A 57,671-nucleotide genomic window follows, 5' to 3' on the forward strand; every position below is an offset into this window, starting at 1 on the left:
CACGGTGTGGAAATCTTCAGGCGGACGCTGGAACTTCTCGAAGACTGCCCAGCCAACTGCGATGAGTCCTGCTATCGCTGTCTGCGCAGCTTCCGCAACCGGTTCGAACACAACCTCCTTGATCGCCACGTCGGGGCCAGTCTCCTGCGCTACCTGATGAACGACACGCCACCGGCTCTTGCCGAGGCACGGCTTGCCCGCTCGGCCGACATCCTCTTCGAGGATCTGGACAGCCGAGAGCTCGGTATCTCGTTCGAGAGAGGTGCCAAAATCGACGTGGAGGGCGTAGGGCCGGTCACCGCTCCGATTCTGGCAAGGCAGGGTGGCCGCGAATGGATCATCGGTGTACACAGCCCGCTAACACCGGGCGTAGCACCGAACGAGCAACTGCGGCGTGTCCACGACAGTGCCAAGCGAAGCGGCGTTTCGGTTCACCTGGTCGACGACCTGGTGATTTCCCAGAACCTGCCGTTCGCGACGCAGACTGTTCTGCAGGCTCTGGCATGAGCCAGAACAGGATTCGATGCACCGTAAGCGGTCAGGTACACGGGGCGATTCTGTAAGCACTGGTCGATTAGATCGACTGGCACAGAATTCCAGGTCTGGCCAAGTTAGTTCCCCTTATCTTCTCCTGCTCGCAAGTTAAGGGAAGGCACCCGATGGGGCGACGGCCCGCGTATCGCTACGTGGGCCGTCGCCCGCTGCTGGAACCATGGCGGCACCTAGCGACGCCCCGCAAAACGAAAGGTGTAATTAGCACGGACTAGAACCCAAATAATCCCGCACGTCACTCTCTTGCTCGAGACTAGTTCCGGCAAACGATTAAGTCATACCCAGTGGGGAACTGTGGCCGAAGACAGCACTGAGGAAAAGATGGGCGAGCATGACTTGGCAGAGGGCCAGGTTCCCATCACCGCACTACAGGAACACTTCAGCGTGTCGTACACGCGAATGATCGCCTACGCGGTGGGATGCTCCATAAAAACTCACGAGACCGATTACGAGGGCGTTGATATCACGGTCGTTTCTTCGACAGAGTATCACGGCTACTATGGACCGCAATTCGAGCTTCAGCTGAAGTGCACCTACCAAGAGAGCCTACTTAAAGATGACAGCATGACGTGGAAGATGAAGGCAAAGCCGTTCCGGAAGCTAACTCGCACGAAGCGATTCATTCCCGCCTACCTTGGCGTGCTTCTCATCCCGCGCGAGCCAGAGCCGTGGCTGCACACGAATGAATACGGCCTGTACACACGAAGCCGTATGTTTTGGGAGTCCGCGGATAACCTGAGACACGACGGCCCGATCGGTGAGCACCACACGGTTCATCTACCTCGTCAGAACCTCTTCACGGGGGAACAACTTCTAGGCATCATGAAGTCGATCGGCGAAGCAGAGAGGGGCCTGAGGTGAACCGATCCGCGTTTAACAGCTACCGTGAGATTGCATCCACGCTGACCCCTTCCGCGGTCTCCCAGTTTCTGGCTTATCACGACTGGGAACTGGAACAGAAGCAGCCAGAAGTTCGCGAGGTATGGCGCTACCGGTCAACCTCGTTGGCCACCGCGCCGCGTGTCATGGTTCCACTAGCCACAGATTTCGCCGACTTCACACCGCGCTTCGTGGACGCGTTGGAGTCGCTTGGCCATATTCACGACTGGGACGCCGAACAACTACTAGACCGCATCATTGCCACACGTGCGGACCTATTCTTCGTGCGTCTCGATCAGAAAATGATCGATGGTACGATTCCTTTTCAGCAGGCTGAAAAGACGATGCAAGCGATTCTCAAGTTGATGAAGTCAGCTGCAACTACAGCCGCTGACCCACACCATCCACATAAGGGCAGGAGGCCGGCTCCGGTTAACGAGTATATGGAAGAGGATGTAAGGCTGGGACACACAAAGCGCGGCAGCTTTGTATTTACCGTGGTGTCCCGTCTAGGCGAAACTGATCCGCAGTCAATCGATGGCCAAGAGCAACCCGCTATGGTTTTCCCGCGGCACGTCATGGAAACTCTGGCCAGAGGACTTGAGAGCACGAAACGGCTGACACAATCCTGGGACCAGGAGGCACTTTCATCTCCGAGCAGCCTGGGCCTTAGTGCGGGGCTAGTGGAGTCGCTCGAAGAAATGTCTCAGCCACAGCACCTCCGCACGCTCGACTTCTCCTTCGAATGGGCAGCGGCTGAACGAAGGCCAGACGTCGGCCTAGCGACAATTACGCTGGACCGAGACACGATTGGTGAGCTTCCGCGGGTCCGGGAACAACTCGTACGTAGGGAAGAGCCCGTACGGCGCGAAAGGCTCGCCGGTCTCGTTAAATCGCTCATACGGGATGACTCGATGCCCGATAGCGAAGAGGCAGGGACAGCTATTATCGCGGCGGAGGTGAACCGAAAGACCTTGCGAGTTCATGTTCCGCTAACGGGGGAGGACCACAACTGGGCAATCATGGCCTATGAGCGTCAACTTCCCTTCACCGTGACAGGAGACCTGACCTACGAACGCCGTGCTTGGCGCCTGACCGGCCGCATCGAGGTCGATCCGAGCTTCCTGCGCCACCTTTCGGGCATGGACAATCCCGACTCGGGGAGGTCCTGAGGGAGGTCATGTACGAACTCGTTGCGGGCGCATGCCGGCCATTCCGACTTCCGTCCTGAGTGGCTGCCGATCGAGCACAAGCGAGAGGTGGCCGACAAGTTCTAGCCCTGCGTGCACAGGGGCAGCATTTACAGGCGGGGCCGCGCCGTTTGAGGCTGAAACCTTACAAGGGCCCGTCAAAGCGCTTCCAGCGTGGGCACTGATCGGGTGACGTCCGTGTGATGGGACGGGACCGCAACGCTCGAGGCTTCCGTCCCATCAAGGAGTGTGCTCGACGCCTCAACTTAGGAGCAGGAGCCTTCTGTTGGACCCTGGCCCCTGCCGTTCGCGACCTCCCGCACACGCTGGTCAAGTCGGTCACGATGCTCATCGTTACCCGCGAAGCTGACCGGCGGTCCAAACTCCCGCCACACCAGCATGTGCTCGCCACACCCGTATAACCGCCTCACCGTGGCACTCCCGCCGTCATCGCGGTCGGCCACGGGAGACCCCTGCTGGAGTCCACCGGGTCGACCATGAGGCAAGCGACCACCGTGCCGTTGATCTCATCACAGCCGTGCTGCGCTGACGTACCTGACGCTCTACGGCGCGCAGGACATGACCGCGCCCTCGCCCAAGAGGAGCGGCCCCCGCTACGTGAAGATGGGCAACATCTCCTGGTCGTTTGGAAGCGTCTCGTTTCCGGCGGGCAACGGTACCCGGGCACCATGCCGGACTGGCCGGACCAGGCTGTGGGTGCGCATGGACTCAAGGACGTCCTGGCGTGCCACCCTCCGCCGGCACCAGCGTTCGAACCACCAGTCGGCAATCCTGGCGTCTGCCTCAGGCAGTTCGGGATTAAGTAGGTACTCCGGTTTCTCGTCGATGCCGAGTGAGTAGTCCCGCAGGTTTTCGACCAACGGAACGCCGTAGAGGATACGTTCACGTCCGTGCCTGAGAAGGTCGTTGGCGGGCCACCCAAGTGCGGCGATTCCTAGCCTTACTTTACGCAGACGGGGGCTGACGCCTTCACCGAACAGATTGTTGACTCGTACGAGCGATCCGCGCAGGGCTGAGAGCCGGACAAGTGCTTCGACGGTCTCACTGGAGAAATGGGAGGTTCCAAAGGAGCGCGACCGCCCAAGTTCATGGAATCCCATCCGGTTTTCCCTCCTTCCTCCCATAACCTCGGCGGGCCAAAACAACCGGTTGTACTGGCTCGAACCAGTACCGTAGAGCGAGGTGGTTCCGATGAAGGAGAGGCGCGGCTCGCGCAGGATCGGACGGCCAGCCATCGCGGAGGCGATTTCACTGGGGCGTGCGTACTTGCTGCGGTAAGCAGCCAGCACTGTCGGTGAGACGGCTAGGGCCCCTACTAGCTTGCCCGCCACCAGCGCGTTATAGGGTGCTACGGCTCCACAGACGGTGAGGTCGGCGATCACGGTGCCGACCCGCTCTCCTCGTGTACGGCGGATCACACGGCGCATCTGTGCCCGCGCCTTCGAGTCCGAGAAGGCTTTGGCAAGTCCTTCGGCTGTGGGGGGAGAGAGGTACGCCCCAAGGAGGGTGACGACCTCCAAGGTCTCGGCGAGCGCTGCTGCTCGCTTACTGCGAAAGAGGTCCGTTGTGGCCCTATCCACCCACGCATCACGCTCTATGTTGCGGACCTCGCGAATAGTGCTGGCCTGGTGATGCCGCTGACGATGCCGTTCTGCGTCAGCCCGCAGTTGGCCGATCACTTCCGAGGTGGGCGCCGCTAGGTCGGTCGGCTGAAGGACCCCGTCACGGAGGAGATCGTCAACGTAGATCTCTTCCTGCTGAGTCTTGATTCGTCGGGCAAGCCAGCGAGCGATATCGGCAGTCGGTGCCGCCCGCACGTGCTCGAGAAATTGGTCTGTTTCCCAGCCCATCCAGTGGTCGCGCTCGGCAATCTGGACAACCGGACTGGAGATGGCCGCCAGTCCAATGACAGCGTGGTACTCAGTGGCTGCGTCCCGGATCAGGATTGGCATTGAACGGCCAGGCACGGTTGCATAAGCGTTGGACCAAGTGTGACGGAAGTATCGCCAGATGTCGTGCAGCTTGAAGCCTGTCAGCTCGCAGGTCGAGGAGTCGACGATCTGAACGTACGGGCTGATGACCTCCGTGGTCACGCCAGCACTCTGCAGTGCGTCCGCCAGCTCCCGGCCGTCGCGCATCAGGTCGAAGATGGAGATCAGCCGGTCGCCGTGCTGGTGCGTGCGCTCCATCCTCTCGACGAAGCGCCGAACGCTGCTCTGCCTAAGCTGCTCATCTCGACGCAGATGCTCCTGCCGTTGGACACGGGCTTTCTCTGTCTCCCGGTCGCCGCTCGCCAGCGGGGGTGTGAACACGGGCCCGGGCTTGGCGGCCTGAATTGTCCAGCCTTGATCTACCAGATCGATGGCCGTGTAAGCAGCTGCCGCGAGCAGCGGCTGCTCATACAGGTTTTTGATCTTGGCTGCCTGGATCCAGTGATCGCGGCTGTTCACCCCCATGGATTCAAGCGGAGCGCTCGCCAGCAGTGTGCAGAGGCGAGCGAACGCCTGCGTCTCCTGGCGGGAGGCGTCGGCGGGGAGGCTGAGGGTGACGGGCTTGGCCTCTTCTTTCATGACTTCTGGAGCATCCGTCCGTAGGTTTTGCTCCATAGTCTCAGGAGGTCGTCACAGTCGTGACCATCGCTGACCAGGAGGGTCGTGGTGCGGGCGAAGGACAGGAGGAACAGTTCGAGTGCCGTGCGCAGATCTTTCCCTGCCTCGTCACTCAGCGCCTGCAGAGGACGGTACAATGCCGCGAAAGCCGGATGATCAATATTGAGCGTGACATCGAGCGTGCGCCGCTTCAGGGCCGAGGTGAACATCGTCTCGATCGGCAGTTGCTCGGACCCGATCCTGTAGCTCAGGGCGCCCGACCCCTTGCCGGTCGACCGGATCACGGGCAGGTCCGCGTCCGCGGCCTCCGCTATGCGGCAGGACGTCTCTGTTGCCGCCTGGAACTTCACCTCCTCGAAGGCCTGACGTACGCGCGCATTCAACAGCCGGGCGATCGATTCCAGCTCCGGCCCCAGGGCCTCCTGAAGTTCTTGAGACGGCCGGATCCCCTGCTTGTTTACCGTGATTCCAAAGTGCTCATCGAGGACAGGGTCGAAGTCGATCTCACATCGCCACCAGTCGTCGTAGTTTTCCTTGCGCTTCGCCCCCATGAGATGCCAGCCACTCGCGATCTCTCGGCCGGCACGCAGGATGGAGACGCCTGCCCCGCCGACGATGCCCATGCGTCGTTTGGTCACGTTGTCTAGGTGATGCCAGTGCTGAACCGGCAGCATCACAAACCGGACGGAGACGAAGGCCGTCTTGCCCGCTGAGGTGGCAAGTTCGTACCGGATCGGCTCGAAGGCCAGCCGCGCGCTGCGGCCCTCGACTTTGGTCGTGAGGAGCGTGGGATCGATTGGGTCGACACGCTTCCCATTGATGGTCAAGGTCAGTCCGCCGCTGCTTAGGAAGCGGCGGTACAGACGTCCGAGGTCACGACGCAAGGCCCGCTCAAGCCAGGCGAGGCGCCGATACTCGATGCGGTCGCAGTTCAGCCAGACCACCCGGCACCCCGAGCCCACAGTACTGCCAGATAGGCGACGGGCACGAAGATCGACTGGGGCACCAGCAACGACCGCGTCAACATCCAAAAAGACCTGATATGCACTGCGGTTGTTCTGCCAGGCCGTTACCTCGATCCGTCGAGCTTGGCTCAGCGATGCGGCGGGCAGCCCCATGCCGAACCGCCCGAACGACCGTCGCTCGTCGAAGCGTGACGAACCACCGAAGCGGAGACACGCCTCGATCTCGGAACGCGACATCCCGCGGCCGTTATCCTCGACACAGATCTCCGGATCACCGTCCGCCTTGGCTCGGACAACCGTGATCGCGACCTCGGTCGCTTCAGCTTGGAGGGAGTTGTCGACGAGTTCCGCCAGGGCGGTCGAGAGGCTGACGTAGCCTGACTCCCGAATCGCACGGATGAAGTTGGAGGAGACCAGGAGGTCGTCCTTCCGGTGCGTCTGCTGGCCCATCGCCACTCCCATGACTTGCTCAAATGCCTGCACTGAGAGTAGCTGCATCGAGGCGGCCTGGGAAGTAGATCATCTTGGTGCGGCAGAGGTCAGGCTGACCTGGTCCCGATCGTGACCGTGATCCGCTTGGTTTTGGCCGGTTCGACCAGGTCCAGGCCCGACCCATCCGCCATCAGGAGACGGGCTGTAGGGCGATTGGCCCCAGCAACGAACCGGTAGGGCTCCGCGGACTCGAGCAGGACAACCCGACCCGTGCGCTGCAGATCGAACGAGATGACATAGCTCGTCGTGTCGACACGGAGGGTGCGATCGACGACGTCCGCTGCTGTCACCACCTCCCCCGCTAGCGCCTCTAGAGGCGGCAGCATCATCTTCAGCGAGTTGATGCCAAGCACCTGGAGTACGGAGATCCTCTGCCCCATGAAGGGCTCCAGCAGATGCATGATCTCTGCTGCTGACTGGATGGTGGCCATGCAAGCATCATGACGGATGGAGGAGCCATGCAGGCGCCGGGCTGATCGATTGCCCCCTTGATAGCTCAGTGAGGGACGCCCTCCGTGGGAGAAACTCGAAGTTTCACGATGGTTCGCTGCCCCCTTGGTAACCGGCACACCTTCTCCTCAGCCTCGATCCACCGCGTGAATCCTGATCCGTTTTAGGATGATTTGACGGTTTCGGCTAGAGATGGGTGCCGGATGGCCGGTCCGGTGGCGGGGTCTCCGAGGTCCTTCAGACCGCGGGCGGGCAATCGGTCCGGCTGGTCAGTGCGCAGGCGGTGACGACCGCACGCCGACCTTCGGGCCGTCACGGCGGAGGCTGAGCGGCGCATCGATTTCCGCAGCGTCATCCCCTTCCAGCCCAGCATGTGCACACCCCTTGAGCGTCGCCTTGCTGAGTGATCGGACTGCCCGCAGATGGAATATGCAATGCGTTCGTTCGATTGGTCTTCTTGCAGAGATCACGGGAGGGGTGCTGGTGGCGGAGCTGATGATGTTCCGGCAGGACGCGGACGGACGGGACGTCGAGCTGGCCGGCTCGAATGTGGCGCTGGAGGTGGAGCTGCAGCGGCGGGTCGAGGCTGGTCTGGAGCAGATGTTGGGCGTCCGGTTCCTAGCGTCGGAGTATCCGACCGGTCCGTGGCACCGAGGGCGGATCGACACCCCTGGGTTGGACGAGAACGGCAGCCCGGTGGTGATCGAGTTCAAGAAGGGCTCGGACAGCGGAGTGATGTCCCAGGCGGTCTCCTACCTGTCCTGGCTGGAGTCGGCGCAGTACGAGTTCGATGCGCTCGTCCGGACGGTGCTGGGCGCGGAAGCCGCCGAGTCCGTCGACTGGCGTCGTCCGCGGATGATCTGCATCGCGGCCGGCTTCTCCCACCACGACCGGGTGGCCGTGCAGCGGCTGCCCGAGCGGATTGACCTGGTGCGCTACCGGATCTTCGACGGTGGCCTGCTGGGGCTGCTGCTCGTGGACTCCGCGACCGGCTTCCCGAGCGCTGCCTCATCTCGCCGCGGCCGGAAGCAGGCACCCGTGGCGGACAGCGTGCCGACGGCTTCGGTGGTCTCTCCGCCTGCGGGTGGAGGACAGGTGCCGGAGTGCCTGCGGCACCTATACGCGGAACTGGACGAGGCGCTCACGGCGTGGGGCGATGTGGAGGTGGCGTCGCTGCGGCACTACATCGCCTACCGGCGGTTGGTGAACGTGGCGTCGGTGATCTTCCGTCCGAAGCACGAGGCGATCCTGGTGTACCTCAGACTCGACCCCGACACGGTCGAGCTGGAGGAGGGCTTCACCCGGGACATGCGCGGTATCGGACACCTCGGGACCGGCGACCTGGAGGTCCGTATCGTCTCGGCAGCCGACTTGGAGAAGGCGGCGCCGCTGATCCGGCGGGCGTTCGAGGCGGCCTGACATAACAGGAGGTGCGGCTGGTGCATCAGTTAGTCGATGCACCAGCCGCCCCTTTGGCGTCTGTGGGCCGCCGGCCCCGGCCTCTCCGCTCTCACGCTCATGCCTCCGGTCCGGCCAGCTCGAAGTCGGCCTTCGTCAGTTCGGCCCGCAGCCGCTCCTCGGCGACGTCGGCGTAGTGCGCGGACAGCTCGACGCCCACGAAGCGGCGTCCCTCGCGCAGGGCCGCGACCCCGGTGGAGCCGCTGCCGGTGAACGGGTCGAGGACGGTGCCGCCCTCGGGGCAGACCTGGACGAGCTGCTGCATGACCTCGACTGGCTTCTGGGTGATGTGAACCCGGCCCTTGCGGGGCTGGGAGGCGATGTAGTGGCCCGGCAGGTAGAGGTCGCGGGTGTTGTCGAGGGAGCCCTTGACCCCCCAGATGATGAACTCCGAGTCCTGCTTCGGCCCGCCCTTGCGGGGCCGACTGGACGGCTTGATCCACGGAATCGTGCCGCTCCAGGTCCATCCCGCCATCTGCAGTGCGTCGGAGGTGGTCGGCTCCTGTCGCCAGTCGGTGAAGACCATCGCGACCGCGTGCTCGGTCGAGGCCCGGTACGCCTCGGTGAGAAGTTCGGTGAGCCAGGAGCGGTAGGAGCGCTGGTCGCGGTTCTCGCCCGGGAAGTTGGCGAGGTCGTGCGCCGAGTTGCTCGTGACGTACTTGGCGCGGGCGGTACGGCCGGTTCGATCGGAGCTGGTGCGGCCCCCGGAGTTGTACGGCGGATCGGTGATCACCGCCTGGACGCTCTCGTCCGGGAAGGACTTCAGGACGGTCAGGGCATCGCCTCGGTGCAGCGTGTAACTCATGGGGCCTCTTTTCGGGCGCGGCGGACTCAGGACCTGCTCCGGACAACGCTCAACGGCGTGCATCCGGTGCGAGGTTGCAGCGGAGGTTAACGGCGAGTTCCGGCCGCGCCCAACGAGGTGGCTCCCTGCTTCGGGCCCCTGGATGGCAGTCGTTTGGTGCGGCCGGAATCCCGGTCTACTGTCTCGCCGTGTCACCGGGAAGGAGCGCTGCTCCACCCCCGTTGAGCTGTGCTTATCCGTGCTGTCTCGTCCAATCGGGCGGCGTCGGAGGCATGTTGCCCATCTGCCCGCGAGCGCCGTGAGGAGGCCCATGTGCACTGCCTGAGATTACGAGCGCGGCTGGCTGCCGCGCGTGACCTGAAACCGGCGTCCTGGAGCTACCAACTCCTCTGACCCGGGCCCGCCGAGAGGCGGATGCACATCGGCGCGGTGCCGACGGCGGCCGCATGTTGAGCGCACGGACCTGAGCCGCGCCCCCTGCTGACCTTTCTCCGCGAAACCGTTGACACCGGGGTAACACCCTCGCAATATGATCCGTACACCAATGATTAGCGTACTGATCATTTCGGCGACGCTTCTCGTCGCCTTCCATCGGTGTCCTCCACTTCCCTGCCAAGGAGGCCATATGTCCGTGACCCCTGTTCCACTCCGCATCGCCGTGGTCGGCGGCGGTATCGGCGGTCTGGCCGCGGCGCTGTCCACCGCCCGCGCCGGTCACCATGTGACCCTGGTGGAACGCGCCGCCCAGTTCGGGGAGATCGGAGCCGGCCTGCAGCTCGCCCCGAACGCTTCTCAGGCCCTCGAAGAACTGGGGGTGCTCGATGCGGTCCGGCGCACCGCGGTCGCCCCGCCCCGGCTCGTGATGATGGACGCCCTGAGCGGAGAGCAGGTCACCTCTCTCGATCTCCGCAGCCCGGGGTACACCGAGCGCTTCAGCCATCCCTACCTGGTCACGCACCGCACGGATCTCCACGCCGCGCTTCTCGCGGCCTGCCAGGAACACCCCGCCATCACGCTGCGCACCGGACACACCGTTACGCACGCCGAGCAGGACGACTTTGCGGTGCACCTGCATTTCGCCGAGACTGCGACAGAACTGACGGCCGACGCGGTCGTGGCGGCGGACGGCCTGCACTCGCGGCTGCGCCAGGCCTTGGTCGGTGACGGGGAGCCGGTCTGCTCGCGCTACGTGGCGTTCCGCGGAGCCCTTCCCGCGGACAAGATGACCGGCCGGATGTCACAGCACGCCGCTTCCGACGCGGTGATGGTCTGGGCCGGACCACGCATGCACCTGGTGCAGTACCCCGTACGGCGCGGCGAGCTCTACAACCAGGTCGCGGTGTTCGAGAGCGACCACTACACACCGGACTCCGACGCCTGGGGCACCGAGGCCGAGCTCGAGGAACGCTTCGCGGGAACCTGCCAGGCCGTGCGTGACGCCCTGCCACTGATAGCGCGGGACCGGCGCTGGCCTCTGTTCGACCGTCTCCCCATCGACAACTGGGTGCACGGCCGGATCGCGCTGCTCGGCGATGCCGCGCACCCGATGTTGCAGTACCTGGCCCAAGGCGCCTGTCAGGCACTGGAGGACGCGGTCGCCCTCGGAGGGGCTCTCGGCCGGTTCACCGACCCAGCCGACGCCTTCACCGCGTACGCCGATCAGCGCAGGGAGCGTGCGGCACGCATCCAGACCAACGCCCGCCGCTTCGGTGAGATCTGCCACCTGGAGGGCATGGGGGCGACCTTGCGCAACCAGCTCTTCGCGTCACGTAAGCCCGAGGACTTCGACGACGTCTCCTGGGTGTGGACGCCGTCCCCAGCCACCGCGCCCACCCCGTGATCGAGCAACCGCAGGAGGACACCATGACGACCGACGAACTCGCGTACAAAGCCCTGCCGGGCCTGGGTGCGGCTCCGCTCTGGCGCTTCTACGGGAACCTGTTCCCCGCCCAGCCGAAGAGCCGCGCCGTTCCCTACCGCTGGAGCTGGCAGGAACTGCGGCCCCTCCTGCTGCACTTCTCCCAGACCCTCTCGCTGGAAGAGGCCGAACGCCGGGTCCTCATGCTCGTCAACCCCGGTCTGAGCGATCCCCCGGCCACCGTCAACACGCTCTACGCCGGACTGCAGATCATCCTGCCCGGCGAGACCGCGCAGGCCCACCGGCACACCTCCAACGCCTTCCGCTACATCCTGGAGGGCAGCGGCGCGTGGACGACGGTCAACGGGGAGCGCGTCTTCATGGCTCCGGGTGATCTGCTGCTCACCCCGGGATGGCACTGGCACGACCACACCCACGAGGGCGACGCGCCCATGATCTGGCTCGACGCCCTCGACTACCCGCTGGTCAACGCCCTGGAAGCCGGCTTCTACGAGAAGTTCCACCAGCGCCTCCAGCCCGTTACCCGAGCGGACGACGCGGGCAGCAGGCAGTTCCTCCACGGCAGGCTCAATCCCGTCTGGCTCTCGCAGGACGGGCCCAACTCCCCCGTCACCCGCTACACCTGGCAGGAGACCCAACGGTCACTGGAGGGCATCGCCGACGCGGCCGAGGGAAGCGACGTCGACGGCATCGTCCTGGAGTACACCAACCCGTGGACGGGCGGCCCGGTCATGCCCACAATCGGCTGCCGCGTCCAGCGCCTGCGCCCCGGATTCCAGGGAGCAGGCCGTCGGCACACGGCCTCCACCATCTTCAACGTCGTCCGCGGTGAGGGCGCCACGATCGTGGACGGCGTACGACTGGAGTGGGGCGAGCACGACACCTTCGCGGTGCCCGGCTGGGCCTCCTACCGTCATCTGAACGCCTCCGCCTCCGCCGACGCGGTCCTGTTCTCGTACAGCGACGAGCCGGTCATGCGCTCCCTCGGCCTCTACCGCACCGAAGACGCCGACCCCGGCGCCTGATCTCCCCCACCCCGACACTCAACAAGGAGGCCACGATGCGTCTGGCCCTGTTCAACAAGGGACGCGTCGGAATCGTCGACGGCGACGACCTCGTCGACGTGACCGAACAACTCAGCGGAACCGGCACCCCGAGTGCCGCCGGTGCGCTGCACCAGCACATCGAGACCGTCGCACGCGACGGAGCAGTACAGGTCGACCTCACCGGCTGCGCACGCGTTCCGCTCGACGAAGCGGCCCTCGAAGCCCCGCTGCCCCGGCCCGGAAAGGTCGTCGGCGCACCGGTCAATTACCTCGACCACAAGGCCGAGATGTCGTACACCACCTCGGTTGCCGACCTCGGCGTCTTCCTCAAGGCCAACTCCTCCGTCATCGGCCCGGGCCAGGACATCGTCCTGCCCTACACCGACAAGCGCACCGACCAGGAAGGTGAACTGGGCGTCGTCATCGGACGCACCGCCAGCCATGTCGACGCGGCCGAAGCACTGGACCACGTCTTCGGCTACACCTGCGTGCTGGACATCACCGTGCGCTCCGGCGAGGACCGCTCCACACGCAAGTCGTTCGACACATTCACACCGATCGGTCCCTGGATCGTCACCGCGGACGAGATTCCGGACCCCGACTCCCTCGACCTGCGCTGTGACGTCGCCGGCACCACCCGACAGCGCACCAACACGGCCGATCTGATATTCGGGGTCGCGGAGCTGATCGCATACACCTCGTCCGTGATGACACTCCACCCCGGCGACGTGATCGCGACGGGCACGCCCGCCGGAGTGGGGCCGCTCAGTCACGGGGACCGTGTCGTCCTGGAGATCGACCGGGTCGGCCGTCTCGAAGTGGGTGTAGACGGCTCCCGGGCCACCCCGTACGACCAGCGCCCCGGACGACGGGACCGCTGACGGAAGGTCGCACACAAGGTGGTGCCGCGCACTCCTAGACTCCATCCAGACCGGCTGTCTCTCGGCCGGCACCACCTAGACGACGGACGGAGGGAGCACCGTGGCGCGCGCACTGGAGCTGCCCAACTACATCGGCCATCTGATCCGGCGGGCCGAGCAGGTGCACACGGCTCTCTGGACCCAGCATGTGTCCCGGGAGATCACTTCCCAGAAGTTCGCCATCCTGAACGCGCTCAGCCGGGACCCCGGTGTGGACCAGCGGACTCTCGGGCGCCTCACCTCCCTGGACCGCTCCACGGTCAACCTGATGATCCGCCGCCTGACCGACCAGGCTCTCGTGAGCCAGGTGCGCGACGAAGAAGACCGCAGGCGAACCCTGCTGAGCCTCACCGACGAGGGGGCCGCGCTGCTCGATTCCCTGATCGCTCCGGCGGAACGGATCAACGAACTGCTTCTCAGATCACTTCCCGAGGGTGAACGGGCCATAGCCGTCGACATCCTCAGCAGACTCGCTTCGCTGGATGAGGAATCGCTCCGCGGCGGAGCATGAGACCTGACCGGGCGTCCCTCGGATGAGACCCGTTCAGTGCTCGGACTTCCCTCTTCGGGCGAGGAACAGAGGCTGTCGAACGACCGCACCACGGGCGAAGAAGGTGTCACACATTGACATACGACCGCCTCAAGACCGGTGCACCGCCGAACCGGCGACCCGATCAGAAGCCCGCACAGGCCACCGGCACGGGCCCTGTCATCGGCCGCGCACTGCAGATCCTCGGCGCCTTCACCGCCGAGCATCCGTCCCTCTCGTTGAGCGACCTGGCCCGGCGAGCGAGTCTGCCCGTGTCGACCGTTCACCGCATGCTGGGCGAGCTCCTCGCCTGGGGCGCCCTGGAGCGGGACGCACAGGGACGCTACCGCGTCGGACTGCGGCTGTGGGAGGTCGGATCCCTCGCGCCCCGCAGCCAAGGGATACGCGAACTCGCGCTGCCTCAACTGCATGAACTCTCCGCCATCACCCGCGAGAACGTACAGCTCGCGGTCCGTGACGGTTCGGAGGTCGTCTTCGTGGAGCGCATCGGCGCCGACGGCGCCGTGCCCACTCTGACACGAGTGGGAGGACGGCTCGCCATCACTGCCACAGGCGCAGGACTCGTGCTGCTCGCCCACGCCCCGGCCCGGGTGCAGGACGAAGCGATGGCCCGGCCGATCCAGCGGCATACCCCGTACACCCTGACCGACCAGGTCCAGCTCAGGAGAGTTCTCGCCCAGATACGCGTGTGCGGATACGCAGTGAGTGACCGGCAACTGTCCGCGGAAACGCTGTCGGTCGCGGCCCCCGTCACGACCGCGGACGGAGAGGTGGCAGCAGCCGTTTCCGTCGTCGTCCGGCACGGACCCACGCGTGTGGGACCTCTCGCAGATCTGGTCCGCTCCGCCGGCCGAGCTATTTCGCGGGCACTTCACACACCCGCCTCCTGAGATGTTCTCTCCCGTAACAATTACCTTCCCGCCATCCGGAAAGACGCCTGGCCGCCGAACGCCGCTGCTCTCAATATGACTGCACCGACAGCCGAACCGGCCGGACGTCACGCGGCGCTCCGGGGTTCAGTCGGCACACCGCAGTCGACAACGGAGTGCTGCCATGTACATGTACCTCGCATGCCCCACCCAGCAGCGAGTCGTCCGATGAGCGCCCGCCTCATGGAGGCCTTGGACGACGGGCCCATGAGCCGTTTCCAGTGGAGTGCGATCGCCATATGCGTACTCCTCAACACCCTCGACGGCTTCGACGTCCTCGTCATGTCCTTCACCGGAAAGACGATCTCCGGCGAATGGCATCTCGACTCCGGCACCCTCGGGCTTCTGCTCAGCAGCGGCCTGGCAGGCATGGCCCTGGGAGCACTTCTTGTCGCACCCTGGGCCGACCGGATCGGCAGGAGGCCCGTCATCCTGGCAGGTCTGGCCATCGCAGCAGGTGGCATGATGCTGTCGTCGACCAGCCAGAACTGGCAACAGCTCGGCGCGCTTCGCCTCCTGACCGGCGTCGGCATCGGCGCGGTGCTGGCCTGTAGCAACGTCGTCGCCGGGGAGTTCGCCTCACGCCGCTGGCGTGGTCTGGCCGTCAGCCTCAACTCCACCGGGTACGCCGTGGGTGCGACGGTCGGCGGCATCTCGTCGGTGGCGCTCATCGACCACTACGGATGGCGGTCGGTGTTCCTGGTCGGCGGATTGGCCACCCTGGCCGTCATTCCGCTCGCCTTCTGGCTCCTGCCGGAGTCCCTCGACTTCCTCATCACCAGAAAGCCCAAGAACGCCCTGCACAGGGTCAACGCACTCGCCCGTCGCATGCGACAGTCCGAACTCACTTCGCTCCCCGACATGGGCAAGACGGAGCACTCCGCCACAAGTGGATTCCGTAGCCTCCTCGCGCCAGGCCTGCGGCGCCCCACCCTGGTGCTGTGGGGAGCGTTCTTCCTGGTCATGGCTGCCTTCTACTTCGTCACGAGCTGGACGCCGACCCTGCTGGTGGAAGCCGGCATGTCGTCGAAGCAGAGCCTGACCGGCGGCACCCTCCTCAACCTGGGCGGCATCTTCGGCACCGCTCTCCTGGGTGCACTGGCCGCGCGCTACGCGCTCATCAGCGTGCTGCGCACCTACCTCTTCGTGGCCGCCGCGCTGGTCGTAGCGTTCGCGGCCTCCACCGACACCCTCGCTCTGGCTTTCTGTGTCGGCGCGGTCATCGGTGTCGCCGTGAACGGGTGCATCGCCGGCCTCTACGCGCTCACACCGAACATCTACCCGACCGAGCTGCGCGCCACAGGCGTGGGAGCAGCCATCAGCGTCGGCCGGGTAGGCGCCATCATCGCCCCTTCCGCGGCAGGCTGGCTGTTGGACGTGAACTGGACACCGTTGGCGCTCTACGTAGTAACGGGAGTGGTATTCGCCGCCGCGGGGCTGCTCCTGTTTGCCATGCGTACCATCCAGCCGGCATCCGACGCCACGCCTCTGAGCTCCCGTATCCGCGATGACGACCACTCGATCGCATGACGGCCGCCGCACACTGAGGTCCTGACAGTTGGCCGATCCCTGCCCCTCGCCGAGACGGATGAGCACGGGCGCGCCAGCCGCTTCGGCCGGGGCGAGGTCGACATCGATGACGACATCGGCGCCGAACCCTCCGGTCAGTTCACCGACATCTGAAAGCCTTCAAGGGCGGCTCCGCCAAACCCCTCCTGGCCTGCACGAATGCGAGGCGGGGCCGGGTATGACGGAGGCCCTGGGACTTCTCTGGGACTGTGAACCAGGAGCGACGGCTTACGAACACCGCGCTCTCCACATGATGGGTCATCGAAAAGATGTCGCGGGAGGACGACCCTCTAGTACGCACAGGTCAAAGGCCATCTTCGGCTCCGATGAAGGGCGCCCGGGGCACCCGGAGCGTCAAACGGGCGTCACGACCCCAAGGCTAGGTCCTGGTCGGCCATCGCTGGGGAATTTCAGGACCCCTGCCGGTACAGCCGACCGCTCGGCCTCCCCGGCCCACCAGACCGCCTGATAAGCGAAGTGGTCAGCTGGCGGGTTTCTACGAGCACCAAGGGGCGGCGCGTCCCGGAGCCGTCCGTCAGACTTGTTGGTGGAGGGCGTTCGTCACGAGCTCGCGAGCGTACGCGGCATCCAGCCGGCCCGGGCGGAAGAGGATGCGGTACATGATTGGCGCCACGACACGGTCGATCAGCAGTTCCGTCCCGGGCGCCGGCTCTCCTCGCTGCACCGCACGGGCCAGCACGGCGTCGATCTGCTCGGCGGCATACGCCGAACACTGACCGGCGTTACTGCCGTCGGGGTCGCCGAGCAGGGCGTCCCGGATGTAGGCGCGCCCGGGCGGCGAGGCCATCTCGTCGAGGAACTGTTCCGCCCACGCGTCGAGATCGGCCCGCAGGCTTCCGAGATCGGCCGGATCCGTTTCCGGGCGCAGCCGTTCGACGGCCACGTCGGACAGGAGTTCCTGCAGGTCGCCCCAGCGACGGTAGATCGTGGACGGGGTCACGCCCGCCCTGGTCGCCACCATCGGGACCGTGAGCGCGTCGCGGCCCACCTCTCCCACGAGTTCACGTGCCGCCGCGTGGACGGACTGCTGTACGCGTGCGCTGCGCCCGCCGGGGCGGGCCATGGGCTTGGGACTCATGCGGCCCACCTTAATGCGAATCCGTTGCTTCTAGGCGGTGGCCGGCGTCGGTGACCCGGGGACGGCGGGTCCGGGCGCCCGAGCACGGCAGACGTCCCCGCTGCGACGCGACCGCACGCCAGCTGAAGCGTCCGCCCCTCCCGTCAGGCCGCTACAGGAGCGAGCCGCCCCGCACCGGCCACCGACTCCTCGTAGACCCGGCCCACACGGAGCACCGTCGCATCCTGGAAGGGACGCGCCATCAGCTGCATACCGATCGGCAGTCCCCCGCGGTCGTGACCGACCGGCAGAGTGAGGGCCGGGACGCCGGTGATGTTGGCGGGGGCACAGAGACGGACGTAGCTGTCCGACACGGCCTCGGTCGTGCCATCGGCCCACTCGACGGCTTCCTGCCCCGCCTCGGCGGCGGTCATCGGCACCGTCGGCGCGGCGAGGACGTCGACTCCTTCGAACATGCGAGCCCAGGCGTCGCGCATCATGGTGCGGGCCCGCTGGGCACGGAGGTAGTCGCCCGCGGAGGTGAGTTCGCCGGCCTCCAGCAGGATGCGGACATCCGCCGCGTACAGGCCGGGGTCGGCCCGCAGCGACCGCTCGTGGTACGCGGTGGCCTCGGGAACCATCAGCCCCCACTGGACGGCCTGGAGGTAACGCGCCATCGGGATCTCGACGTCGACGAGCTCCGCTCCCAGCTCCGCCATCCGCTCGATCGCGCCGCGTACGGACTCCTCGACCTCGGGCGTGACGCGGTCGAAGTAGTGGTTGCGCGGTACGCCGACCTTCAGTCCGCGCAGGTCGCCTCCCGGGAAGCCGTCCAGTGCGGGGCCGGACACGCTCGCCGGGTCGCGCGGGTCGTGGCCGGCGGTCGCCGACAGCACCAGCGCGGCGTCCTGGACGGTGCGGGTGAGGGGGCCCACGTGGTCCAGGGACCAGGACAGCGAGGTCACGCCTGTGCGTGGGACCAGGCCGTAGGTCGGCTTGAGGCCCACCACGCCGTTCAGGGCCGCGGGGACCCGGATGGAACCGCCCGTGTCCGTGCCCATGGCGAACGTCGCTCCGCCGGCCGCGACGGCCACCGCCGAGCCGCCGCTCGACCCGCCCGCGACCCGGCTGTGGTCCCAGGCGTTGTTCGTCTGCGGAGTGGTCAGGCCGTAGGCGAACTCGTGCGTGTGCGTCTTACCCAGGAGCACGGCCCCGGCGGTGCCGAGGCGTTCTGCCACCCGGCTGTCGTGTTCCGCCACGTGCCCCGCCCGGACGCGCGAGCTCGCAGTGGTCGGCATCCCCTCCGCGTCGATCAGGTCCTTGAGCGCCATCGGGATTCCGTGCAGCGGTCCGCGCGGCCCGCTTCCGGAGATCTCCCGTTCGGCGAGGGCCGCTGCGGCCAGGGCCGCGTCGGCGGCGACCATGACGTAGGCGCCCAGCCGTCCTTCGACGGCGGCGATGCGGGAAAGCACCGATTCGGTGAGTTCGACGGGGGACAGTTGCCGTGCGCGCACCGCACGGGAGGCTTCGGTCAACGACAGCTCAAACGGCTGCATCGGCGTTCCCCTGTCCGGCTCGGTAGGAGGACGCGGGAGGGGTGTCGCCGAAGTCGAGCTCGCGCAACGTGCCGATCACGGAGTGGATGTGGTTGGCCGTCATGGCCACTTCTTCGTGTCGGCCGTCATCGAGGGGAAGCCCCGCCCGCAGTGCCCCTCGGGCTGCCTCTTGTGAGGTGAGTTCGCTGGTCATGACTTCCTTCCGGATCTGTGCCGCGCAACGGGCCGGAACTGGTCCAGGCCCCCGATCACCGCAAAAGCTAATTATTTGCTTTAGTCGATCGTAAGACCTACGGTGCCTTAAAGCAAACCTATTGCTTTACGTCGGGAAGGATCCTCATGCAGACCGTCTCCGCGGGCCTCGCGTCTCCCCGCACCTCCACATCCCGACGCCTGCCGTTCGCCGTGTACGCCTCGATCCTGATCGCGCTGCTCGCCGCATCCAGCGCGCCGACCCCGCTGTACCCCCACTACCAGGCTCAGTGGCAGTTGTCGGCCCTCGACATCACCGTGGTCTTCAGCGCCTACGCCCTGGCGCTCCTGATCGCACTACTGACGACCGGAACCCTCTCCGACCACGTCGGACGCCGCCCCGTGCTCCTGGGTGCGCTCGCGCTCCAGGTCGCCTCCATGGCACTGTTCGCCACGGCTGGCGGCCTGACCACCCTGATCGTCGCCCGCGTGCTGCAGGGCGTCGCCACCGGCGTGGCGACCAGCGCGGCGGGTGCGGCTCTCCTCGACCTGGAAGACCCCGCCCGGCCGGGTCGCCCCGCTCTGGCCAACAGCATCGCGCCGGTGACGGGGATGGCGGTCGGCGTCCTGGCGGCCACCCTCATGGTGCGCTTCGCCCCCGTTCCGACGATCACGGTGTACGCGGCCCTGACCGCCGTGTTCGCCGCGCAGGCCATCGCCCTCGTCTCGACGTCCGAGACCGTCCGCCGCCGTCCCGGAGCGCTACGCTCAACGCGGCCCCACCTGGCGATGCCGCCGGCAGCTGCCCACACTCTCCTACTCCACGGCGCCGGCGTCGTCGCCGTCTGGGCGCTCGGCGGCTTCTACTCGTCCCTGGGACCGGGCTTCACACGGCTCATCTCCCCCGGCGGACCCGAATACGCGGGCGGCCTGGTCTTCTTCACGCTGACGGCCGTCGCCGCCCCGACGGTGTACTTCACGCGCGGGATGCGCGCCGACGTCTCCGCTCTTCTTGGGAGCTGCGCGGTGATTCCGGCGGCTGCCCTGACCTTGGGTGCCCTCCATCTCGCCGGCCCCGTGCTTCTCTTCGCCGGGGCGGCGCTGGCCGGGTTCGGCTTCGGAGCCGTCTCCCAGGGCGCGGTGCGCGCGGCCGTCGACTCGGTTCCGGCCCGGGAAAAGGGCGGCACGCTCGCCTCCTATTACGTACTCAGCTACTTGGCGATGAGTCTGCCCGCCATCGGCGCCGGCGCCCTCACCGCCGGCTTCGGACTGCGTGCGACCGCACTGGCCTATGCCGGCTGCGTGGCCGTACTGGCGATCGTCGCGGTCGCGACGCTGGCCGCGCCGCGGCGCGGTTGGCGCCGGACCCCGTCCCCGCACGCCCGCTCCGACCCGGCTGCGAGCAACTACGCATCCGCCCACCCGACACACCCGCTCCAGACATCTCCCTCCTCGCGACCCGTAACAGGTAAGGAAAGTCACCATGTTCGCCTCATCGCAGACGCCCGAGTTCACCCCTTCGTGGACGGTGGGCGACCACACCGTGCGACGCATCGACGAAGTGGTCCTGCCCGCTGAGACCGGTCCGTGGCTGCTGCCCGGGGCAACCACCGACCTCGTGGACCGGACTCCCTGGCTGAGCCCCGAATTCGCCGACGAACAAGGCGTCCTGCGCCTGGCGAGTCACAGCTTCGCCGTCGAGGTGGACGGCATACGGGTGCTGGTGGACACCGGCATCGGAAACGGGAAGCAGCGCGCCAACCCCGCCTGGCACAACCTGGACAGCGACTACGAAGCACGGCTACGGGCGGCGGGCTTCGCACCGGAGAGCGTTGACGTCGTGATCCTGACCCACCTCCACGCCGACCACGTGGGGTGGAACACGCGCGCCGAGGGCGACGCCTGGGTGCCCACCTTTCCGAACGCGCGCTATCTCGCCTCGCGCACCGAGTGGGACTACTGGGCGGGTGTCGACATGGAGGAGGCGCGTCGGCACATGTTCCGGGACTCGGTCCACCCCGTCCGGGAAGCAGGTCTGTTCGACCTCATCGAAGTCGCGGACAAGGGCACGGACGTCGCGCCGGGCATCCGCCTGCTGCCAACCCCCGGCCACACACCGGGGCAGGTAGCCGTGGAACTGAGCAGCCGTGGCGAGACCGCGCTGGTCACCGGCGACAGCATCCACCACCCGGTCCAGATGGCGCATCCGGAGCTCTGCAGCTGTGTGGACATCGCTCCCGCCCTCGCGGCCAGGACCCGGAACCAGGTGCTCGCCTCGCTGGCCGGTACGTCAACTCTCCTGCTGGGAAGCCACTTCCCGCCGCCGACCGCCGGACACGTACGACGCGAGGCCGGCGGATACCGGCTGGTCCCGGCCTCCTCCATGGTCACGCCCAACGGCGGCTGAAGCGGAGCGGGCCGGGCGCCCGGGACGTCACCCCGCACCGAGCCGGCGCGGGGTGACGTCCCGGCCGTCCGAGACCCGCAGACATGCCCCGATCATCGATCGCCAGGGCACTGGTGGACTACCACCTCGCGAGGGCAAGGACACCGGCATCGTCACCCCTTACGGGATCCAGGCGGAGGCGGCGTGGGCCACGGAGGAACCAGGCCGGCCTCTGCCGCGACGTGCTCGCCATTAGCCCCTCGTGGGAGCGATCAGCGGCACTCCACGCGGCGGACGTCGGCCTGTTCAGCGTGGGCCCCCTCTTGCCGAGCGGTGGGACGCGGTGACCGCTGGGCACCGTGTGCGGATGACCGGGGAGAGCGGGGTGGACCCGGAAGCAGCGCGGTGTACCCGCTGAGTCGCGGTGCCCGTTCGGAGTGCCTGACGGGGGCGTTCATGGATCAGGGCGGCCAACGCCCTCCCCGGCACATCCGGCTCCGTGGCCGAAAAGGGAACCGTCTTCTCGCCGCCCTGGCGGAGACCTGGTGAGCGACGATCAACAGGGCAACGAGGAGAGGAGAGGGTGCCGATGGAGGCGTTCACGCACGAGCCCGGCGCCGATCGGCTCTTCGGGGTGGAGCACTCCCGGACCAGGGGTCTGGGTCGCCGCGGACCACGTAACCCCGAACCTCCACGGCCGCGCCAGCCGGGCCGCCACCGGCACGACCGCCCGGCCCCGACCGTGAGCAGCTCACAACAGGAAGGCGCGCGCGGGAATCAATGCCTGCGCCCGAAGTGTCGCGCAACGCGCCAGGAGCGGACCGGCTGCCGGTGGACCTGCCTCCCGCACGACCTGCCGTCCAAGAGCGCGGCGTACTACTACTACGCCGCCTGACGGGACCACGGGACCGACCAGGTCAGCCACGAACCACTGCGCCGGCAGGCGAGGGAGAGGTCCCACTGATCAGATGCCGGTCGGTCCAAGACGTGCGACCGGGGGAGCCGGTTTCCCTGTCTGCACGAGCACGCCTGTGCCCAGGCGTCAGGTGAACGCCAACGTCCGATGTGAAATGCTTCGTCGCCATTACCACATATGACCAACGGAAGTCATCTCTCCGTTTCTCCGGTGCGGCTGGTTATGATCGGTACCTCACGTCGCGTCAAAGCCGAACCAGACTTCCCCCAGTCCTGAACCCAGGACTGCGTCTGGTCTCGGCGGTCGGGCCGTCCCCACTGGTTCCCCGCTCTCCGAGGACTGATGTCTCCCATAGAACCCGAAGGCACACGAGGGCAGCCGGCGACTCGTCGGCGGCGTACTCTGCGCCTGCGTACGCTACTCATTTGGCTGGCAATCGTCCCTATTCTGGCGATGAGTACCCAAGTGGTCATGACCGCACAGCCGCTGATACACCAGTCAAAGCAACTGCGCGCTGATGTGGCAGTCGGTGAGCGGACCGATGTACCCCTGACCAGGCTGATGGTCGAACTGCAGGCTGAGCGGACGATGACCGCCACACGGTGGGCGAGCGGCTCCGTGTCCGGAAGAGAGCTGCGCGAGCGGCGCGCGGCCACGGACCGGGCCGCGGACGAGTTCCGTCGGGCAGCGGACGGAGCTCTGGCGGCGACCGGGCGCGAGGACGACCACTACGTCGCGGAGCTGAAGCACGGTCTCGCGGATCTGGCCGCGTTCCGCGAGCGCGCGGACGCCCGCAGCGGGGACGCGGATCGGACGATCGGCTACTACTCCGACCTCGTCGACCGCATCATTTGGGTCTACCAGAACGAGTTCAGCCATGCGGAAGACGCCGAGCTCATCCAGGAGAGCGGCCTGGTCGTCACGGTGTTCACGGTGTCCGAGATGGTGGCACGTGAGACCACCCTCCTCGCCATGGCCGGGCCGTCCAGGCGTCTGAGCCCCTCCGGGTTCGCCGAATTCGTCAACTCCGTCGGATCCCAGCGGTACCAGTACGACGAGTGGGTCGCGCCGTATCTGACGGCCGAGGACAAAGCGGCCTACGACCAGGTCTTCGCCTCGGACGGCTGGAAGACAAAGGTCCGCATCGAGGACGCGGTCATCTCCGACCACCGGAACACCGCGTCCGGTATCGGGCTACCCAAGGAAGCCGATGCCTGGCAGGCCGCGTATGACGAGTTCGCGGCGCGTCTTGCCGCGCTCAACGCGAAACAGGGGCGAGCACTACTCGTGCACGCCGACGCCAAGGCCATGCAACTGGAGAACGGGGTCATCTGGCTGAGCGTCGGAAACGGCGCAGCCGTCTTTGCCGTCGCGGCGGTCATCGTGCTCACCACGCGCTCCGTGCTCCGCCGCCTGCGCGGTCTGCACCGACGTACGGTGACCATTGCCGAGGACACGCTGCCGGATGTCGTTGCCCGGCTCCAGCGCGGGCAGCCCGTCGACGACGAGGCGCTGCCCGCGGTGAGCGGAGACCGGGACGAGGTCGGACGTATCAGCGACGCGTTCGCCCGGGTCGTCTCCGTATCCGTCGACGGTCATGCGCGGCTCGCGGCCGAGCGCCAGGGTTTCGGTATGTTCGCCGCGGGCATCGCCTCGCGCACCGGAAACCTGGTCAGCCGCCAGTTGGCCCTCATCGACGAACTGCAGGACGCCTTCGGGCACGACGAGGAGCTTCTCGCCCGGTTGATGCGATCCGACCAGTTGACGGTGGGTATGCGGCGGCAGATCGAGAACCTGCTCATCCTGGCAGGTGGGGACATCCCCGATCCGCACACCGAGCCCATGCGCGTCGCCGACCTGCTGCGCGAAGCCGCCGCGGAAGTCGAGGACTTCCGGCGGATCGAGCGCCAGGCCCTGGACGAGATCAGCGTGGTACCGCGGGTGATCAGCGAGATCAGCCACCTCCTGGCAGAACTCCTCGACAACGCCACCCGGTTCTCCCCGCCGCAGTCGAAGGTGGTCGTCCGTGCCGAACTCGTGACAGACGGGCTGTTGGTCGACATCGAGGACCGCGGGCCTCGGGTGACCGCCGCAACCTACGAGGAGATGAACGGGCGTCTGCACTCGGCCCCGCCGTATTCCGTCCTGGCGGAAAACGCTCACCGGCTCGGACTCTTCGTGGTCGGCCACATCGCCGAACAGCTCGGGGCCACAGTGACGCTGCGCCGCTCGGTATACGGGGGGACGTCGGCCGTGGTGATCCTTCCCAAGGAACTCCTCGTGCCGACCGAACCGGTCCGGGCGGGAAAGGAAGCGCCGCGCGCGGCGGCGATGCCCGCCCCGGCACCGGCGCCGTCCGACGAACGCAAGCCCGAGCTGGTCCTGCACGCGAAGACCGTGTCGGCCGGCCGTAGAACGCCGGAGCGCTTGCCCCAGCGGCCGGTGGAGAGCAAGCCGTCGGTTCCTTCCCTCACACGGGACGGTGACGCGAAGCCTGCCCTCCCCGAGCGGGTCCCCCAGGCTCACATCGCCGAGCAGCTCCGCGCGCCACACGCACCGGAGCCTGCCGTCCATCAGGATGCGGCGACACCCGAGGAAGTGGCCGACGCCTGGGCGGACTACGAACACGGGACTCAGACAGTGGAAGAAGAACTCCGACAGGATCAGCCATGACGACAACGAACGACATGATCTACAGCGTCTTGGACAACAACCTGAGCAGGATCGCCGGCATCCAGGGAGCCGTACTGCTGTCCAACGACGGGATCAAGCTCAGCTCGTACGAACTGGAACGGGACCAGGCGGAGCGCATAGCCGCCGCGTCCTCCGGTATCGCTTCCACGATGAAGGCGATATCCAGGGAGGTCGACGGCGGCCGGGTGATCCGCCAGCTGGTCGAGATGGACGACTGCTATCTCTGCATCGTCGGGTGCGGGGAGGGCAGCACGCTCATCGTGGTGACCTCCCGCAAGGCGCGGCTGGGGGAGCTGGGCGGTGAAGCCGTGCGCACCGCCCAGGCGCTCGGTGAGTGGCTGAGCACGCCTGATCGCGGCCAGGCGCAGCCGTCGTAATGGCGGACGAGCCGGGGCCGCGAGAGGGAGGCCACCGCCGGACGCGGCTGTACGCGCTGACCGATGGACGTACGGCGGCTGCACACACCGCCCTCACCATGGACGCCACGATCACGGCGGTGGCCGTCGAGGACGGCCACGGCGGCCTGCCCAGCGAGTGGCAGGCCATCCTCGCGATGTGCTCGCCTCCGGGCGGCTTGGCGGTCGCCGAGATCGCGGCGCGCATGCACATCCGCCTCACTCCCATGACGCTTCTTCTCGGCGAACTCGCGGATCGGGGGCTGATCGAGCACCGGCCACCCCTGGAAGGGGCCGAGACGACCAATGTCCACCTGCTTATGAGAATCAGGGACAACCTTGCCCGGATATGACACCCCTGCCCAGGAAGCGGACCCCGTCAAGATCCTCATCGCCGGGGGATTCGGCGTCGGCAAGACGACCCTGGTCGAGACGGTCTCCGAGATCGAGCCGTTGCGCACCGAGGAGCGGCTGACGAGCGCGGGCGTCGGCGTCGATGACCTCGACGGCATCGAGTCCAAGGCGGTTACCACCGTCGCGATGGACTTCGGCCGCATCACCCTCACCGACGCACAGGTCGTGCTCTACCTGTTCGGCACACCTGGCCAGGAGCGCTTCTGGTTCATGTGGGACGACCTGCTGAACGGAGCACTCGGGGCGATTGTCCTTGTCGACACACGACGCCTCGACCGCAGTTTCCCGGCCGTCGACTTCTTCGAGAACCGGGGGCTTCCGTTCGTGGTCGCCGCGAACTGCTTCCACGGCGAACAGCCCTACACCGCCCAGGAGATCAGGGCGGCACTGCATCTGCGTGACCCGAACACACCCATCCACTTGCTCGATGCCCGCTCCCGTGACGACGCGCGCGGTGCGCTGCTCTCGCTTCTGGACATGCTCATCACCAAAGCCGGGGGCGCGGCGACCGGCTGACTTCGGCCTGCCACGTGGTGGCGTGGAGGTTCACGACCGCGACCGTAGACCCCGTCCAGGCCGCCGCCGCGTCGGCCGTCGAGGAATACGGGCCGGTACCAGCCGTCGTCCGTGTACTCGACCCAGCCGTCGTCGAGGAACGCCTCTCGCGGCACGGCCCGGACAGTCGGCTCCCACCGGGCGCTGCAAAGAACCTGAAGCGGGGCCGTTCCCCGCGTCAGGTCCTGGTACCGCTTTTCAGCCTGTGGCAGCGGGCCCCACCGTTGAACGGTCAAGCGAGGTCATCGCCGTGGTGGGCATCCTCGGCCCGGGTGCCTACCACGCGGGCCGGTTTCTCCAGCGTCAGCTCGACACGCCGGCCGTTCGCTGCCCGGTGTTCCGCGACTGTTGCCTCGTCCGGCTACCTGCCGGGCTGTGTGCCGACGCCCCACTGGCCGTCGGCGACCATCGCGATGTCGCCACGGCCGCCCGGCAGGGCGGATCTTGCGCTCCAGCCCGGCTCCGTCCCAGTGTCTGCTCACCTCTGCCATCCCTGCACCCCTCTTCGTTCTCATGCGACCCGTCGCCGCAACCCGGGCACGACAACCGCATTCGCCGATCCGTTCCCGGGCCGCCGGCCCCTGCCACGCTCCCGCTCCGACGCGCTTGCCCTACGTCGAGGCGAGTGGGGCCGAAAGGCCGTCCGTCAGCCGTGGGAGTCCTCTGGGACTTTTCTGGGGCTTCCGGCTTCATCAACCGGCACGAGCATGAAACAACTGAAAGACCATTCACGCAGGTCAGCGACCGAATCCCTCTCATCGTTGCAGGTCACCGCGCTGGTTGGTCTCTTCCGCGACATCTGAAAGCCTACAGAAAAAGCACCGTCACACCCCTCTTGACCTGCACAAATGCGAGGTGAGGCGGGGTGTGACGGAGTTCCTGGGACTTCTCTGGGACTTTGAACCAGGAGCGAACGCTTCTGTGCGCCGCACAGCGGTGGGTCCTCCTTGTCCTTTTGCATGACCTGCGTGAGACCGACCCCCCTCACCAGCCGCGTACGCTCGCCGTAAAAGCCATGACGCCGGCCGGGAACACGAAGAAGACCAGTGACCCACGCGGAGATGGGCGATTGGCCTGACCAGCCACAAGGCCACGATGTCGGCTGGTAGGGCTTTGTTACGTCTCTGGGCATGCGGTCGCGATGGTGGTTTCCTGCTGGTATGAGGGCGAATGAACTCGCAGCGTGTAGGGGCCGGTTGGAGGAGTTCGCTGGGGAGGTGTTCGCACCTTTGGCGCGTGCTGATCAGCGGGTGAAGGGCGGGTTGTATCTGCGGGGCCTGCTGCTGGACGGGCGTCGGAAGTCGATGCAGCCGATGGCCGGGCGCCTGGGTGTGGACCATCAGCAGTTGCAGCAGTTCATGACCTCGTCGACCTGGCCGGTGGACACGGTCCGCACCCGGCTGGCCCGCCGGGCGGTGGCGGTGGTGCGGCCGCAGGTGTGGGTCGTGGACGACACCGGATTCCCGAAGGACGGAACGTCCTCGCCCGGGGTGGCCAGGCAGTACTCCGGCACCTTGGGCAAGGTCGGGAACTGCCAGATAGGGGTCAGTGTCCATGCCGCGTCCGACACCGCTTCGTGCCCGCTGTCCTGGCGTTTGTTCCTGCCCGGCAGCTGGGACGAGGCCGCCCACGCGGAGACGGCCGTGCCCCAGCAGCCGCCCTGCGGCGGGCTCGGGCCACGTCCGCTGCTGGCGCGAGGCCCTGCTCCAAGGCGTCGGGGGTGGGAGGCGACGCCCGGGTCAGCCATGTTGCGGCGGTGTGCGAGCTGCGTGGCGGGCGGCAAGGTATCCGAAGGTGAGCCCGGCGCCGACCTGGCATCCCGCGCCCGGGTACTCCGGCCCCATGACGGAGTTCGCGTCGTTGCCGCATGCGTACAGCCCGGGGATCGGCTTGCCGTGTTCGTCGATGACCTGCGCTTCCGGGCCGGTCCTGAGCCCGAGGGAGGTGGCCAAGGGTGTCGGAACAACGGCGATCGCGTAGAAGGGCGCTCGCTCGATCGCGCCGAGGTTGACGTTCGGACTATGGGCGGCGTCGCCGTACTGATGCGCGAAAGCGTTTCCGCCCTTGCCGAATTCCCCGTCGACGCCAGTCCGGGCGTAGCGGTTGCTGTCAGCCACGGTACGGGCGAGTCCGTCGGGAGCCACCCCGATGGCGGTCGCAAGGTCGTGGAGAGTGCCGCCGGAGCGCAGGTAGCCCGAGGCGATGTGCCGCTTGAGAAGGCAGCGTGGTGTGTGCGGGTAGATCATGCCAAGGCCGTACGAGGCCAGGGTCCGTGCGTCGGTCACGAGCCAGGCGGGAATCGTCGGCACGGAGGCGTGGGATTCGTACATGGCGCGGGTGAAGCGGTGGTAGGAAACTGATTCGTCCACGAACCGTCGCCCGGCGGCGTTGACCGCGATGATGCCTGGCTTGGCCCGGTCCCATATGTGGGGGAAGACCGCGGTGGAGCCGTCCCGGCGACGCCCGATGGAACTCGGGAACCACAGGGCGTTGTCGCCGTGCGACTCTCCGAGCTTCCCTCCGACCGCGCGTGCGAGGGCGATCGTGTCGCCGGTGGCACCCTCCGCGGCTCGCGTGAACTGCGGAGTGGGCCTGGGCATGTGGCGGGCGCGCAGCTCGGGGCTGGCGGAGAACCCTCCGGCTGCGAGGACGACTCCGGCACTGGCGGCGACACGGACGGTACGACCCTTGTGTGAGACCGCTGCGCCGATCACACGGCCGGCGCCGTCTGCGACGAGTTCGGTGGTCTGCGCGGTGAACCAGACGTCGCCTCCTCGACGCAGGAGCTGGTGGTAGAGGTTCGCGGTGAGGGCATTGCCCATGGCGAGCCGCGTGCCGCGCGGGTAGCGGAGCATGTCCGGCGCCCACCGCAGGCCGAGGCGCAGCGCGGTCACCATGCCCCGCACCGATCCGCGGAAAATCTTCAGAAGGTCGTTGACCTCGGCACGACGGACCATGAGCGTTCCGCGGAAGAGTGCGAATTCCGGGACGGGGCGACGCACCCGTCCGAAGCGCGCCTTGCCGAGCTTGCGCCCGTCGAACGTGAGGGGTTCGAGGGCACGTCCGGTGCCGTAGCCGGGTATTTCGGGGTGGTAGTCGACGGCTGTCGCGGAGTGCCGGAACCCAACACCGATCTGCTCCAGGTAGTCGATCATTTCGGGCCCGTGCGCGAGGTAGCTTTCGCGCAGAGTGCGGGGTGCCCGGTCACCGACGAGAGCGTCCAGGTAGGCGCGCGCTGCAGTGGTGTCCGCCTCGGGATCCTGCTGGTGCCGGTGCCCGGGAATCCAGGCCGTTCCGGCGGAGAGGGCGGTGGTGCCGCCGAGCCATTCGGTCTTCTCCAGGACAAGGACGTCAAGTCCCTCCTGGGCTCCTACAACTGCCGCTCCCAGTCCACCGGCGCCGGAGCCCAGGACGAGGAGATCCACCTCATGGTCCCAGGAGTCGGCCATCGTTCGGATCCTTTCGAGGTGCGGGGCGCGAGGGTTGCCCTGCGGGGACAAGAGTCAGGGGGATGGATCGGGTGACCACCATGCGGTTCCTCCGCTCGGTGCGGACCCGGGCAGGCGAGGCGCACCTTCGCGATTCAGAACCGGCCGGTCCCGCCCCCCCGCCCCCGGTTCCAGGTCCCGACCGGGGCTCGATCTTCATGTGGTGCGGAGGTACCGATCGGCGAGGTACCTCTCGAAAACGATGAGCAGTCCGGGACGGGTTCTTGACGCGGCGGAGGTCCCGGTGGGCATCCGGTCGTGGATCGCGCCGAGTGGGGCTCGAGCAGCACCTCCTCCACACGCAACGGGGCGTGCCGCAAAACTGCTTCCCTCGCCGCCCGGACGCGTTCGCGTCCCTTGACGGACTCCCTCACGAGTGTTCCGAGTGGGAGGGACATGGGCAGGTGCTCGGACCGAATTCCTTGACCAGCCACTCGCCCAGTGGCTGGTCAAGGCTTTGTCCAGGCGTGTATTGCGCGGAGACCGGCTCTCGACTGGGTCTCCTTCTTTACAGTCCGAGGTAGATCTGACGGACTCGTTCGTCGTGGGCGAGTTCTGCTGACGTGCCCGACATGGCAACGGAGCCGTTCTCCATGACGAGGCAGTGGCTGGTCACCCCGAATGTCAGTTTGGCGTTCTGCTCGACCAGGAGGAGCCCGAGCCCTTCGCGACGCAGCCGTACGAGGATCTCCAGGACGTTCTCTATGAGTTTCGGCGAGAGGCCCATGGAGGGTTCGTCGAGCAGCAGGAGCCTGGGCCTGGACATGAGTGCCCGGCCGATGGCCAGCATCTGCTGCTGGCCCCCGGAAAGGTCGCCCGCGGCCCGGCTGCGGAAGTCCCGCAGGATGGGGAAGAGGTCGTACACGTGGGCCAGGGTGTCTCGCGTCTCCCCTTTCCACGACAGGTGGTAGGCACCGAGCAACAGGTTCTTCTCGACGGAGAGCCCGGAGAACACGTGGCGGCCCTCCGGTACGTAGCCCACGCCGTGGCGGACCATGTCCCGTGCTCGAACGTTACTGAGGTCGGTGTCGCCGAGGGTGATCCGGCCGCTGGTGCGCGGGATGTGTCCCATGAGCGCCTTGAGCGTGGATGTCTTGCCGGCGCCGTTGGAGCCGATGATGCCCATGGACTCGCCGGGCGCGACGCTCAGCGCTACCGACCTGACCGCGCAGACACCGCCGTAGTGAACGGTCAGGTCGGTCACGGCAAGGTGGTCGGTAGCCTTGTCCGGCGCGATGGGTTCGCCGGTCTGCGTGGTCATCGCGGAATCTCCTGTGCGGCGGGAACGGGGATGTCGACCGGCGTCGAGTCGCCGAGGTATGCCTCGATGACCTCGGGGGTCGCCGCTACTTCGGCGGGTGACCCCTCTGCGATGACGGTGCCGGCCGCCAGAACGGTGATCCGTTCGCACAGGGACATGACCAGTCCCATGTTGTGTTCGATGAGGACGACGGTGACACCTTGGTCGCGGATGGATCGGACGATCGCCGAGAGCTGGCCCACCTCCTCACCGTTGAGACCGGCCGCCGGCTCGTCCAGGAGAAGCAGACGGGGTCTTCCAGCCATGGCCCGCGCGATCTCGATCCGCCGCTGGATGCCGTACGGCAGAGACTGCGGGTGTGCGTCGGCGAAGGCGGTGAGCCCGTACTTCTCCAGGATGTGGTCCGATTCGGCCTGGAGGCGGCGCTCGTTGGACAGGACGCCGACGGGCCACACGGCGTACTGCCAGGCCGCTGTGGTGCGCGAACGGTCGAGGACGACGAGGATGTTCTCGCGGACGGTCATCTGGGAGAACAGGCGCAGGTTCTGGAACGTCCGCGCCATTCCCCAAAGGGAGAGCCGGTAGGGCCGGGCCCGGCTGACGTCGCGGCCAGATGCCACCACGCGGCCTTCGGTAGGCCGGTAGAGGCCGCTGATGACGTTGAACAGGGTCGTCTTGCCGGACCCGTTCGGGCCGACGATCCCCCGGATCTCGCCGTGCTGCACGGTGAGGTCGACGTCATCGAGCGCGGCCAGAGCCCCGAACCGCTTGGTGAGGTGGCTGATCTCCAGCGCCGGCCCACTGTCGGCTTCCCTGGCGGGCACCTGATCAGCGGGGTCCGTGTCGGGCAGGTAGGGCCCCAGCTCGGCGGCCCGTACGTCCTCGGTCTTCTTGCGTCGGTTGATGGCTTGCCGGATCCGCTCCGGGATTCCGGCAAGGCCGGTGGGGGCGAAGACCACCATGAGGACGACGACGATTCCGTAGCCCAGTTGCGCGTAGACGGCGAAGTCGACGAGTGCCTCACGGATCAGGACGAGGCCGACCGCGCCGACGACGCAGCCTATGAGGCTGCGCCGGCCTCCGATGATGACCATGGCCAGCAGCAGGAACATGTTGCTGAGGCTGAAGGTCTCGGGGGCGACGTACCGGATGAGGCCGGCGTACAGGATGCCGGCCGCTCCTCCGTACACGCTGGCGAGCAGGAACGCGGTCATCCGCAGCAGCGGGATCTCCGCTCCCATCGCACCGGCCGCCAGGGCGTCGTCCCGCATAGCGCGGAGCCTGCGCCCGAGCCGGGTCCGTACGACGAAGGTGCCGAACGCGAGGGCGAGCCCGAAGACCACGATCTCCAGGTAGTAGTAGAGGTACTCGTCGGCGAGATCGATACCGAAGAGCGGCGGCACCGGAATGCCCGAGATCCCATCCGCTCCCCCGGTGATCTCCGCGTTGGTGATCCAGTTGACGAATCCCAGCGCCAGGCCGAGCGTGACGATGCCGAGGTAGTGCGACTGCATCCGCAACGCCGGCAGGCCGACGAGCAGCCCGACCAGGACAGTGGCCGCCAGCCCGACGATCGCCGCGGTCCAGAAGCCGAAGTCGGAATGGGTGGTGAGGATGGCCGTCGTGTACGCGCCGACCCCGAAGAAGGCGACCTGGGCCAGGTTGATCTGGCCCGCGACGCCCATGACGAGCCCCATGCCGATGGCGAGCAGCGCGAAGATGATCGCGATGTCGACCACGTGGATCGAGTAGCTGTTCAGGCCGTAGGGGAGCAGGTAGGCGGCTACGCACCCCAGCAGGATGAGGACCGGCTTGGATGTGAGGATGCTCATGCCCGGCTCACCGTCCTTTCGCCGAAGATTCCGGTCGGGCGGATCATGATGGCTACGGTGAAGACCAGGAAGGTGACCAGGACGGAGTAGCCCTGGAAGTGGTCGCCCGCGTAGGAGTCAAGGACTCCGATGGCGAGGCCGCCGACCACTGCTCCGGGGATGCTGCCGAAGCCGCCGAGCATGGCGGCCGCGAAACCCTTCACGCCGAGGGCGCCCCCCAGGGTGGCGTCGACGTAGAGCATGGGGCCGGCGAGGCTGCCGGCCAGCGCCGCGAGGCCGGCCCCGATCGCGAAGGCGAGTGCGTTGCTCCGGCCTACATGGATGCCGACCGCGGTGGCGGCCTCGTGGTCCATGGCCACCGCCTGCATGGCGGCTCCGGGCTTGGTGCGCTGGAGGAACATGGTGAGCAGGACCACGGCTATCGCGGTGATCGCGATGACCATCAGGTCGTACGTGCGGACGCGGATGCCCATGACGTCGATGGGCCCGGACGTGATCGGCGAGGGCATGGCTCGTCCGGTGGTCCCCCAGATCAGGGTGGCGGCTGCCTGGAGGACGGTGCCGAATCCGATGGTGCCGATCAGCATCAGGTCGAAGTCCTTGTTCTCCAGCGGGCGCAGGACCCGCTCGATGACCAGACCGATGATGCCCGTGACGACAATGGAAATGATTGTTGCCGCGATGAACGGCATGTGTGTGGTGAGGTAGAACGTGGAGGCGGCGTAGGCGCCGATCATCGCGACGTCGGCGTGGGCGAAGTTGACCAGGCCCATGGTGCGGTAGACGACGGAGAATCCGACAGCGATCAGTGCGTAGATCGCTCCGAGGCTGAGACCTCCGACGAGGGTCTGCAGGGTTACTTGCATGGTGGCTCCCTGATGCCGGTGCGGAGCCCGGCTCTCGGCTCGACGGGCTGGTTACTGAGCTGCGGAGAGCTTTCCGTCCTTGATGATGCCGATGGTGGTCCTGAAGATGCCGACGCCGGTCTCGTCGTAGGCGAAGTTGCCGAGAAGGCCGGTGTACTTGGTGGCCCGGATCTCGTCGGCGAGCTTCTTGCCGGTGGCGCCACCGCTGTTCTTCAGCGCGGTGAGCACGATGTTGGTGCCGTCGTACGCCTTGGCTCCGTGAAGTTCGGCGTCCTTGCCGTACTTGGCCTTGTAGGCCGTGGCGAAGGCGCGGCCGGCGTCGCTGATCTCGTTGCTCAGGTAGGGCGAGCTGACAATCGTGCCCTCGGCGTTCTTGGCGCCGGCGGTGTCGATGAAGACCGGGGTGCCTTGCGGGGCCGCTCCGGCGAACGGGGCGGTGATGCCGAGGTCGCGGGACTGCTTCACGATGAGGCCGGCTTCGACTTCCTCCGAGCCGATGAAGACGGCGTCGGGCTTGGCCTGGCGGATCCGTGAGAGGGACGCGCTGAAGTCCTTCTGGTCGGTGGTGACGACCTGGTCGGTGACCGGGGTGACGCCCGCTTCCTTGAGCGCGGCGGTGAAGGCGTCGTGCTCGCCCTTGCCGTAGGAGCCGTTGTTGGAGATCATCGCGATCTTCTTGAACTTCTTGGTCTTGACCAGGTAGTCGGCCAGTGTCGCGTCATAGGTGATGCTGGTGGGGCCGTTGAGGAAGAGGAAGGGACTCTTCACGTCGACGAGCGCGGTGGCCTGACCGGAGGTGATGTTGGGTATCTCCGCCTGCTTGAGAATCGGGGCCATGGCCACGGTGACGGCGCTTTCCGCCGTGCCGATCATCGCGACGTAGTTCCCGCTGTCCAGCTTGCGCGCGATGTTGGTACCGGTGGTCGGGTCGCCCTGGTCGTCGAAGACCGTCAGGTCGATCTTGCGGCCGTCGATGCCGCCCTTCTTGTTCCATTCCTCGACCGCGAGCTTGGCGCCCTTGGCCTCCCAGTCCCCCAGCGAGGCGAGCTGTCCGCTCTGCGCATCCACCACGGCGAGCTTGATGGGACCGCTGCCGTCCGCGTCGTCGGAGGAGGAGTCACCTGGGGCGCTGCACGCGGAAGCGACGAGAAGGGCGCCGAGGACGACGGCCGGAACAGTGACGATGTGACGGTTTCTTGCACGCATGGGAATCATCCTTCGTCCTGAAACTTGCCCTGGTAGATGTCGTTGATGTTCCAGTGGCCGGGTGTGGGGACCGGCTCGTTGACCATGGGGATGTCGATGACGGCGGGCCGTCGTCGCTCCACTGCTGTGGCGAGTACCTTCGCCAGTTCTTCGGCGGTGGACACCTCGTAGCCGTCGGCTCCGCAGGACCTGCCGTATGCGGCGAAGTCGGGGCTGTACGGCGCACCGTCCGGGCCGGTGAAGTCGCATCCGTACCCGCGGCCGTAGTTGGAGCGCTGGAGGTCGGAAATGGTGCCGTGGGCACGGTTGTTCATCACCGCGAAGATGACCGGCAAACCCTGCTCCACCGCCATCGGGACCGCCGGCAGCTGGGCGCTCATCCCGCCGTCGCCGATGAGGGCGACCACGGTGCGCTGCGGCTGTGCCATCTGCACGCCGACCGCGGCGGCGGGGCCGAAGCCCATGGTGGAGGCTCCGCCGGGGGTGATGAAGCGGCCCTCGGGCGGCAGGTCGTAGGACTGGGCGACGCCGTTCTTGTTCCAGCCGACGTCGGTCACCAGGATGGCGTCGGCGGGGAGGGTTGCCCGCAGGTCGGCGAGGATGCGCTGGGGTCGCAGCGGGAAGTTGTCGCTGGCCCCGTTCTCGTCGGCGGTACTGAAGAGTTCGGCACGGCTGGTGGCGATGGTCTCCCGCAGTCCCGGCCGGCGGGTGGGCTCCGGCTGAAGAGCGCGGACGGCCGCCTCGATGGCGCGCACGGAGTGGCCGACATCGGCGACCGCTCCGATCTCCACCGGGTAGTTGCGGCCGATCTCAGCCGGGTCGATGTCGATCTGAATGAGCTTGCTCGGTGGGAAGTTCCAGGTGTAGGCGGCTTCCCAGGAGCTGGCGTCGGTCTCGGCGAACCGTGTGGCCAGAGCCAGCACCAGGTCGGCGTCCTTGGTGTGGGCGTGCGTGGAGTCCAGGCCCCAGAAGCCGGGCATGCCCAGCAGCAAGGGATGCCGGTCGGGGATGGCGCCCTTGCCCATGAGGGAGTGGGCGAGGGGGATGTCGAGGTGGTCTGCCAGCGCGAGCAGCGCCTGCTTGGCGTCGGAGGTGCGCAGTCCGCCGCCGAAGTAGATGAGCGGGCGCTCGGCCTCGACCAAGGCCCGGGCGATGCGTTCTGCGGTCTCCTCGGTGAGTCCGGGGAGCGCGCTGTCGGGTATGGCGTGCGATCCGGGGGCGTACGGCTCGACCTGGCGCGAGAAGAGGTCCATGGGGACGTTGACGAGCACGGCGCCGGGCCGGCCGGAGGTCGCGGTCCAGAAGGCGCGTTCCAGTGTCCGGGGCAGGTCGGCGGTGCGCTGGACGGGCCAGGCGCGCTTGCAGAAGGGCCGGTAGATCGCGGTCTGGTCGGCATCCGCGTGGAGGTTGACCTCCTGGTGCGGGTGACGGCCGTAGTAATAGGAGGGGATGTCTCCGGAGATGACGATGAGCGGGACGGAGTCCATGGCGGCCGTGGCGACGCCCGTGACCGCGTTCATCATGCCGGGGCCGACGTGGGTGAGCAGGACACCGGGCTTCCCGGAGGCGCGGGCGTAGCCGTCGGCGGCGTGGGCTGCGGCCTGTTCGTGCCGGGCGATCACGAAGTGGATGGGGCTGGGGCCGAGGGCATCGAGGAGGGCGATGTTGGTGTGCCCACAAGTGCCGAATACGTATTCGACGCCGTACGACTCCAGCTGTGTGACGAGGGCTTCAGCGGCGGTAACGGTGGTCACTGGTTCTCTTTCGTGAGGTCATGGCGATCGCCCCAGATGGACAGGCCGCGGAGCATGAGGGTCTTGACGACGGTGTAGTCGTCGATCAGCCAGCGCGGCGACTCGCGACCGAACCCGGAGTCCTTGACCCCGCCGAACGGGATGTGGTCCAGGCGGTAGTTCGAAGTGCCGTTGACGATGAGTCCACCCACCTCCAGGCGACGCCAGGCGGTGAAGATGCGGTTGATGTCGTGGGTGTAGAGGCCGGCCTGGAGCCCGTAGCGGCTGGCGTTGCACTCGCCGATGACGGTGTCGAAGTCGTCGTAGGGCATCACGGCGACGAGCGCTCCGAACACCTCGTGGACCACGACGGACGCGTTCGCAGGCGGCCCGGCGATGATCGTCGGAGTCGCGGTGGCTCCGTCACGCGTACCGCCACGCAAAACCGTGGCGCCGAGTTCCTTGGCTTCGGCCGACCAGCGGACCACTCGTTCTGCCGCGTCTTCGTCGACCATGGCCCCGATGTCAGTCAGGGGGTCCATCGGGTCACCGATGACCAGGGTGTCGACGGCGGCGGCGAAAGCGTCGAGGAAATCGGCATAGCGGCTGCGGTGCACGTAGACGCGCTGGACGGAGATGCAGCTCTGCCCGGAGTTGCTGTACCCGGTGCGTGCCGCGGTCTTGGCCGCTGCCTCGATGTCGGCGTCCTCGCACACGATGGTGGCGGCGTTGCCGCCGAGTTCGAGGGCCAGTCGCTTGGCGCCGGCGGCGCGTGCGACAGCCGCTCCGGTGGCGGCGCTTCCGGTGAAGCTGATGACGTCGACCTCGGTGGCTGCGCACAGCGCGGCGCCGACGTCTCCCCCGCCGTGCAGCAACTGAACCGCCTGATAGGGCATACCGCTGTCCAGCAGCAGGGCCACCACGGCGGCCGAGATGGCGGGTGCCTGCGGCGGGGCCTTCACGAGCGTGGTGTTGCCTGCGGCGAACGAGGCACCGAGCTTGTGGGCCAGCAGGTTCGCGGGAGCGTTGAAGGGCGTGATCGCGAGGGCGATTCCGGCGGGTGCGCGGTAGGTGAAGGCGCTGTTGCCGACCCCGGTGTTCCAGCCCGCGACCGGCAGGGTCTCACCGTCGATGCGGCGGGCCTCTGCGGCGCAGACCTCGAAGGTCGAGGCGACCCGTTCGATCTCGACGCGGCTGTCCTTGACCGGCTTCCCGAGTTCCAGGGCCAGCAATTGGGCGAGTTGGTCACGGTGGGTCAGTGCGACCGCGGAGGCACGCTGCAGGATCTCGGCACGCGCCGCCGGGGCGAGCGTGGCGACCTGTGGTGCGTACCGGCGGGCGTCCCTGACGGCCCGGTCGATTTCGGCGGGCAGAGCGGAAGGCGCCCGGCTGACGACGCGCCGCAGGTAGGGGCCCTGTCGTTCCGAGTCCGGCCCGTCACCGGACCACGTACCCGCCAGGAACGGCTGTGCGTCGACGACATCCGCATCGGCGACAGATTTGAGGATGACTTCCAGCATCACTTCTCCAGACAAGCCATCTAGCGGTTTTCGTAGACCGCCTTGTGGACTGGCGTGTAACGTACGGGCGCCGGTTGGGCTTGGCAATAGCCCGGGCGAAAGAAGTTGAATTCTCAGATTTCGCGCCGAATCGGTGACACCAGGCGGACCCGGCAGCGTCCTGGTGTATCCCTGACGAGCACTACAACACAGACCTCACGAAGGAGGAACCATGGATTCCGATCAAGGAGCGGGAGGCGTACGCAGTGTGCGCCGGGCCCTGGACATCCTGTCGCTGCTGACCGAGGACCAGCCCGTCGTCTCTCTCAAAACCATGGTGGAGGCGACCGGCCTGGCGAAGACCACCGTGGTCAGGCTGGTGCAGACACTCGAAGGGTATGGGCTGCTCTGGTCCACGGACGCGGGATACACGGCCGGGCCGGGCCTGTGGCGCTGGGCGCATCTGGCCCACCGGGGCTGGGAATTGCCACAGGAGACGATCAAGCTGCTGCGCGCGCTGGCGGACCGGCGCGGCGAGACGGCGAACGTGATGATCCGACGCGACATCCACCGCGTCTGCGTCGCGCAGCAGGAGAGCCCTCAGCCGCTGCGCCATGTGGTGCGCGTGGGCGATGAGCTGCCGCTGTGGGCGGGCGCCTCGTCCAAAGTACTGCTGGCCGACGCCGGCGACGCGCTGCTGCAACGGATCGCGCTGGCCTCACCGCACGGCAAGCCGCATGTCGAGCGCCTACGCGAGTGGGCGGATCAGACCAGGCGTCAGGGATACGCGGTGAGTCACGGTGAGCGCGACGTCGGCCTCACCGCCGTGGCGGTGCCGCTCACCACCTCGTCCGGTGTGGTCGTGGCCTCGCTCTCCCTCAGCGGCCCCAGCGCACGCATCACCCAGGACGCGATCGACGAGTTCACCCAGGACCTGCTGCAGGTGGCCGCGCAGATCATGTCGCAAGGATTCGACCACCCCCTGGGTCCGCGGCCCTGACCACCTGCCGGAATGCGTGCCGTCCGACGGCACCGCGTGAGGAGACAACACTTATGGATGTGCGACCGCTCGACGACATAAAAGTCCTGGACCTGACGAACGTCCTGGCAGGCCCGTACTGCAGTTACCACCTCATGCTCCTCGGGGCGGAGGTCATCAAGATCGAGCGACCTGGGCAAGGCGATCTGGCCCGCAACCTCGGCCCGGACGCCGACCTGAACCGTGCCGGGATCGGGGCTTCCTTCCTGGCCCAGAACGCGGGCAAGAAGTCCGTGGAACTCGATCTCAAGGACCCGGCCGACCGCGAGGTATTCGAGGAGATGCTCGCCGGCGCCGATGTCCTCCTGGAGAATTTCCGCGCCGGGGTGCTCTCACGGATGGGCTACGACCAGGAGCAACTCGACCAGATCAACCCCAGGCTGGTCTGCTGTTCCATATCCGGCTTCGGCCAGAGCGGTCCGATGAGCGATGCACCGGCGTACGACCAGATCATCCAGGGGCTCTCCGGGATGATGAGCGTCACCGGCACCGCCGACACCGCCCCACTGCGGGTCGGATTCCCGGTGTGCGACACCACGGGCGGACTGTCTGCAGCCCTTGCGGTCAGCGCCGCACTGCTGCACCGGGAACGCACGGGGCAGGGCAGCCGGCTGGACGTGTCCATGCTGGAGACTTCGCTGTCGGCCATGGGATGGGCCGTCTCGAACTACATGATCAGCGGAGTCCCCCCGGAACCGATGGGGGACCAGAACGCAACCGCCGCGCCCTCCGGCACCTTCCGCACGGCGGACGGACCACTGAACATCGCCGCCAACCAGCAGCGCCAGTTCGAGACCCTGTGCCGACTGGTCGGCGCTCCTGAGCTCCTCACCGATCCCCGCTTCATCGAACGGGAAGGCCGTAAGGCCCATCGCGAGGAACTGAACGCCGCGCTCAACCACGCGCTTTCAGGGCGTCCAGCCGCAGAGTGGGAACAACTGCTGACCGCAGCCGGAGTGCCTGCGGCCCGTGTCCTCACCGTCCCGCAGGCCCTCTCCCAGCCCCAGTTGCGGCACCGGGGGTTCATCGCCGAACTCCGCAGGCCCGACGCCTCGGGCACCAGCCTGCCCGTACTGGGGAGCGGGGTGCTCTTCGACGGAGAGGCGTTCCTGCCTCGGACACCACCGCCGCTGCTGGGTGAGCACAACAACGAACGGGACGAGCTCGCATCCCGCTGGTCCGCCACCACCGACGCCACGAAGGAGGCGACACGTTCATGAGTGCATCCACGTCCGCATCCGCCCACGACGAGGCCGCGCAGTGGTGGGCCACTGCCGTCAGCCACATAGAGCCCGGTTCCATCGAACTACGGGACCGGCCCGTGCAGGACCTGATCGGCTCCGTCGGCCTCGTGGACACACTGTGGCTGCTGCTACGCGGCGCCCTGCCTTCACCACGCCAGTCCGCCCTGCTGGAAGCAGCCCTCGTGGCAGGTGTGGATCACGGCCCCCAGGCGCCGTCGATCGCTGCCGCGCGCATGGCAGCCACCTGCGGGGTCGGGCTCAACAACGCGATCGCCACCGGCGTCAACATGCTCGGGGACGTCCATGGCGGAGCAGGCCAGCAGTGCGTGGAAATGCTTGAGGAGATCCGCACCCTTCATGCGGAGAGCCGGGATTGGGACGCGGCCGCCAGCGAGGTCATGACCCTGCGCCAGGCGCGTTCACGCTACCTTCCAGGCTTCGGCCATCGCTTCCACCCTGTCGACCCCCGCCGCGATCCACTCCTGAAGCTGACGGAGGAGGCGGTGGCCGCGGGAGTCGTGGCGGGCGACCACCTGCAGGCGGCCCTGGCCGTCGAACGCGCCCTGCGGCGCCGGCGCGCCGGCGCACGTCCGGTGCCGATGAACATCGACGGCGCCACGGCCGTCATCTACGCCGAACTCGGCTTCCCCGCACCGCTCGCCAGGGGCCTGTTCGTGATCAGCCGGTCGGTGGGCATCCTGGCGCACGCCTGGGAGGAGACCGGTCAGGGCCGACGGAACAAGGGCCCCATCCCCCGTTCCATCCTGCCCGCCCGCCTGCACCCCGTCGTTCCGCGCGCCGACGAGGAATCCGCGTCGTGACCCTTGTCAGGCCGCTGCCACGTCCTTAACGTATGGAAGCGCCTCTCGGCGACCACCATGCGGGCCTAACGAACCGCACAGCGGACCAAGATCCGCCTCCCGCTCTCTCTTACCCTCGCCGCCCACCGGGCCATCAGGTGGACCGGATTTCGGCAGGGTCATGTCACGAAAGAGGGTTCATGGACAGACGCAGTTTTCTCGCCACAGCCGCAGCCGGCACGACCGCGAGCATCGCAGTTCTCAACTCACCCGCCCAAGCCGCTGAAGCCCGCACGGGCACGCTGGCAACGCCCGTGCCCCGACAGGCGTTCGAGGCGACAGCGAAGGATTTCCCCAAGGCCGGCGGCAACCTGGCCAACCAGAACTACTCGTCCCTCAAGAAGATCACCCCGCGCAACGTGAAGCAGCTCGGCGGGGCATGGCACATCAACCTGGAGGGTGGCGACACCGGCCGGGCCCAGCAGTGTGCCGTCGTCGCGCAGGACGGTGTGCTGTACATCGCCACCACGCAGCAGAACATCTTCGCCGTCAACGGACGTACCGGCGCCGTCAAGTGGAAGACGAGCGTCGGCACCGAGACCACCAACATGCGCGGGGTCGCCCTCGGGGAGGGACTCGCCTTCACCATCTCCGGCGCGAACATCATCTACGCCCTGGACCAGCGGACCGGCGCGGTCGTGTGGACCAGGCAGATGCTCATCGAGGACCAGGGCGACCCCGGCTGCGACCCCGCCAGCGGTCAGTGCGGCGGCAGCAAGGGAAGCCTCGCCGGGGCGGTCGTCTACTGGGACGGCATGATCTACGTCGGAACCCAGGGCAGTACCGCCGGCGCCCGAGGACGGGGCTACGCCCTTGACGCAGCCACCGGCGAAGTCGTGTGGACGTTCTGGGGGACCCCCGGGCCCGGCGAGTTCGGCCATGACACCTGGGAGGGCGACACCTGGAAGACCGGTGGCGCAGTGTGCTGGATCCACCCGGCCGTCGACCCCGAACTGGGTCTCGTCTACTGGACGTTCGGAAATCCGTACCCGCGCACCGATGGCTCCACCCGCGGCGGCGACAACCTCTTCGCCAACTGCCTGGTGGCCATCGATGCCAAGACCGGAAAGCGACGCTGGCACTTCCAGTCCGTGCATCACGACATCTGGGACTACGACGGCGTCATGTCGCCGGTGCTCGCAGACATCCAGATCAGGGGACGCAAGCGCAAGGTCGTCGTCTACGGCAGCAAGACCGGGATGTACTACATCCTCGACCGCGCCAGCGGCGACCCGGTGCACGGGATGGAGGAGCGACCGGTACCGCAGCACGCACTGCAGAAGACCTCACCCACCCAGCCCTTCCCGGGAGGGGAGCCCTTCGTCGAGACCGAGCCGCGGATCGACAAGGCGACGCGTCCCGTGCCGTTCTACGCCACCGGCGGCGTCTTCGAGGTCCACTGGGACCGCCCCACCATCCTGTACCCGGGCGCAGGCGGCGGCGCGGACTGGTCGTCCCCGTCCTTCAGCCACCGCACGGGACTGGTCTATGTCGGCTACGGGCTGATCAACTCCGCGTACTCCAACACCCACGGCGGCCGAGTCAACACGGCCCGTCCGCTGGGCGAGTACTTCGCCGGCGGTGTCGTGGCCGTCGATCCCCGCACCAACACGGTCTCCTGGCGACAGGAGGGCGACTGGTCGCTCGCCCACGGCAACGGCGTCCTCAGCACAGCGAGCGGCGTGCTCTTCCAGGGGCGGCCCGATGGCGTGCTGACCGCCCTGGACGACTCCAACGGCGAGGAGCTGTGGACCTGGCAGTGCGGCGCGGGCGTCAACACCAGCCCCATGACGTACGAGGTCGACGGCGAGCAGTACGTGGCCGTGCTGGCCGGCGGAAACGGTCTGCCCTACCCGGACATCCCGCGCGGCGACCACCTGTGGGCGTTCAAGGTCGGCGGCAAGGTCGGGCCCGCCCCCGCACCCACCCCCCCGTCCAAGCGCAACCAGATCCGCACGGCGGCCGTCACGGGCGCGACCGCTGGCAACACGATCACGCTGGGACGCATCTGGGACAGCGCGAAGAACGCGCCCGGCGCCACCGAAAGCCTGGTGTCGCAGAACGCCATGTCCCCGCAGCACCTCGCCATCCCCCGGGGGACGACGGTCACGTTCACCAACCCGGCGGCCAACAAGTCCGCACACGGAGCGGTCGCCTTCTTCGAGGCCGAGTTCGACACCGGCCTGCTCATGCCGGGCGAGTCGTACACCTACACCTTCAACACCCCCGGCGAGTTCTTCTACAACGACCCGATCTCCCCGCAGAGCACCGGCAAGATCGTCGTCTCCTAGCACACGGCTCCCCGGAGCCGCGTCTGCCGCCGCGCGGATCGCCCGGCCCGGGGACGACGCCTGCCTGGCCACCGCCGCCATGCCAACGATCGCCCCAGCAGCCCACTGCTCCACGGCGCGCACGGCGCGACGGACCTCCCGCCCATCACCCCGCCGCCGGGGCGAATGCCCTGATCGGCACTCTGCGTCCCCGCCGGCGTAAGCGCTGCACCCTGTCCAGCCACGCCCCGCCTGTCTCCGGCGTGCCGTTTTCCGGCGCGTCGCCTCCAAGAGAAGGAAACGCATCCATGTCAGGAAGAACGCTCCGAGCGAGAGCCCTGAGCACGCGTTCGGCGGTCCTCGCCACCCTGGGAACGGCCGTCGCCATGGTGGTGGCGCTCATCGCCACCGGCACTCTCAGCGTCGCCCACGGACGGATCGGGACCGGTGCCGAGGAACTGGGCGATCCGGACTACGGCGTCTGCCGCGGTCTCGATCCCGACTGCTACCACGACTGGGGCAACTTCGACCCCGCCAAGGGCTACAGGATCCTCCTGTACACCCGCACCGCGGGCCCTCGTCACGCGAACCTCGGCCCGGCGCTGGCCACCGGCCTCAACCCGCCACTCACCGACGCGAACGTGGTCCAGAAGGCCATGATCAAGCTGGGTGAGACCGGGGGCTTCCAGGTCGACTACACGGAGGACGTAGGCCAACTAGCCTCCCCCAACACCCTGTTCAAGTACAACGCGGTGGTCTTCTTCTCCACCAGCCGCGACGCGCTGGACGACGCCGCCCAGACCTCACTGCGGCAGTACATCCGCGGCGGCGGCGGCTTCGTCGGCATCCACAACGCCTTCGGCACCGAGTACAACTGGCCCTGGTACGAAGGGCTGCTCGGCAACGCCAACTTCTACGACCACGGCGCTTCCCAGCCGGGAACGGTGCAGACCGTGGAGCGCAGGGACGTCTCCACCAAGGAACTGCCGGCGCGGTGGAACTTCACGGACGAGTGGTACAACCTGGTGCCCGCCCCCACCAAGGTGCGGGTGCTCGCCGAGGTCGACGAGAGCACTCTCGCCAAGGGAGTGGCCGGCAACTACAACCACCCCGGACACGGTGACAACCACGCCGTGGCCTGGTGCCAGTACTACGACGGTGGCAAGTCCTGGGTCACCACCCTGGGCCACGACGCCAAGGAATTCACCACGGACGGTTCCTTCGCCGGCGCCGCCGAGTTCCAGAAGCTGATCGTGGGCGGCATCCAGTCGGTTTCGGGCATCAAGCCCTTCTGCAAGTAGTCCGGGCCTCGAACGCGTCGCGGGCAACACGCCCGCACGGCGCCGGACCCGCGCCCCGATCCGTCGGCCGCGAGCGCGTGGATCTACCCCATCCCTCCTCTTGCCACTGCTCACCGCCGTGTCTAGCGTAGGGAGCGAACCGTCTAGCGGGACGAGTGAACCGCACAACGGATTTCAGGTGGTCCTGGACTGCCTTTGACGCAAGGATCCACCCACCCTCCGCCGGTGCCCGACACCTCACCCGGCAGCGCGTCGCCCCTCACTGATCTCACCTCATCCGAAGGGATTTCGACCATGCTTGAATCCAACGCACCTGCTCCGCAGGACCAGGTCACGTCCATCACCGCGACGGTGCCCACCTGGTCCTCTCCGGACTTCACGGTCATCGAGACCGGCATGGAAGTCACCGCCTACTACCTCAACGACCTCTAGCAGACGCCCCCGTGCTGCTGCTCACGCTGGGCACGGCAGCGGGTGGAGGAGTTCCCCAGTGGAACTGCGCGTGCCCCGGATGTTCCGGGGCACGCGCCCACCCCCGCCGGCGCCGCAGCCACGACTCCCTCGCCGTTCTCGGCGACGGTCGGTCATCATGGTTCCTCCTCAACGCCGGTCCCGACATCACGGAACACATGGAGACGCACACCGAGCTCCGCCCCGGCGCGGGCAGCGAGCGCACTCCCGTAGTCCAGATCCTGCTCACGGATGCCGAACTCGACCATACGCTGGGCCTGTTGCGACTCCGTGAGGCCCACCATCTGGAGATCTTCGCAACGCCACCCGTGCGCCGGGCGCTACGGGAGCGTCTGGCCCTGGACACTGTTCTCACTCCGTACACCACCCTCACCTGGCATGACCTGCCCCCTGCCGGGCACACTCCGGCGGTGGCCGCCGGAATCGAGGTGTCCGCCATTCCCCTGTCCACCAAACGTCCCCGATATGCAGCCGATGCTGTGGAGGACGACAGCTGGGTCGTCGCTGCCCGGCTCCACGACCCGGCCACCGGCAAGACGGCGATTTATGCACCGGCGCTCGCGGCCCGAACCGAGGAGTTCACGAAGGAGGCCGCCGGGGCCGACTGCGTCTTCGTCGACGGAACGTTCTGGGACGACGAGGAGCCAAGGCGCCTGGGCATATCCGCCCGGACCTCCACCGGCATGGGACATCTGCCGATCGACGGCCCCGGCGGAACGGCCGAGTGGCTGGCACGGCTGCCGGCCCGCTGCCTTTACACCCACCTCAACAACACGAACCCCCTGGTCGACCCGTCTGCCCCGCAACACGGCGTCCTCTCCGGGCTGGGGCTTGAAGTGGCACAGGACGGCATGGTGATCGAACTATGACAACAGCACCCGCACGGCCGGCCCAGGCCGCGGCATCCACCGAGTGGCCGGACAACAGTCCTCTGCCACCTGCAGCATTCGAGCACGAACTGCGGGAACTCGCGCGGAGCCGCTACCACGACACCCATCCGTTCAACGTACGGATGCACCAGGGCGGGCTCAGCCCCGTCGAGCTCCGGACCTGGGTCGCCAACCGGTTCCACTACCAGCGGAGCATCCCGGTGAAGGACGCCCTGATCCTCGCCAAACTGCCCGAGCCGGCCATGCGCCGCTCCTGGCTGCGCAGAATCCAGGATCATGACGGCCTGGCGGACGGCGAAGGCGGTATCGAGCGCTGGCTGCGGCTCGGCGAGGCGGTCGGCCTCGACCGCACGGAACTGGAATCGGGCGGTTCCGTCCTCCCGGGGGTGCGTTTCGCAGTCGACGGCTACGTGAACTTCTGCCGGCTGAGCCCCGTTCTGGAGGCCGTGGCGTCCTCGCTTACAGAACTGTGCGCACCCAACATCATGCTGACCCGTCTGGAGACCTTTCCCCGTCACTACCCGTGGATCGAGGAACCGGGCCTCGCCTACTTCCGCAACAGAGTTCCGCAGGGGCGCCGCGACGGTGTGGAGGCGCTGAACTGGGTCACCGAGTGGGCGCAGACCCGCTCCGAACAGCTTGCCGCACTGTCAGCCCTCGCCTTCAAGTGCGACATTCTGTGGTCGCTGCTGGACGCCGTGGAGCACGGGAGCAGGCCGGGGAGCGCAGCATGACGACACCCGATCCGGATCGCTGGTGCCCGCGTCCCGCTCCCGCCGTCCTCCTTCGGCACGACCGCGCGCGCGGCAATCACGTCCTGCTGATGCCGGAGCGCGTCGTCGTACTGACGGGCAGCGCCCGGCACGTGGTGGAGCTGTGCGACGGAACGCGAACGGTCGCCAGGATCACCGAAGAGCTGCGGGAGCGCTTTCCCGAAGCTCCCGTCGACGCGGAAGTGGGTCCGTTCGTGGAACGGATGCGCAAGGAAGGCTGGATTCGTTGAGCACGATCGCACCCCCCTGGGGTCTCCTGGCGGAGCTGACGCACGCCTGTCCGCTGCACTGTGGCTACTGCTCCAACCCTCTTGAGCTGACACGCCGCTCCCGCGAACTGACCGCCGAGCACTGGGTGGACGTATTCCGGCAGGCTGCGGATCTCGGCGTTCTGCAGACGCATCTCTCCGGGGGCGAACCGCTGCTCCGCAAGGACCTCGAGGCCATCGTCACCGGTGCTGAGGAAGCCGGCGTCTACACCCAGCTGGTCACCAGCGGATCAGGGCTCACCGAGGACCGTCTCCGCTCCCTGACCGGCGCGGGACTGCGCAGCGTACAGCTTTCGGTGCAGCACGCAGACCCCGAAGCCTCGGACCGTATCGCGGGCAGCCGGGCGTTCGCCGCCAAGGAGACCGCAGCGGCACTCGTCACCGAGGCAGGGCTGCCGCTGGGCGTCAACGCCGTGCTGCACCGTCACAATCTGGATGCCGTCGACGGTCTCGTGGAGCTCGCCCTGCGCTGGGGAGCGGACCGCATCGAGCTCGCCAACACCCAGTTCTACGGCTGGGGCCTTCTCAACCGGGAAGCGTTGATGCCAGGCCGTGACCAGCTCGCCCGTGCGGTGGATTCCGTCAACAGGTGGCGTGAGCGGCTGGAGGGAAGCCTGGAGATCGTCTGGGTCGCGCCGGACTACTTCGACGGGGTGGCCAAACCCTGCATGGGAGGGTGGGGAGCTGTCTCCCTCACCGTGGCCCCTGACGGCACTGCCCTGCCGTGCCCAGCGGCGGCCACCCTGCCTGGACTCGAACCGGTCAACGTCAAGGACCACCCCTTGCGCTGGATATGGGAGGAGTCCAGAGCGTTCAACCTCTACCGGGGAACCGACTGGATGCCTTCGCCGTGCCGGACCTGCGAACGGCGCACCCAGGACTTCGGCGGGTGCCGCTGCCAGGCTTTCGCCCTCACCGGCGACGCCACCCGCACCGACCCGGCCTGCTCGCTCTCTCCCGACCACACGGCACTGACGGCCCTCACCCACTCCGATCCCGGCAAACTGACCGACGTGATCCCCCGCCGACCGACCACCGGCCCGCGGTCCGCCGCCCACGCCTGAGCCCCAGGAGCCCGCGCCTGAGCGCGTGGTGCGTCGGCTGGAAGCACCGGCTGTTCGGCGCGGCGGGAAGCCTGGAACCCAATCGATCGCCCGAGCCGCCGGATCACGTGGCTGACACCCGATGTGTCTTTTCAATTCGTGCCGGGAAGCGCCCCGTTGTGACACACGTCGCGTCGGACCGCGCTTTCGGCTCTTCGCCACCAGCGATAACCACCAGGGGCGACACGCACGTCGGTCTCTGCCGAACCGGCGTTGGCCGCCCTCGTCCACTCCGTCAGGAACGCAATACTGACGAACACCACGCGGAGGCCGGGAGGTCAGCTCAGGACCTTTTTCGGCTGCCACTTGTCCTTCGTCAACACACACCGGTGGCCGGCCCGTCACACCTGCATCTGAGCGTGCTGCGCGGTCAGGCGCACATGGGCGCTCTGCTCACCGAAACCTGCGTACTCGCTGTCGCGCTGGACGACTTCGAAGAAGACGTCCCCGATGGTCTTGGTGTAGAAGTGGCGGAACTGACTGCCGTGCTCGTCGCAGTCGTAGAGAATGCCCAGCGCACGGTAAGTATGCAGTTCACCGGGGCCGAATTCGTAGCGCGCAGCAAGGTCGTCGTAGTAGTTGTCCGGCACCGGCAGAAGATGCCCCGCGGCGCCGATCTGCCTCGCGGCAGCGACGATGTCGTCGGTTGCCAGCGCGATGTGCTGGGAGGCGCGATGAGAGGCGCCCGGCGCAGGGTCGATGCTCAGCGCGATGCGCACGGAATCGTCCTGGTTGCTGACCGCCCTGCTGCGCCGCAGGCCGTACGGGTCGGGGACATCGACGCTGCCGTGCGGCCGGAGCCCGATCACACTGCGGTAGAAGAGAAGCGCCTCGTCGTACTGGTGCCACGGCTGGGTGAGCGCGACGTGATCAATACCCGTGATGGGACCGGCCTGAGCCGCCGAGCCCCCTACGGCGGCGAAGTCGTCGAGCCAGTCGGGCAGATCCTGCCGGCCGGACGCGCAGAAGAAGAGCTCGGTCCCGTCCGGGGCTGCGACTGTCTCCAGTAGGACATCCGTGCGGGCGCGGCGGCGTGGCAGAACCGGCGCGCCGAGAGACTCCGCCCGCTTGGCCGCAGCCCCCGGGTCAGGGGACTCGATGCCGAGGGCCGCGAGGCGGGGCCCGCTACCGCCGGTGGCGGGTTCCGTGTTCACCAGGACGCGTGCAGCGGCCTGTTCCCAGAGGTCGACGGGCTTGAACCGATGTTTTCCGGTGCGCGAGAACCCCAGCGCCTGGAGCAGGACGGTGACCGGCTCCGTATCCATGGTGACCAGTTCGGCAAAGGCGATTCCGGTGGGAGCGACGGCGGCGGGAAGCTCCAGCACGCCGGCGGCCTCCTGCAATGCGGTGAGGGAACGCCTCGCGTCGATGGCGGTGCTGCCGGAGTCGGCCTGGCGGAACACGTCGTTGAAGACTTCCAGCGACAGCGGGCCGTCGTATCCGGACCGGACCACGGACCGGACGAACTCCGCGAGGTCGAAGTCGCCCTGGCCCGGAAAGAGCCGGTAGTGGCGGCTCCATTGCAGGACATCCATCCCCATGAACGGGGCATCAGCGAGCTGAACGAAGAAGATCTTCTCGCCGGGGATCGCGGCGAAGCCCGCCGGGTCCGAACCACGGGCCAGAACATGGAAGCTGTCGAGACAGATACCGAGAGCGGGGTGGTCCGCTGACTGGACGATGCGCCAGGCGTGGTCGTACGTGTTGACATGACGTCCCCACGCCAGCGCCTCGTAGGCGACGCGGATCCCGTACTCGTCCGCCAGTCCGGCCAGTTCACGCAACTGCGCCGCGGCCAGGGCATCGTCGTCGCGGGCGTGTACGGAGACGTTGGAACACGCCAGGACGGTGTCGATGCCGAGTCGGCGCATGACACGGAACTTGTGCTCCGCCCGGCGCATACTTCGGGCGAACGCGTCGGTGGACAGACCTTCGACATCCCTCATCGGCTGATAGAGAAACAGTTCGAGCCCCAGGTCCGCCGCGCGTTCCCTCACCTGTTCGGGTGCGAGCGGACTGCCCAACAGGTCGTTCTCGAAGATCTCCACGCCGTCGAACCCGGCACGGGCCACGGCATTGAGTTTCTCGGTCAGAGTTCCGCTCACGGAGACGGTGGCGATGGACGTGCGCATCGTGATCCTTCTTCTGGCTTCAGCTGCGTGGACCGGGGACCCTTGCGAGGTCGGTGACGTCGGCGAGCATGCGTTCCACATCGGGTTCGCGTCGGGTGAAGAACCGGAAGGCGTCCGCGGCCTGCAGCGCGACCATCCCCGATCCGTCCAGCGTGGTGCAGCCCAGTGCGCGCGCCTCGGCGAGCAGTCGTGTCTCCAGCGGCCGGTAGACGACTTCGGCTACCCACAGCCCCGGGTGGAGCAGTTCGGGGGCGAACGGCGTCCCGGGATGCGCGCTCATCCCGGTCGGGGTGGCGTGCACCAGGCCGTCGCAGCGGGCCAGTTCCCGGGCGAGATCCCGTGGACCGCCGGCGACCACGCGGTGCACAGGAAATCTGGCGTTCAATGAGGCCGCTAGGGAACGGGCCCGCGACTCGTCCGTGTCAACCAGGGTCAGACGGACGGTACCGAGCGCAAGCATGGCGTGGGCGACGGCCGCGCCTGCTCCGCCGGCTCCGAGCTGGACCACGTGCGAGACGGGCGCACCGGGCAGCCCCCGGATGAACGCCGCGCCGAATCCTGTGACATCGGTGTTGTGCCCCGTGGCCAGGCCGTCCCGGAAGACGATGGTGTTCACGGCGCCGAGCGCGTCTGCCTGCGGGTCGAGAGCATCGAGGTAAGGGATGACGGTCTGCTTGCAGGGATGGGTGATGTTGAGTCCGTCATATCCGAGGTCCCGGGCCGCTCGTACGAGCTCTCCCACCCGCTCGGGGCCGCCACCCAGGACATCCAGGTCCAGCAGCTTGTACAGATAGCGCAGACCCTGCCGGTCCGCCTCGCGCTCATGCAGAGCGGGGCTGAGCGAGGTGGTGATGCCCGCACCGATCAGCCCCACCAGATACGTACCCGCAGTCACCGTGCTCCCCCGCCGATCAACCGCGCCAGACGCGTCAGCGCGAAGACGTACCCATCCGTGCCGGCCCCGCAGATCACAGCGTCCGCCACCCCCGACACGTAGCTGTGGTGACGGAACTCCTCACGTCGGTGAATGTTCGTCAGATGGACTTCCACGACCGGACGGTCCACCGCCGCCAGAGCGTCGCGGATGGCAAGCGAAGTGTGGCTGTAGGCACCCGGGTTGATCACTATCCCGGCGAACTCGGTGCGTGCCTCGTGAATGGCGTCGACAAGGCCGCCCTCGTGGTTGCTCTGTCTGCACTCGGCTTCCAGTCCGTTGGCAGCCGCGGTGTCCTGGCAGAGCTTCTCCACATCGGCGAGGGTGTCGCTGCCGTAGAAGGCGGGCTCACGGGTGCCGAGCAGATTGAGGTTGGGCCCGTTGAGCACGAGCACCCTCCCGACCGCCCGTGCAAGGGGAAGGTCCATCACACCTCCGATAATGTACGAACTAGTACGTTACTTATAGCAAGAGTCCGCCTTGGCGAGAAGCCCTGCGCCGAAGGATCCGGGCACGGCCTGCTCCTACAATCACAGGACACCCTCGACGCACCGGAGGAACCAGGGCATGCCGAGCGCCCAGAAGCCAGCGCCCGCAGAGCGTCAGCGCGACGCGGCCCGCACCCGGGCGGAAATTCTCGCGGTAGCGACCAGAGAGTTCGCCCGGGACGGTTACGCAGGCGCACGGGTCGACAAGATCGCCGACCTGACCCGCACCACGAAGCGGATGATCTATTACTACTTCGGCGGCAAGGAACAGCTCTTCACCGCGGTACTCGAAGCCGCCTACTCGGAGATCCGCCAGCTGGAAGGCGACCTGGACGTCGAACATCTCGACCCCGTCGCCGCCACCCGCCGGCTGGTCGAGCTGACCTTCGACCACCACGAGGCGCACCCCGACTTCATCCGGCTCGTCAGCATCGAGAACATCCACGAGGCGGAACACATCACCGGCTCCGAGAAGTTGAGTCGGCTGGGCTCCCCGGCAACCGACGTACTCCAGCGCATCCTGGAGTCAGGACGGAAGGCGGGGCTGTTCCACGCGAACGTCGACGCCATCGACGTACACGCGATGATCAGTTCGTTCTGCTTCTTCCGCGTGTCGAACCGCCACACGTTCGGCGCCCTCTTCGGCCGCGACCTCGTCGCTCCTGACAGCCGGGACCACTACCGGAACATGCTCGCGGACATGATCTGCGCTTACCTCACATCACCGCCCGCACGCAGCGACACATAGGAACTGACACAGCGGCACATCAGGAGCTGTTTGCGCTCCCAGAGCAATGCTTCGCAAGCCCGGAGCGCCGATTGAGAAGCCGTTGCCATACCGATCACGAGGCCCGCGGATCGAACGAGAATCCAAGCCGCATCGACGCCGGCGAGGTCGATCCACGGAGTCTGGACCCTCGTCGTGCCCCAGGCGGGGCTCAGTCCACCACAGGACGACGTTGAGCCGCCGTTCAGCCGCCTGCTGGAAAAGGTGCGGAGTGCCTCGAAGTGGCAGGTGAGGTACGGGCGCGGGACATTCCCAGGGCAGTCGCTGCTTCTTGGGCGCCCGCCGGAGACGCCGCGATGGCAGCCTCCCAGGCTACCGCAGCGAGTGTGGTGGCATGAACGGTGGTGCGGCCGGCCCGCTGCCGATGCTGACCATGTCGACAAGCAGATCCAGCTCAGGATGGGTAGGGCCAACGTCAAACGCTAGGTGGACGACAATGTGCCGTTGCTGACCGACGACCCGTTGGGCGTCGACACGTTCGCGACGCACCACCTGCCGCTCGGAGAAGGCTCCGAGGCGTACAAGACCTTCCAGGACAGCAGGACGGCATCATCAAGACGCTCCTGATTCCCTGAGCCGTATGGCGTCGACCGAGACGTTCAGGGGGCCACAGCCCGCTTCGCCGGCTGAGGGGCGAGCCGGTGCGCGCGAACGAACACCCCCACAAGCCCGGCTGCGTAGAGGCGGGAGCAGGCCGGGCAGCGGGAGGCGCGGCGGTTGCCGCACGTGGTGAGCAGGCTGCCCGTCGGCTCGTCCGACGTGTTGTAGGTACGCAGCACCTCGCCGGTCGTGGTGTCGACGGTGGTGGTCTGCCCGGTCAGGCGGACGGGTTCGGCGCAGCCGCCGAGGCGTTCGATCTGCTGCTGTGCACGGTCGAAGCCGGGGTGATTGACCAGGTGGAGCAGGTCCCGTACGGCGGGGCTTGCCACCTGGCGCAGGTCCGGGGTGACCATTCGGGGCGTGTCTCTTCTGTTCGGGTGGTGGGACCCCGAGCAGCAACCAGCCGGTTCTGTAGGCGTGTTGGTGCTGCTCGGGGCATGGCGAACCAGGCCCAGGGGTGGGCGTGGGTTCAGCGAGGGGGGATGTGGCCGGTGAGACCGGGGCTCAGAGCTGAGCGAGTGCGGCGGTGGCCACCTGCTCGATGCGGTGCTGGAGGGTGCCGGCGGTGACGAGCGTCGCCGCACGGCGAGGCGGTGCGGGCGGCCGCCTTACCTGCGGGGGGAGTCGTGAGGCACGACCGCCACAGGAGCTGTGGCGTGGTGCAGAACGGCGTGGGTGACCGGACCGAGGCGCCGCAGGCCCGCCTCGTGGCTGCGCCGACCGACGACCACGAGGCCGGCACGGGCACTGTTGGACAGCAGTACCTCGGACGCCGAGCCGATCTCGAAGTGCTCGATGACCTCCAACTGCGGGTACTTGTTGCGCCAAGGCTCGAGGGTGTCGGCCAGGACCTCCCTGTTGATCTGCTCCAGAGCGTTCGCCTCGTCGACCAGATACAGCGAGCCCGGGCTCCAGGCGAGGGCCGTCGGGATGTTCCAGGCGTGTACGGCACGCAGGGCCGCTCCGCGTCCGGCCGCGGCGGAGAAGGCGAACTCCAGGAGCGGGTCCCCGATCTGTCCAGGTTCCACGCCGACCACCACTTCCGGGGCCTGCTGGGGCGTGCCGGAATTCGGTTCCCCGACCATGACGACCGGCCCGGCTGCCTGGCGCAGCACCTTCATCGATACGGAACCGAGCAGGTATCCGGCCAAGGTGCCGTATCCGCGTGATCCCAGCACCAGCATGTCGGCGCGTGCGGCTTCGGCGAGGAGGGCGGGCACCGGGTCGCCGACGAGAAGCTCGGTGGTGACGTCCAGGGCCGGATGACGCTTGGCCACGCGGGACCGGGCCTCGTCGAGCATGTTGCGCACCCAACGCTCGTCGGCCGCCCGGTCTCCGACGTACACCACGTCGATGGGGTGCCAGACCCAGGCGTGGACCAGTCGCAGGGCCGACCCCCGGCGCTCCGCCTCCTCCGCCGCCCAGTCCGCCGCCGCCGAAGCGTGGTCGGTCCCGTCCAGTCCTACGGTGATGGTGCCGGACATGTTGCCTCCCGATGCTGCCGCTGAGGCGGAGGCCCCGGCGGACGTGATGACGTGAGCTTCACACGGGGCCGGCGTCCGGCACTGGGGCCGATCGTCCCTTGTGTGGGCCTGAGCGGCCCTGGTTGTGCTGCCCGATGGGGCCTCGTACCGGTCTCAGGTTGCGGCGTAAGGCGCGATCGTCGCTGCGGTCGGAGGAGCGGCTGCCGGGCTGCGGCCCCGCCTGGGCGTGGAGCAGCACCCGGCCCCAGTTGCCGGGATGGACCGTCTTGCGTCCTGTCCTGTGGAGGTATTACCGGACTGGAGTGTGGTCCGGGCGGGGCGTGGCAGTCGGCTTCGAGGAGGCGCCTGTGCTTTTCGCCGGGCGGCTCTCCGTACGAGCCGCGAGGAAGGCGACGATGCCGGCCGCCGCGGCGATGCCGACGTCCGGCCAGGACGGGGCCGTGGTGTCCAGGAGATGCGCGAGGAAGGGGACGTACGCGGCGGCGGCACCCAGGGCGGCCGCGGTCAGCACGGCGACCGGGAGGGAGAGGTTCCTGCGGGTGAGAACCCGCTCGCGCAGTCCCATCGCGACTCCGAGCTGGGCGGCCAGCAGGGACAGGAACAGCACGGTCTGCCAGGGCCCGCCGGTGTGGCGGGCCCACAGGGCCACGCCGAGGCAGACAGCCGTGACGAGGATCGACAGCCTCAGGACACGCTGCCACAGGCCGTCGCCGAGGACATGCTGATTCGGTCGGCGGGGCGGATGGTGCATCGCGTCGGGGGAGGCAGGTTCGGCTCCCATGGCCACCCCGGTCAAGCCGTGCGTGAGGAGGTTGATCCACAGGATCTGCCCGGCACGCAGGGGCAGCGCGAGGCCGAACAGCGGGCCCAGCAACATGATCATGATCTCCGCCGCGCCGCCGGCCAGTGCGTAGAGGAGGAAGCGGCGGATGTTGGCGTAGACCCGGCGCCCCTCCTCCACGGCCGCGACGACGGAGGTCAGCTCGTCGTCGGCAAGGACCAGGTCGGCGGCCTGGCGGGCGACTTCGGTGCCCCGGCGGCCCATGGCCACGCCGATGTCGGCCTGGCGCAGTGCGGGGCCGTCGTTGACACCGTCGCCGGTCATCGCGGTGACCTCACCGCGTGCCTGCCACGCCTGAACGATGTCCAGCTTCTGCTGAGGCGTGGTCCGGGCGAAGACCCTGACGCGGGTGACGTCGGGGACCTGACCCGCCGCCAGTTCCTGGCCGGTCACCACCGAACCCGGCCGCTCGGCTTCGTCGTCCCGCAGGATGCCGACGCGTACCGCGATCGCGCGGGCGGTCGCCGGGTGGTCGCCGGTGATGAGGACGGACGCGATGCCCGCACGCCGGCAGGCTCGCACGGTCGCCTCGGCGGCCTCCTTGGGTGGATCGCTGATGGCTGCCAGACCGAGCAGTCTCAGACCGTTCTCACTCGCCCCGGCGGGCTCGGGCAGTCCGGTGCGGGACCCCGCGGCCACGGCCAGGACACGGTAGCCCTGGGCGGACAACGCGGCCGCCTCCGTGCGCGCCTGTTCCAGCAGGTCGGGCTCCTCTGCGAGCAGCGACGCGTCCAGCACCGTCTCCGGCGCCCCCTTGAGGTAGATCTCGATCGTTCCTCTCGGTGTGCTGTGGAGGGTGGTCATGCGCTTGCGAAGGCTGTCGAAGGGGATCTCCCCGACCCGGGGCCGGGTGAGGACGAGACCCTCGCGGGCACAACCGGCCTTCGCGGCGCCCGTGAGCAGGGCGGCTTCCGTCGGGTCACCGAGGGCGGCCCACGGCGCGTCCGCATCGGCGGGCGGGACGAGGGAGGCGTCGTTGCACAACGCGGCCGCCACGAGGACTTCGCGTACGGCGTCGGTCAGACCCGGCCCGGCCGGAAGCCCGGTGTCCAGGAACTCACCCACCGGTTCGTACCCACTCCCGGAGACGGCGACGGTGCCGTGAGGGGTCCAGACACGTTCGAGGAGCATGCGGCCCTCGGTGAGGGTGCCGGTCTTGTCGGTGGCCAGGACGGTGACCGACCCCAGGGTCTCGACGGCGGAGAGACGGCGTACCACCGCGTTGCGGGTGGCCATCCGCCGTGCGCCCAGGGCAAGACCCAGCGTGACCACCGCGGGCAGTGACTCCGGGACGGCGGCGACGACAAGGCTGATCGCGGTGAGGGCCATGAGTTCCAGCGACTGACCCCGTAGCAGTCCGAGGGCCAGGACCAGGAGACACAGTCCGACGGTGACGAGGGCCAGCACCTTGCCGAGGCCGGCCAGACGCTTCTGCAGGGGAGTCATCTGCTGCCGGGGATGCAGCGAGGCCGCGATCACCCCTAGCGCGCTGTGTGATCCGGTCGTGGTGACCGTGGCCAGCGCCCGGCCGCGCACCACCACGGTTCCGGCCCGCAGCCGTGCCGCTTCGGGGTCCGGGCCGTGGGCCTCTTTGTCGGCCGGTACCGATTCGCCGGTCAGGGTCGACTCGTCGACCAGGAGTGCTGCGGCCTGCAGGAGGATGCCGTCCGCCGACACGATGTCGCCCTCCCCCAGCACCAGGGCGTCACCCGGTACGACATCGGCGGAGGCGACCTCCTGCTCCGTGCCGTCGCGCAGGACACGCGCGGTCGGGGCGGTCATGGCTGACAGGGCTGCGAC

At 67.6% G+C, this 57,671-nt stretch carries 46 protein-coding genes and 4 pseudogenes (2 of these 50 cut by a window edge); 30 read left to right on the forward strand and 20 right to left on the reverse strand.

The features are described 5' to 3' along the window. The 4 genes and pseudogenes from QFZ58_RS08795 to QFZ58_RS08810 form a co-directional block, all read left to right on the forward strand. Window positions 1–507: the final stretch of a DEAD/DEAH box helicase gene (locus QFZ58_RS08795; RefSeq protein ID WP_307124365.1), read on the forward strand. The gene continues 5,067 nt to the left of window position 1, outside the view; only the last 507 of its 5,574 coding nucleotides appear in the window; its start codon lies off the left edge, out of view; its stop codon occupies window positions 505–507. A gap of 339 nt (window positions 508–846) precedes the next feature. After that, window positions 847–1,413 (forward strand): DUF4365 domain-containing protein, encoded by a 567-nt coding sequence (locus tag QFZ58_RS08800; protein WP_241748539.1) that lies wholly within the window; start codon window positions 847–849, stop codon window positions 1,411–1,413. Next, on the forward strand, window positions 1,410–2,603 hold the full coding sequence (locus tag QFZ58_RS08805) for a hypothetical protein (RefSeq protein ID WP_307124366.1): 1,194 nt from the start codon (window positions 1,410–1,412) through the stop codon (window positions 2,601–2,603). Before QFZ58_RS08800 ends, QFZ58_RS08805 begins: the two co-directional genes overlap by 4 nt. Window positions 2,604–2,914: 311 nt before the next feature. Further along, window positions 2,915–3,040, forward strand: a pseudogene (locus tag QFZ58_RS08810) (IS5/IS1182 family transposase); the annotation flags it as partial. A 195-nt stretch (window positions 3,041–3,235) separates the two neighbouring features. On the opposite strand, the gene QFZ58_RS08815 reads toward QFZ58_RS08810, so the two are convergent. The 3 genes from QFZ58_RS08815 to QFZ58_RS08825 form a co-directional block, all read right to left on the reverse strand. After that, on the reverse strand, window positions 3,236–5,248 hold the full coding sequence (locus QFZ58_RS08815; RefSeq protein WP_307124367.1) for a Druantia anti-phage system protein DruA: 2,013 nt from the start codon (window positions 5,246–5,248) through the stop codon (window positions 3,236–3,238). Then, a complete protein-coding gene (locus QFZ58_RS08820; RefSeq protein WP_129266099.1) occupies window positions 5,209–6,666 on the reverse strand; it encodes an ATP-binding protein in 1,458 nt (485 codons plus the stop codon). Before QFZ58_RS08820 ends, QFZ58_RS08815 begins: the two co-directional genes overlap by 40 nt. 89 nt (window positions 6,667–6,755) lie before the next feature. Beyond that, window positions 6,756–7,139 carry a hypothetical protein gene (locus QFZ58_RS08825; protein WP_307124368.1) on the reverse strand — a complete coding sequence of 128 codons (384 nt, stop codon included), beginning with the start codon at window positions 7,137–7,139 and terminating at the stop codon, window positions 6,756–6,758. Between the two features lie 502 nt (window positions 7,140–7,641). Between QFZ58_RS08825 and QFZ58_RS08830 the strand changes: the two genes are divergently transcribed. Further along, window positions 7,642–8,577 carry a DUF5655 domain-containing protein gene (locus QFZ58_RS08830; protein ID WP_307124369.1) on the forward strand — a complete coding sequence of 312 codons (936 nt, stop codon included), beginning with the start codon at window positions 7,642–7,644 and terminating at the stop codon, window positions 8,575–8,577. Between the two features lie 97 nt (window positions 8,578–8,674). On the opposite strand, the gene QFZ58_RS08835 is transcribed toward QFZ58_RS08830, so the two are convergent. Then, window positions 8,675–9,421 carry a site-specific DNA-methyltransferase gene (locus QFZ58_RS08835; protein WP_307124370.1) on the reverse strand — a complete coding sequence of 249 codons (747 nt, stop codon included), beginning with the start codon at window positions 9,419–9,421 and terminating at the stop codon, window positions 8,675–8,677. Between the two features lie 625 nt (window positions 9,422–10,046). Between QFZ58_RS08835 and QFZ58_RS08840 the strand changes: the two genes are divergently transcribed. The 6 genes from QFZ58_RS08840 to QFZ58_RS08865 all read left to right on the forward strand — a co-directional run bounded on the left by QFZ58_RS08840 (window position 10,047) and on the right by QFZ58_RS08865 (window position 16,275). Beyond that, window positions 10,047–11,261, forward strand: coding sequence for an FAD-dependent monooxygenase (locus QFZ58_RS08840; RefSeq protein WP_307124371.1), 1,215 nt, complete (start codon window positions 10,047–10,049; stop codon window positions 11,259–11,261). A 23-nt stretch (window positions 11,262–11,284) separates the two neighbouring features. Further along, window positions 11,285–12,325, forward strand: coding sequence for a cupin domain-containing protein (locus QFZ58_RS08845; RefSeq protein WP_307124372.1), 1,041 nt, complete (start codon window positions 11,285–11,287; stop codon window positions 12,323–12,325). 35 nt (window positions 12,326–12,360) lie between these two features. Next, window positions 12,361–13,227: a fumarylacetoacetate hydrolase family protein gene (locus tag QFZ58_RS08850; protein WP_307124373.1), complete on the forward strand. Its 867-nt coding sequence runs from the start codon at window positions 12,361–12,363 to the stop codon at window positions 13,225–13,227. Window positions 13,228–13,327: 100 nt separating this feature from the next. After that, a complete protein-coding gene (locus tag QFZ58_RS08855) occupies window positions 13,328–13,777 on the forward strand; it encodes a MarR family winged helix-turn-helix transcriptional regulator (RefSeq protein ID WP_037827391.1) in 450 nt (149 codons plus the stop codon). A gap of 113 nt (window positions 13,778–13,890) precedes the next feature. Then, window positions 13,891–14,706 (forward strand): IclR family transcriptional regulator, encoded by an 816-nt coding sequence (locus QFZ58_RS08860; RefSeq protein WP_307124374.1) that lies wholly within the window; start codon window positions 13,891–13,893, stop codon window positions 14,704–14,706. A 207-nt stretch (window positions 14,707–14,913) separates the two neighbouring features. Next, window positions 14,914–16,275, forward strand: coding sequence for an MFS transporter (locus tag QFZ58_RS08865; protein ID WP_307124375.1), 1,362 nt, complete (start codon window positions 14,914–14,916; stop codon window positions 16,273–16,275). Window positions 16,276–16,849: 574 nt separating this feature from the next. Here the strand turns inward: QFZ58_RS08865 and QFZ58_RS08870 are convergent. From QFZ58_RS08870 to QFZ58_RS08880, 3 genes are all read right to left on the reverse strand, one after another. Then, entirely contained in the window at window positions 16,850–17,413 is a 564-nt protein-coding gene (locus QFZ58_RS08870) for a TetR/AcrR family transcriptional regulator (RefSeq protein WP_307124376.1), read from the reverse strand. 143 nt (window positions 17,414–17,556) lie between these two features. Then, window positions 17,557–18,948 carry an amidase gene (locus QFZ58_RS08875; protein WP_307124377.1) on the reverse strand — a complete coding sequence of 464 codons (1,392 nt, stop codon included), beginning with the start codon at window positions 18,946–18,948 and terminating at the stop codon, window positions 17,557–17,559. After that, window positions 18,935–19,141: a hypothetical protein gene (locus tag QFZ58_RS08880; protein ID WP_307124378.1), complete on the reverse strand. Its 207-nt coding sequence runs from the start codon at window positions 19,139–19,141 to the stop codon at window positions 18,935–18,937. The genes QFZ58_RS08875 and QFZ58_RS08880 overlap by 14 nt, the downstream gene beginning before the upstream one ends. Window positions 19,142–19,287: 146 nt before the next feature. On the opposite strand from QFZ58_RS08880, the gene QFZ58_RS08885 reads away from it, so the two are divergent. From QFZ58_RS08885 to QFZ58_RS08920, 7 genes and pseudogenes are all read left to right on the forward strand, one after another. Beyond that, window positions 19,288–20,718: an MFS transporter gene (locus tag QFZ58_RS08885; protein WP_307124379.1), complete on the forward strand. Its 1,431-nt coding sequence runs from the start codon at window positions 19,288–19,290 to the stop codon at window positions 20,716–20,718. Further along, on the forward strand, window positions 20,624–21,547 hold the full coding sequence (locus tag QFZ58_RS08890; RefSeq protein ID WP_307124380.1) for an MBL fold metallo-hydrolase: 924 nt from the start codon (window positions 20,624–20,626) through the stop codon (window positions 21,545–21,547). The genes QFZ58_RS08885 and QFZ58_RS08890 overlap by 95 nt, the downstream gene beginning before the upstream one ends. A 1,366-nt stretch (window positions 21,548–22,913) precedes the next feature. Next, window positions 22,914–25,115 carry a sensor histidine kinase gene (locus tag QFZ58_RS08900; RefSeq protein WP_307124381.1) on the forward strand — a complete coding sequence of 734 codons (2,202 nt, stop codon included), beginning with the start codon at window positions 22,914–22,916 and terminating at the stop codon, window positions 25,113–25,115. Beyond that, window positions 25,112–25,513 (forward strand): roadblock/LC7 domain-containing protein, encoded by a 402-nt coding sequence (locus QFZ58_RS08905; protein WP_030826382.1) that lies wholly within the window; start codon window positions 25,112–25,114, stop codon window positions 25,511–25,513. Before QFZ58_RS08900 ends, QFZ58_RS08905 begins: the two co-directional genes overlap by 4 nt. Next, on the forward strand, window positions 25,513–25,884 hold the full coding sequence (locus tag QFZ58_RS08910) for a DUF742 domain-containing protein (protein WP_307124382.1): 372 nt from the start codon (window positions 25,513–25,515) through the stop codon (window positions 25,882–25,884). Before QFZ58_RS08905 ends, QFZ58_RS08910 begins: the two co-directional genes overlap by 1 nt. After that, window positions 25,871–26,461 carry an ATP/GTP-binding protein gene (locus QFZ58_RS08915; RefSeq protein ID WP_307124383.1) on the forward strand — a complete coding sequence of 197 codons (591 nt, stop codon included), beginning with the start codon at window positions 25,871–25,873 and terminating at the stop codon, window positions 26,459–26,461. The genes QFZ58_RS08910 and QFZ58_RS08915 overlap by 14 nt, the downstream gene beginning before the upstream one ends. Window positions 26,462–27,660: 1,199 nt before the next feature. Beyond that, window positions 27,661–28,101, forward strand: a pseudogene (locus QFZ58_RS08920) (transposase); the annotation flags it as partial. Window positions 28,102–28,239: 138 nt separating this feature from the next. Here QFZ58_RS08920 and QFZ58_RS08925 read toward each other — a convergent pair. The 7 genes from QFZ58_RS08925 to QFZ58_RS08955 form a co-directional block, all read right to left on the reverse strand. After that, entirely contained in the window at window positions 28,240–29,949 is a 1,710-nt protein-coding gene (locus QFZ58_RS08925; protein WP_307124384.1) for an FAD-dependent oxidoreductase, read from the reverse strand. A 547-nt stretch (window positions 29,950–30,496) separates the two neighbouring features. Next, the gene (locus QFZ58_RS08930) at window positions 30,497–31,249 is read right to left on the reverse strand and encodes an ABC transporter ATP-binding protein (protein ID WP_307124385.1); all 753 of its coding nucleotides are present in this window, start codon (window positions 31,247–31,249) and stop codon (window positions 30,497–30,499) included. Continuing rightward, a complete protein-coding gene (locus QFZ58_RS08935) occupies window positions 31,246–33,081 on the reverse strand; it encodes an ATP-binding cassette domain-containing protein (RefSeq protein WP_307124386.1) in 1,836 nt (611 codons plus the stop codon). Before QFZ58_RS08935 ends, QFZ58_RS08930 begins: the two co-directional genes overlap by 4 nt. Further along, window positions 33,078–33,947 carry a branched-chain amino acid ABC transporter permease gene (locus QFZ58_RS08940; RefSeq protein WP_136329977.1) on the reverse strand — a complete coding sequence of 290 codons (870 nt, stop codon included), beginning with the start codon at window positions 33,945–33,947 and terminating at the stop codon, window positions 33,078–33,080. The genes QFZ58_RS08935 and QFZ58_RS08940 overlap by 4 nt, the downstream gene beginning before the upstream one ends. Before the next feature lie 51 nt (window positions 33,948–33,998). Then, a complete protein-coding gene (locus QFZ58_RS08945) occupies window positions 33,999–35,153 on the reverse strand; it encodes an ABC transporter substrate-binding protein (RefSeq protein ID WP_307124387.1) in 1,155 nt (384 codons plus the stop codon). Between the two features lie 5 nt (window positions 35,154–35,158). Further along, window positions 35,159–36,907, reverse strand: a complete 1,749-nt coding sequence (locus QFZ58_RS08950) for a thiamine pyrophosphate-binding protein (RefSeq protein WP_307124388.1) — start codon at window positions 36,905–36,907, stop codon at window positions 35,159–35,161. Then, complete coding sequence (locus QFZ58_RS08955) at window positions 36,904–38,406, reverse strand: aldehyde dehydrogenase family protein (protein ID WP_307124389.1); 1,503 nt, start codon at window positions 38,404–38,406, stop codon at window positions 36,904–36,906. Before QFZ58_RS08955 ends, QFZ58_RS08950 begins: the two co-directional genes overlap by 4 nt. A 211-nt stretch (window positions 38,407–38,617) precedes the next feature. On the opposite strand from QFZ58_RS08955, the gene QFZ58_RS08960 reads away from it, so the two are divergent. From QFZ58_RS08960 to pqqE, 10 genes are all read left to right on the forward strand, one after another. Continuing rightward, complete coding sequence (locus QFZ58_RS08960; protein ID WP_307124390.1) at window positions 38,618–39,385, forward strand: IclR family transcriptional regulator; 768 nt, start codon at window positions 38,618–38,620, stop codon at window positions 39,383–39,385. A gap of 53 nt (window positions 39,386–39,438) precedes the next feature. Further along, window positions 39,439–40,644 carry a CaiB/BaiF CoA-transferase family protein gene (locus QFZ58_RS08965; RefSeq protein ID WP_307124391.1) on the forward strand — a complete coding sequence of 402 codons (1,206 nt, stop codon included), beginning with the start codon at window positions 39,439–39,441 and terminating at the stop codon, window positions 40,642–40,644. Next, entirely contained in the window at window positions 40,641–41,489 is an 849-nt protein-coding gene (locus tag QFZ58_RS08970; protein WP_307124392.1) for a citryl-CoA lyase, read from the forward strand. The genes QFZ58_RS08965 and QFZ58_RS08970 overlap by 4 nt, the downstream gene beginning before the upstream one ends. A gap of 179 nt (window positions 41,490–41,668) precedes the next feature. Then, window positions 41,669–43,819 (forward strand): PQQ-binding-like beta-propeller repeat protein, encoded by a 2,151-nt coding sequence (locus QFZ58_RS08975; protein WP_307124393.1) that lies wholly within the window; start codon window positions 41,669–41,671, stop codon window positions 43,817–43,819. 287 nt (window positions 43,820–44,106) lie between these two features. Continuing rightward, window positions 44,107–45,099 (forward strand): ThuA domain-containing protein, encoded by a 993-nt coding sequence (locus tag QFZ58_RS08980; protein WP_307124394.1) that lies wholly within the window; start codon window positions 44,107–44,109, stop codon window positions 45,097–45,099. A gap of 294 nt (window positions 45,100–45,393) precedes the next feature. Next, complete coding sequence (gene pqqA, locus QFZ58_RS08985; RefSeq protein ID WP_307124395.1) at window positions 45,394–45,531, forward strand: pyrroloquinoline quinone precursor peptide PqqA; 138 nt, start codon at window positions 45,394–45,396, stop codon at window positions 45,529–45,531. Between the two features lie 11 nt (window positions 45,532–45,542). Beyond that, on the forward strand, window positions 45,543–46,439 hold the full coding sequence (gene pqqB / locus QFZ58_RS08990) for a pyrroloquinoline quinone biosynthesis protein PqqB (protein WP_307124396.1): 897 nt from the start codon (window positions 45,543–45,545) through the stop codon (window positions 46,437–46,439). Continuing rightward, window positions 46,436–47,194, forward strand: coding sequence for a pyrroloquinoline-quinone synthase PqqC (gene pqqC / locus QFZ58_RS08995; protein WP_307124397.1), 759 nt, complete (start codon window positions 46,436–46,438; stop codon window positions 47,192–47,194). Before pqqB ends, pqqC begins: the two co-directional genes overlap by 4 nt. Then, window positions 47,191–47,463 (forward strand): pyrroloquinoline quinone biosynthesis peptide chaperone PqqD, encoded by a 273-nt coding sequence (gene pqqD, locus QFZ58_RS09000; protein WP_307124398.1) that lies wholly within the window; start codon window positions 47,191–47,193, stop codon window positions 47,461–47,463. Before pqqC ends, pqqD begins: the two co-directional genes overlap by 4 nt. Continuing rightward, window positions 47,460–48,566 carry a pyrroloquinoline quinone biosynthesis protein PqqE gene (pqqE, locus tag QFZ58_RS09005; protein ID WP_307124399.1) on the forward strand — a complete coding sequence of 369 codons (1,107 nt, stop codon included), beginning with the start codon at window positions 47,460–47,462 and terminating at the stop codon, window positions 48,564–48,566. Before pqqD ends, pqqE begins: the two co-directional genes overlap by 4 nt. Before the next feature lie 380 nt (window positions 48,567–48,946). Here pqqE and QFZ58_RS09010 read toward each other — a convergent pair whose 3' ends face one another. From QFZ58_RS09010 to aroQ, 3 genes are read right to left on the reverse strand one after another with little or no spacing between them, the layout of a single operon-like run. Next, window positions 48,947–50,737: a bifunctional sugar phosphate isomerase/epimerase/4-hydroxyphenylpyruvate dioxygenase family protein gene (locus QFZ58_RS09010; RefSeq protein WP_307124400.1), complete on the reverse strand. Its 1,791-nt coding sequence runs from the start codon at window positions 50,735–50,737 to the stop codon at window positions 48,947–48,949. A 19-nt stretch (window positions 50,738–50,756) separates the two neighbouring features. Continuing rightward, window positions 50,757–51,632 carry a shikimate dehydrogenase gene (locus QFZ58_RS09015; protein WP_307124401.1) on the reverse strand — a complete coding sequence of 292 codons (876 nt, stop codon included), beginning with the start codon at window positions 51,630–51,632 and terminating at the stop codon, window positions 50,757–50,759. Further along, entirely contained in the window at window positions 51,629–52,099 is a 471-nt protein-coding gene (gene aroQ / locus QFZ58_RS09020) for a type II 3-dehydroquinate dehydratase (protein ID WP_307124402.1), read from the reverse strand. The genes QFZ58_RS09015 and aroQ overlap by 4 nt, the downstream gene beginning before the upstream one ends. Before the next feature lie 139 nt (window positions 52,100–52,238). Between aroQ and QFZ58_RS09025 the strand changes: the two genes are divergently transcribed. Next, entirely contained in the window at window positions 52,239–52,907 is a 669-nt protein-coding gene (locus QFZ58_RS09025) for a TetR/AcrR family transcriptional regulator (protein WP_307124403.1), read from the forward strand. 370 nt (window positions 52,908–53,277) lie between these two features. Beyond that, window positions 53,278–53,521, forward strand: a pseudogene (locus tag QFZ58_RS09030) (glutathione-dependent formaldehyde dehydrogenase); the annotation flags it as partial. 96 nt (window positions 53,522–53,617) lie between these two features. Here QFZ58_RS09030 and QFZ58_RS09035 read toward each other — a convergent pair. From QFZ58_RS09035 to QFZ58_RS09045, 3 genes and pseudogenes are all read right to left on the reverse strand, one after another. Continuing rightward, a pseudogene (locus QFZ58_RS09035) lies at window positions 53,618–53,899 on the reverse strand (replication initiator); the annotation flags it as partial. 255 nt (window positions 53,900–54,154) lie between these two features. After that, window positions 54,155–55,030: a universal stress protein gene (locus QFZ58_RS09040; RefSeq protein ID WP_307124404.1), complete on the reverse strand. Its 876-nt coding sequence runs from the start codon at window positions 55,028–55,030 to the stop codon at window positions 54,155–54,157. Window positions 55,031–55,319: 289 nt separating this feature from the next. Further along, window positions 55,320–57,671 carry the 3' portion of a cation-translocating P-type ATPase gene (locus tag QFZ58_RS09045; RefSeq protein WP_307124405.1) on the reverse strand. 294 nt of this gene lie beyond the right edge of the window, so 2,352 of the gene's 2,646 nt are visible here — the last part of the coding sequence; the start codon falls outside the window, past its right edge; it ends in the stop codon at window positions 55,320–55,322.

Origin of the sequence: Streptomyces sp. B1I3, assembly GCF_030816615.1 — a bacterium.
Taxonomy (GTDB): domain Bacteria; phylum Actinomycetota; class Actinomycetes; order Streptomycetales; family Streptomycetaceae; genus Streptomyces.

Excerpts from the sequence above, each read along its gene's own strand:
- QFZ58_RS08815 (WP_307124367.1), bottom strand. The coding sequence starts at position 5,248 with ATGGAGCAAAACCTACGGACGGATGCTCCAGAAGTCATGAAAGAAGAG.
- QFZ58_RS08820 (WP_129266099.1), bottom strand. The coding sequence starts at position 6,666 with ATGGGCCAGCAGACGCACCGGAAGGACGACCTCCTGGTCTCCTCCAAC.
- QFZ58_RS08825 (WP_307124368.1), bottom strand. The coding sequence starts at position 7,139 with ATGGCCACCATCCAGTCAGCAGCAGAGATCATGCATCTGCTGGAGCCC.
- QFZ58_RS08835 (WP_307124370.1), bottom strand. The coding sequence starts at position 9,421 with ATGAGTTACACGCTGCACCGAGGCGATGCCCTGACCGTCCTGAAGTCC.
- QFZ58_RS08840 (WP_307124371.1), top strand. The coding sequence starts at position 10,047 with ATGTCCGTGACCCCTGTTCCACTCCGCATCGCCGTGGTCGGCGGCGGT.
- QFZ58_RS08845 (WP_307124372.1), top strand. The coding sequence starts at position 11,285 with ATGACGACCGACGAACTCGCGTACAAAGCCCTGCCGGGCCTGGGTGCG.
- QFZ58_RS08850 (WP_307124373.1), top strand. The coding sequence starts at position 12,361 with ATGCGTCTGGCCCTGTTCAACAAGGGACGCGTCGGAATCGTCGACGGC.
- QFZ58_RS08865 (WP_307124375.1), top strand. The coding sequence starts at position 14,914 with ATGAGCGCCCGCCTCATGGAGGCCTTGGACGACGGGCCCATGAGCCGT.
- QFZ58_RS08870 (WP_307124376.1), bottom strand. The coding sequence starts at position 17,413 with ATGAGTCCCAAGCCCATGGCCCGCCCCGGCGGGCGCAGCGCACGCGTA.
- QFZ58_RS08875 (WP_307124377.1), bottom strand. The coding sequence starts at position 18,948 with ATGCAGCCGTTTGAGCTGTCGTTGACCGAAGCCTCCCGTGCGGTGCGC.
- QFZ58_RS08880 (WP_307124378.1), bottom strand. The coding sequence starts at position 19,141 with ATGACCAGCGAACTCACCTCACAAGAGGCAGCCCGAGGGGCACTGCGG.
- QFZ58_RS08885 (WP_307124379.1), top strand. The coding sequence starts at position 19,288 with ATGCAGACCGTCTCCGCGGGCCTCGCGTCTCCCCGCACCTCCACATCC.
- QFZ58_RS08890 (WP_307124380.1), top strand. The coding sequence starts at position 20,624 with ATGTTCGCCTCATCGCAGACGCCCGAGTTCACCCCTTCGTGGACGGTG.
- QFZ58_RS08900 (WP_307124381.1), top strand. The coding sequence starts at position 22,914 with ATGACCGCACAGCCGCTGATACACCAGTCAAAGCAACTGCGCGCTGAT.
- QFZ58_RS08905 (WP_030826382.1), top strand. The coding sequence starts at position 25,112 with ATGACGACAACGAACGACATGATCTACAGCGTCTTGGACAACAACCTG.
- QFZ58_RS08910 (WP_307124382.1), top strand. The coding sequence starts at position 25,513 with ATGGCGGACGAGCCGGGGCCGCGAGAGGGAGGCCACCGCCGGACGCGG.
- QFZ58_RS08925 (WP_307124384.1), bottom strand. The coding sequence starts at position 29,949 with ATGGCCGACTCCTGGGACCATGAGGTGGATCTCCTCGTCCTGGGCTCC.
- QFZ58_RS08930 (WP_307124385.1), bottom strand. The coding sequence starts at position 31,249 with ATGACCACGCAGACCGGCGAACCCATCGCGCCGGACAAGGCTACCGAC.
- QFZ58_RS08935 (WP_307124386.1), bottom strand. The coding sequence starts at position 33,081 with ATGAGCATCCTCACATCCAAGCCGGTCCTCATCCTGCTGGGGTGCGTA.
- QFZ58_RS08940 (WP_136329977.1), bottom strand. The coding sequence starts at position 33,947 with ATGCAAGTAACCCTGCAGACCCTCGTCGGAGGTCTCAGCCTCGGAGCG.
- QFZ58_RS08945 (WP_307124387.1), bottom strand. The coding sequence starts at position 35,153 with ATGCGTGCAAGAAACCGTCACATCGTCACTGTTCCGGCCGTCGTCCTC.
- QFZ58_RS08955 (WP_307124389.1), bottom strand. The coding sequence starts at position 38,406 with ATGCTGGAAGTCATCCTCAAATCTGTCGCCGATGCGGATGTCGTCGAC.
- QFZ58_RS08960 (WP_307124390.1), top strand. The coding sequence starts at position 38,618 with ATGGATTCCGATCAAGGAGCGGGAGGCGTACGCAGTGTGCGCCGGGCC.
- QFZ58_RS08965 (WP_307124391.1), top strand. The coding sequence starts at position 39,439 with ATGGATGTGCGACCGCTCGACGACATAAAAGTCCTGGACCTGACGAAC.
- QFZ58_RS08970 (WP_307124392.1), top strand. The coding sequence starts at position 40,641 with ATGAGTGCATCCACGTCCGCATCCGCCCACGACGAGGCCGCGCAGTGG.
- QFZ58_RS08975 (WP_307124393.1), top strand. The coding sequence starts at position 41,669 with ATGGACAGACGCAGTTTTCTCGCCACAGCCGCAGCCGGCACGACCGCG.
- QFZ58_RS08980 (WP_307124394.1), top strand. The coding sequence starts at position 44,107 with ATGTCAGGAAGAACGCTCCGAGCGAGAGCCCTGAGCACGCGTTCGGCG.
- pqqA (WP_307124395.1), top strand. The coding sequence starts at position 45,394 with ATGCTTGAATCCAACGCACCTGCTCCGCAGGACCAGGTCACGTCCATC.
- pqqC (WP_307124397.1), top strand. The coding sequence starts at position 46,436 with ATGACAACAGCACCCGCACGGCCGGCCCAGGCCGCGGCATCCACCGAG.
- pqqD (WP_307124398.1), top strand. The coding sequence starts at position 47,191 with ATGACGACACCCGATCCGGATCGCTGGTGCCCGCGTCCCGCTCCCGCC.
- QFZ58_RS09010 (WP_307124400.1), bottom strand. The coding sequence starts at position 50,737 with ATGCGCACGTCCATCGCCACCGTCTCCGTGAGCGGAACTCTGACCGAG.
- aroQ (WP_307124402.1), bottom strand. The coding sequence starts at position 52,099 with ATGGACCTTCCCCTTGCACGGGCGGTCGGGAGGGTGCTCGTGCTCAAC.
- QFZ58_RS09025 (WP_307124403.1), top strand. The coding sequence starts at position 52,239 with ATGCCGAGCGCCCAGAAGCCAGCGCCCGCAGAGCGTCAGCGCGACGCG.
- QFZ58_RS09040 (WP_307124404.1), bottom strand. The coding sequence starts at position 55,030 with ATGTCCGGCACCATCACCGTAGGACTGGACGGGACCGACCACGCTTCG.